Annotated in this window: 59 protein-coding genes (1 of these 59 running past the window's edge); 28 read left to right on the top strand and 31 right to left on the bottom strand. The window is 42.7% G+C overall.

Annotated elements, in window-relative coordinates; translation table 11 throughout:
- Positions 1-1,416 carry the 5' portion of an ATP-dependent Clp protease ATP-binding subunit gene (locus IDJ75_RS19635; RefSeq protein ID WP_191177359.1) on the bottom strand. Its footprint begins 1,122 nt before the window's first position, so only the first 1,416 of its 2,538 coding nucleotides appear in the window; it begins with the start codon at positions 1,414-1,416; its stop codon lies off the left edge, out of view.
- Between the two features lie 473 nt (positions 1,417-1,889).
- Here IDJ75_RS19635 and IDJ75_RS19630 point away from each other — a divergent pair, with 473 nt between their 5' ends.
- Positions 1,890-2,411: a hypothetical protein gene (locus tag IDJ75_RS19630; protein WP_191177358.1), complete on the top strand. Its 522-nt coding sequence runs from the start codon at positions 1,890-1,892 to the stop codon at positions 2,409-2,411.
- A 117-nt stretch (positions 2,412-2,528) separates the two neighbouring features.
- Positions 2,529-4,211, top strand: a complete 1,683-nt coding sequence (gene ettA / locus IDJ75_RS19625; RefSeq protein WP_191177357.1) for an energy-dependent translational throttle protein EttA — start codon at positions 2,529-2,531, stop codon at positions 4,209-4,211.
- A gap of 183 nt (positions 4,212-4,394) precedes the next feature.
- On the opposite strand, the gene IDJ75_RS19620 is transcribed toward ettA, so the two are convergent.
- Complete coding sequence (locus tag IDJ75_RS19620; protein WP_191177356.1) at positions 4,395-5,264, bottom strand: DUF4349 domain-containing protein; 870 nt, start codon at positions 5,262-5,264, stop codon at positions 4,395-4,397.
- A gap of 184 nt (positions 5,265-5,448) precedes the next feature.
- Positions 5,449-6,513, bottom strand: a complete 1,065-nt coding sequence (locus IDJ75_RS19615; RefSeq protein ID WP_191177355.1) for a DUF4932 domain-containing protein — start codon at positions 6,511-6,513, stop codon at positions 5,449-5,451.
- 202 nt (positions 6,514-6,715) lie between these two features.
- Here IDJ75_RS19615 and IDJ75_RS19610 point away from each other — a divergent pair, with 202 nt between their 5' ends.
- On the top strand, positions 6,716-7,777 hold the full coding sequence (locus IDJ75_RS19610; RefSeq protein ID WP_191177354.1) for a sensor histidine kinase: 1,062 nt from the start codon (positions 6,716-6,718) through the stop codon (positions 7,775-7,777).
- The gene (locus tag IDJ75_RS19605; RefSeq protein ID WP_191177353.1) at positions 7,774-8,505 is read left to right on the top strand and encodes a LytR/AlgR family response regulator transcription factor; all 732 of its coding nucleotides are present in this window, start codon (positions 7,774-7,776) and stop codon (positions 8,503-8,505) included. The genes IDJ75_RS19610 and IDJ75_RS19605 overlap by 4 nt, the downstream gene beginning before the upstream one ends.
- Here the strand turns inward: IDJ75_RS19605 and IDJ75_RS19600 are convergent, their stop codons facing one another.
- From IDJ75_RS19600 to IDJ75_RS19585, 4 genes are all read right to left on the bottom strand, one after another.
- A complete protein-coding gene (locus IDJ75_RS19600; protein ID WP_191177352.1) occupies positions 8,506-8,961 on the bottom strand; it encodes a nuclear transport factor 2 family protein in 456 nt (151 codons plus the stop codon).
- Positions 8,962-9,300: 339 nt separating this feature from the next.
- A complete protein-coding gene (gene dnaA, locus IDJ75_RS19595) occupies positions 9,301-10,725 on the bottom strand; it encodes a chromosomal replication initiator protein DnaA (protein ID WP_067055989.1) in 1,425 nt (474 codons plus the stop codon).
- A gap of 308 nt (positions 10,726-11,033) precedes the next feature.
- On the bottom strand, positions 11,034-12,581 hold the full coding sequence (locus IDJ75_RS19590; protein WP_191177351.1) for an acyl-CoA mutase large subunit family protein: 1,548 nt from the start codon (positions 12,579-12,581) through the stop codon (positions 11,034-11,036).
- Between the two features lie 5 nt (positions 12,582-12,586).
- Positions 12,587-13,117, bottom strand: coding sequence for a DUF7935 family protein (locus IDJ75_RS19585; protein ID WP_191177350.1), 531 nt, complete (start codon positions 13,115-13,117; stop codon positions 12,587-12,589).
- A 92-nt stretch (positions 13,118-13,209) separates the two neighbouring features.
- On the opposite strand from IDJ75_RS19585, the gene IDJ75_RS19580 reads away from it, so the two are divergent.
- Positions 13,210-13,563 carry a HesB/IscA family protein gene (locus tag IDJ75_RS19580; protein WP_191177349.1) on the top strand — a complete coding sequence of 118 codons (354 nt, stop codon included), beginning with the start codon at positions 13,210-13,212 and terminating at the stop codon, positions 13,561-13,563.
- Positions 13,564-13,617: 54 nt separating this feature from the next.
- Here the strand turns inward: IDJ75_RS19580 and IDJ75_RS19575 are convergent, their stop codons facing one another.
- Positions 13,618-14,346 (bottom strand): TlpA family protein disulfide reductase, encoded by a 729-nt coding sequence (locus IDJ75_RS19575; RefSeq protein WP_191177348.1) that lies wholly within the window; start codon positions 14,344-14,346, stop codon positions 13,618-13,620.
- A 15-nt stretch (positions 14,347-14,361) separates the two neighbouring features.
- On the bottom strand, positions 14,362-15,150 hold the full coding sequence (locus tag IDJ75_RS19570; protein ID WP_191177347.1) for a peroxiredoxin family protein: 789 nt from the start codon (positions 15,148-15,150) through the stop codon (positions 14,362-14,364).
- 131 nt (positions 15,151-15,281) lie between these two features.
- Between IDJ75_RS19570 and IDJ75_RS19565 the strand changes: the two genes are divergently transcribed.
- The gene (locus IDJ75_RS19565; RefSeq protein ID WP_191177346.1) at positions 15,282-16,520 is read left to right on the top strand and encodes an ABC transporter permease; all 1,239 of its coding nucleotides are present in this window, start codon (positions 15,282-15,284) and stop codon (positions 16,518-16,520) included.
- Positions 16,521-16,636: 116 nt separating this feature from the next.
- Here IDJ75_RS19565 and IDJ75_RS19560 read toward each other — a convergent pair whose 3' ends face one another.
- The 5 genes from IDJ75_RS19560 to IDJ75_RS19540 form a co-directional block, all read right to left on the bottom strand.
- A complete protein-coding gene (locus IDJ75_RS19560) occupies positions 16,637-17,374 on the bottom strand; it encodes a tyrosine-protein phosphatase (RefSeq protein ID WP_191177345.1) in 738 nt (245 codons plus the stop codon).
- 2 nt (positions 17,375-17,376) lie between these two features.
- Positions 17,377-18,432 carry a dTDP-glucose 4,6-dehydratase gene (gene rfbB / locus IDJ75_RS19555; protein ID WP_191177344.1) on the bottom strand — a complete coding sequence of 352 codons (1,056 nt, stop codon included), beginning with the start codon at positions 18,430-18,432 and terminating at the stop codon, positions 17,377-17,379.
- 13 nt (positions 18,433-18,445) lie between these two features.
- Entirely contained in the window at positions 18,446-19,465 is a 1,020-nt protein-coding gene (gene galE / locus IDJ75_RS19550; protein ID WP_191177343.1) for a UDP-glucose 4-epimerase GalE, read from the bottom strand.
- 81 nt (positions 19,466-19,546) lie between these two features.
- A complete protein-coding gene (locus tag IDJ75_RS19545) occupies positions 19,547-20,533 on the bottom strand; it encodes a UDP-glucuronic acid decarboxylase family protein (RefSeq protein WP_191177342.1) in 987 nt (328 codons plus the stop codon).
- The gene (locus IDJ75_RS19540) at positions 20,533-21,843 is read right to left on the bottom strand and encodes a UDP-glucose dehydrogenase family protein (RefSeq protein WP_191177341.1); all 1,311 of its coding nucleotides are present in this window, start codon (positions 21,841-21,843) and stop codon (positions 20,533-20,535) included. Before IDJ75_RS19540 ends, IDJ75_RS19545 begins: the two co-directional genes overlap by 1 nt.
- Before the next feature lie 66 nt (positions 21,844-21,909).
- On the opposite strand from IDJ75_RS19540, the gene IDJ75_RS19535 reads away from it, so the two are divergent.
- From IDJ75_RS19535 to hemH, 10 genes are all read left to right on the top strand, one after another.
- On the top strand, positions 21,910-23,124 hold the full coding sequence (locus IDJ75_RS19535) for a 3-deoxy-D-manno-octulosonic acid transferase (protein ID WP_191177340.1): 1,215 nt from the start codon (positions 21,910-21,912) through the stop codon (positions 23,122-23,124).
- A gap of 149 nt (positions 23,125-23,273) precedes the next feature.
- The gene (locus IDJ75_RS19530; RefSeq protein ID WP_191177339.1) at positions 23,274-24,092 is read left to right on the top strand and encodes an alpha/beta fold hydrolase; all 819 of its coding nucleotides are present in this window, start codon (positions 23,274-23,276) and stop codon (positions 24,090-24,092) included.
- Positions 24,089-24,712, top strand: a complete 624-nt coding sequence (locus IDJ75_RS19525; RefSeq protein ID WP_191177338.1) for a lysophospholipid acyltransferase family protein — start codon at positions 24,089-24,091, stop codon at positions 24,710-24,712. Before IDJ75_RS19530 ends, IDJ75_RS19525 begins: the two co-directional genes overlap by 4 nt.
- Positions 24,713-24,714: 2 nt before the next feature.
- Entirely contained in the window at positions 24,715-25,332 is a 618-nt protein-coding gene (locus IDJ75_RS19520) for a lysophospholipid acyltransferase family protein (RefSeq protein ID WP_191177337.1), read from the top strand.
- Between the two features lie 2 nt (positions 25,333-25,334).
- A complete protein-coding gene (locus IDJ75_RS19515; RefSeq protein WP_191177336.1) occupies positions 25,335-26,423 on the top strand; it encodes a glycosyltransferase in 1,089 nt (362 codons plus the stop codon).
- Positions 26,402-27,058 (top strand): carotenoid biosynthesis protein, encoded by a 657-nt coding sequence (locus tag IDJ75_RS19510; RefSeq protein WP_191177335.1) that lies wholly within the window; start codon positions 26,402-26,404, stop codon positions 27,056-27,058. The genes IDJ75_RS19515 and IDJ75_RS19510 overlap by 22 nt, the downstream gene beginning before the upstream one ends.
- A 273-nt stretch (positions 27,059-27,331) precedes the next feature.
- Positions 27,332-28,183, top strand: coding sequence for a 4-hydroxy-3-methylbut-2-enyl diphosphate reductase (locus IDJ75_RS19505; RefSeq protein ID WP_191177334.1), 852 nt, complete (start codon positions 27,332-27,334; stop codon positions 28,181-28,183).
- A gap of 1 nt (position 28,184) precedes the next feature.
- Positions 28,185-28,688 (top strand): WG repeat-containing protein, encoded by a 504-nt coding sequence (locus tag IDJ75_RS19500; protein WP_191177333.1) that lies wholly within the window; start codon positions 28,185-28,187, stop codon positions 28,686-28,688.
- A 68-nt stretch (positions 28,689-28,756) separates the two neighbouring features.
- Positions 28,757-29,452, top strand: a complete 696-nt coding sequence (locus IDJ75_RS19495; RefSeq protein ID WP_224746689.1) for a fatty acid desaturase — start codon at positions 28,757-28,759, stop codon at positions 29,450-29,452.
- Between the two features lie 89 nt (positions 29,453-29,541).
- The gene (gene hemH, locus IDJ75_RS19490) at positions 29,542-30,561 is read left to right on the top strand and encodes a ferrochelatase (RefSeq protein ID WP_191177332.1); all 1,020 of its coding nucleotides are present in this window, start codon (positions 29,542-29,544) and stop codon (positions 30,559-30,561) included.
- A gap of 261 nt (positions 30,562-30,822) precedes the next feature.
- On the opposite strand, the gene crtD is transcribed toward hemH, so the two are convergent.
- The 4 genes from crtD to IDJ75_RS19470 form a co-directional block, all read right to left on the bottom strand.
- On the bottom strand, positions 30,823-32,295 hold the full coding sequence (gene crtD / locus IDJ75_RS19485) for a 1-hydroxycarotenoid 3,4-desaturase CrtD (protein ID WP_191177331.1): 1,473 nt from the start codon (positions 32,293-32,295) through the stop codon (positions 30,823-30,825).
- 203 nt (positions 32,296-32,498) lie between these two features.
- Positions 32,499-33,047 carry a type 1 glutamine amidotransferase domain-containing protein gene (locus tag IDJ75_RS19480; protein WP_191177330.1) on the bottom strand — a complete coding sequence of 183 codons (549 nt, stop codon included), beginning with the start codon at positions 33,045-33,047 and terminating at the stop codon, positions 32,499-32,501.
- 86 nt (positions 33,048-33,133) lie between these two features.
- Positions 33,134-33,919, bottom strand: coding sequence for a hypothetical protein (locus IDJ75_RS19475; protein WP_191177329.1), 786 nt, complete (start codon positions 33,917-33,919; stop codon positions 33,134-33,136).
- Between the two features lie 67 nt (positions 33,920-33,986).
- Positions 33,987-34,994, bottom strand: coding sequence for an aspartate-semialdehyde dehydrogenase (locus IDJ75_RS19470; protein ID WP_191177328.1), 1,008 nt, complete (start codon positions 34,992-34,994; stop codon positions 33,987-33,989).
- Between the two features lie 161 nt (positions 34,995-35,155).
- Between IDJ75_RS19470 and IDJ75_RS19465 the strand changes: the two genes are divergently transcribed.
- The 8 genes from IDJ75_RS19465 (at position 35,156) to IDJ75_RS21420 (ending at position 41,481) form a co-directional block, all read left to right on the top strand.
- Complete coding sequence (locus IDJ75_RS19465) at positions 35,156-36,106, top strand: NAD-dependent epimerase/dehydratase family protein (RefSeq protein WP_191177327.1); 951 nt, start codon at positions 35,156-35,158, stop codon at positions 36,104-36,106.
- Positions 36,107-36,201: 95 nt separating this feature from the next.
- Entirely contained in the window at positions 36,202-36,927 is a 726-nt protein-coding gene (locus tag IDJ75_RS19460) for a YebC/PmpR family DNA-binding transcriptional regulator (protein ID WP_191177326.1), read from the top strand.
- Between the two features lie 108 nt (positions 36,928-37,035).
- Positions 37,036-37,251, top strand: a complete 216-nt coding sequence (locus IDJ75_RS19455) for a DUF2442 domain-containing protein (protein WP_191177325.1) — start codon at positions 37,036-37,038, stop codon at positions 37,249-37,251.
- A 74-nt stretch (positions 37,252-37,325) separates the two neighbouring features.
- Positions 37,326-38,345: a hypothetical protein gene (locus IDJ75_RS19450; protein WP_191177324.1), complete on the top strand. Its 1,020-nt coding sequence runs from the start codon at positions 37,326-37,328 to the stop codon at positions 38,343-38,345.
- Positions 38,346-38,363: 18 nt separating this feature from the next.
- Positions 38,364-38,765, top strand: coding sequence for a hypothetical protein (locus IDJ75_RS19445; protein ID WP_191177323.1), 402 nt, complete (start codon positions 38,364-38,366; stop codon positions 38,763-38,765).
- Between the two features lie 95 nt (positions 38,766-38,860).
- On the top strand, positions 38,861-40,636 hold the full coding sequence (locus IDJ75_RS19440; protein WP_191177322.1) for a S41 family peptidase: 1,776 nt from the start codon (positions 38,861-38,863) through the stop codon (positions 40,634-40,636).
- 52 nt (positions 40,637-40,688) lie between these two features.
- On the top strand, positions 40,689-41,198 hold the full coding sequence (locus IDJ75_RS19435) for a phosphoribosyltransferase family protein (RefSeq protein ID WP_191177321.1): 510 nt from the start codon (positions 40,689-40,691) through the stop codon (positions 41,196-41,198).
- Positions 41,199-41,286: 88 nt separating this feature from the next.
- Complete coding sequence (locus IDJ75_RS21420) at positions 41,287-41,481, top strand: GIY-YIG nuclease family protein (protein WP_317173798.1); 195 nt, start codon at positions 41,287-41,289, stop codon at positions 41,479-41,481.
- A gap of 235 nt (positions 41,482-41,716) precedes the next feature.
- Here IDJ75_RS21420 and IDJ75_RS19425 read toward each other — a convergent pair whose 3' ends face one another.
- Genes IDJ75_RS19425 through IDJ75_RS19405 form a run of 5 tightly spaced genes read right to left on the bottom strand, consistent with a single transcriptional unit; the run spans position 41,717 to position 45,255 of the window.
- Complete coding sequence (locus IDJ75_RS19425) at positions 41,717-42,535, bottom strand: tetratricopeptide repeat protein (protein ID WP_191177320.1); 819 nt, start codon at positions 42,533-42,535, stop codon at positions 41,717-41,719.
- Positions 42,532-43,044 carry a hypothetical protein gene (locus tag IDJ75_RS19420; protein WP_191177319.1) on the bottom strand — a complete coding sequence of 171 codons (513 nt, stop codon included), beginning with the start codon at positions 43,042-43,044 and terminating at the stop codon, positions 42,532-42,534. The genes IDJ75_RS19425 and IDJ75_RS19420 overlap by 4 nt, the downstream gene beginning before the upstream one ends.
- A gap of 5 nt (positions 43,045-43,049) precedes the next feature.
- On the bottom strand, positions 43,050-43,562 hold the full coding sequence (locus IDJ75_RS19415) for a shikimate kinase (RefSeq protein ID WP_191177318.1): 513 nt from the start codon (positions 43,560-43,562) through the stop codon (positions 43,050-43,052).
- Entirely contained in the window at positions 43,562-44,713 is a 1,152-nt protein-coding gene (locus IDJ75_RS19410) for a BT_3928 family protein (protein ID WP_191177317.1), read from the bottom strand. Before IDJ75_RS19410 ends, IDJ75_RS19415 begins: the two co-directional genes overlap by 1 nt.
- Positions 44,713-45,255, bottom strand: a complete 543-nt coding sequence (locus tag IDJ75_RS19405) for a DUF1599 domain-containing protein (RefSeq protein ID WP_191177418.1) — start codon at positions 45,253-45,255, stop codon at positions 44,713-44,715. Before IDJ75_RS19405 ends, IDJ75_RS19410 begins: the two co-directional genes overlap by 1 nt.
- A gap of 167 nt (positions 45,256-45,422) precedes the next feature.
- Here IDJ75_RS19405 and folP point away from each other — a divergent pair, with 167 nt between their 5' ends.
- Positions 45,423-46,289, top strand: coding sequence for a dihydropteroate synthase (gene folP / locus IDJ75_RS19400; RefSeq protein WP_317173796.1), 867 nt, complete (start codon positions 45,423-45,425; stop codon positions 46,287-46,289).
- Positions 46,290-46,340: 51 nt separating this feature from the next.
- On the opposite strand, the gene IDJ75_RS19395 is transcribed toward folP, so the two are convergent.
- From IDJ75_RS19395 to recJ, 4 genes are all read right to left on the bottom strand, one after another.
- The gene (locus tag IDJ75_RS19395) at positions 46,341-46,742 is read right to left on the bottom strand and encodes a hypothetical protein (protein WP_191177316.1); all 402 of its coding nucleotides are present in this window, start codon (positions 46,740-46,742) and stop codon (positions 46,341-46,343) included.
- Positions 46,743-46,828: 86 nt separating this feature from the next.
- Positions 46,829-48,352: a GH3 auxin-responsive promoter family protein gene (locus IDJ75_RS19390; RefSeq protein ID WP_191177315.1), complete on the bottom strand. Its 1,524-nt coding sequence runs from the start codon at positions 48,350-48,352 to the stop codon at positions 46,829-46,831.
- 98 nt (positions 48,353-48,450) lie between these two features.
- Positions 48,451-49,191: an LPS export ABC transporter ATP-binding protein gene (lptB, locus tag IDJ75_RS19385; RefSeq protein WP_191177314.1), complete on the bottom strand. Its 741-nt coding sequence runs from the start codon at positions 49,189-49,191 to the stop codon at positions 48,451-48,453.
- 71 nt (positions 49,192-49,262) lie between these two features.
- Positions 49,263-50,972, bottom strand: coding sequence for a single-stranded-DNA-specific exonuclease RecJ (recJ, locus tag IDJ75_RS19380; RefSeq protein WP_191177313.1), 1,710 nt, complete (start codon positions 50,970-50,972; stop codon positions 49,263-49,265).
- Between the two features lie 159 nt (positions 50,973-51,131).
- On the opposite strand from recJ, the gene IDJ75_RS19375 reads away from it, so the two are divergent.
- The 3 genes from IDJ75_RS19375 (at position 51,132) to IDJ75_RS19365 (ending at position 52,572) form a co-directional block, all read left to right on the top strand.
- On the top strand, positions 51,132-51,719 hold the full coding sequence (locus IDJ75_RS19375) for a TetR/AcrR family transcriptional regulator (RefSeq protein ID WP_191177312.1): 588 nt from the start codon (positions 51,132-51,134) through the stop codon (positions 51,717-51,719).
- Positions 51,720-51,785: 66 nt separating this feature from the next.
- A complete protein-coding gene (locus IDJ75_RS19370) occupies positions 51,786-52,253 on the top strand; it encodes a hypothetical protein (RefSeq protein WP_224746687.1) in 468 nt (155 codons plus the stop codon).
- A gap of 10 nt (positions 52,254-52,263) precedes the next feature.
- Positions 52,264-52,572 carry a DUF3817 domain-containing protein gene (locus tag IDJ75_RS19365; RefSeq protein WP_191177311.1) on the top strand — a complete coding sequence of 103 codons (309 nt, stop codon included), beginning with the start codon at positions 52,264-52,266 and terminating at the stop codon, positions 52,570-52,572.
- Positions 52,573-52,589: 17 nt separating this feature from the next.
- Here the strand turns inward: IDJ75_RS19365 and porD are convergent, their stop codons facing one another.
- The 4 genes from porD to IDJ75_RS19345 form a co-directional block, all read right to left on the bottom strand.
- A complete protein-coding gene (porD, locus tag IDJ75_RS19360) occupies positions 52,590-53,486 on the bottom strand; it encodes a type IX secretion system protein PorD (protein ID WP_191177310.1) in 897 nt (298 codons plus the stop codon).
- Entirely contained in the window at positions 53,483-54,685 is a 1,203-nt protein-coding gene (gene coaBC, locus IDJ75_RS19355; protein ID WP_191177309.1) for a bifunctional phosphopantothenoylcysteine decarboxylase/phosphopantothenate--cysteine ligase CoaBC, read from the bottom strand. Before coaBC ends, porD begins: the two co-directional genes overlap by 4 nt.
- 94 nt (positions 54,686-54,779) lie before the next feature.
- Complete coding sequence (locus IDJ75_RS19350) at positions 54,780-55,124, bottom strand: DNA-directed RNA polymerase subunit omega (protein WP_067056089.1); 345 nt, start codon at positions 55,122-55,124, stop codon at positions 54,780-54,782.
- Between the two features lie 18 nt (positions 55,125-55,142).
- On the bottom strand, positions 55,143-56,072 hold the full coding sequence (locus tag IDJ75_RS19345; protein ID WP_191177308.1) for an outer membrane protein assembly factor BamD: 930 nt from the start codon (positions 56,070-56,072) through the stop codon (positions 55,143-55,145).
- Between the last annotated feature and the right edge of the window lie 1,266 nt (positions 56,073-57,338).

The raw sequence follows: 57,338 nt of genomic DNA, 5'->3' as shown, positions 1-57,338 counted from the left end.
TTCAAGCAAATGTTTCTCGGTATCGCGCAATTTGGCCGCTTCCTCATATTTTTGGCTGCGAACCACCTTGTTCTTCTCGATCTTGATCTGCTCAATTTTTTGCTCGATATCCAAAATTTCCTGCGGAACGTGGATATTGGTGAGGTGGACACGTGAGCCAGATTCGTCCAGGGCATCAATAGCCTTGTCTGGTAAAAACCTGTCGGTGATGTAACGTGTAGTTAAAGCAACGCAGGCGTTAATAGCCTCGTCGGTATAAGTTACACCGTGGTGCTCTTCGTATTTCTCTTTAATGCGGTTAAGTATTTCAACAGTTTCATCAGGTGTGGCCGGTTCAACCATTACCTTTTGGAAACGGCGGTCTAAAGCGCCGTCTTTCTCGATGTACTGGCGGTACTCATCTAATGTTGTTGCGCCAATGCACTGGATCTCGCCACGTGCCAAAGCTGGTTTAAACATATTTGATGCATCAAGCGAGCCCGATGCGCCTCCTGCGCCAACTATAGTATGTATCTCGTCAATAAATAAAATTACATCCGGTGATTTTTCAAGCTCGTTCATCACGGCCTTCATACGCTCTTCAAACTGGCCACGGTATTTGGTACCTGCAACAAGCGATGCAAGATCAAGCGTAACCACGCGTTTGTTAAACAACACACGCGATACTTTACGCTGTACAATACGCAATGCCAGGCCTTCGGCAATGGCACTTTTACCAACCCCCGGCTCACCTATCAGGATAGGGTTGTTCTTTTTACGGCGCGATAATATTTGCGATACACGTTCAATTTCTTTTTCACGGCCTACTATAGGGTCAAGCTTGCCTTCTTCGGCAGCTTTTGTAAGGTCGCGGCCAAAATTGTCAAGTACCGGTGTTTTTGATTTGATGTCAGAAACTTTTTTAGGCTGAGTGAATGAATCGTCTTCTTTAAAGTCGTCATCACCACCTGTTGATGAACCCGGCATTTCGTCGGTAACATCGTTTTTATTGGCTTCCACTTCGCTTTTAAATACTTCGTAGTTAACATTAAACTGCATCAGTATCTGCGAAGCAATGTTATCCTCATCGCGCAGGATAGAAAGCAGCAAATGCTCGGTTCCTATCACATCGCTTTTAAAGATCTTGGCTTCAAGGTAAGTTATTTTCAAAACCTTTTCGGCCTGTTTGGTTAACGGGATACTGCCAATATGTACATTAGTGCCAATTGTTCCTTTTACAGCATCCTCAACAGCACGGCGTAGTTTAGCGGTATCAACGGTTAGCCCTTTTAATAGTTTAATTGCCACACCATCGCCATCGCGAATAAGGCCAAGCAAAAGGTGTTCAGTACCAATATAATCATGGCCAAGGCGCAACGCCTCCTCCCTGCTGTACTGTATCACATCCTTAACCCGTGGCGAAAATTTAGCTTCCATATATACCTTTCTGATTATGATCGTCCTAATCTATAAATTTGTTTTTATCTGTCAAGGCGATTGTTATAACATTTATCAACAATATTGCCAACTTTTTAGCTTTACCGTAAACAGACAATTTAATGATATAAGGCCTGTTAAAATTAAACTAAAACAACCGGGATTTTATTCCTGAAACCCACAAAACGCCTTGAGTACTAATATTAAATGGTTAAACTGTTATTATTTGATACGATGATCATCAAATAGTTTAACCCGGTTACGAGTTATATTAATCTATTATAATAAGCAGGGCAAATAGTCACTCTATATATGACAATACGGCATGCCTGGTGGAAAGGTTGCTGCAAATACCTGCGCCTTTAACAAACCAAGCGATTTACATTGAAAGATACAAATTAAGTGATGAATTAATGATGAAAAAGTTATGGAATTGACACCATAATTGCATCTATGTTAAAAACGCTCAAAATATGAAATGGTTGTTAATTAGTTTGTTGGCTACAATTGCTGTAAAGGCAAATGCACAAAATAATATATTGCTACCCAATCCCCGCGAAAGAACGCCTGCACCGTTAATTGTGTTCATAGATTCGGTAAAGATGGATAGTAATTCAGGTATGAATTATTTAAGTTGGCTCGATCCGAATGACATTTTAAACATTTTTGTAAAAAAGGATAAAGTATATCAACAAGGAGCCATTTATATTACTCTGAAAAAGCACAATACGCTTGTAGATCTTCTAAAAGATAAACGTATGTCGCTAAATGATATTTTGATTGCAAACCTTTCCGAAAATAAAGGGAATAAATCAATACTATATTTTATAGATGAAAAGTTAATAACAGATACATTGGGAGTTCGCATTCCCTCTAAATACGTAAAAAAAGTAACAATAATTAAAGCGGAAGAAATGCCGTACTTTAAGTCGGCCTTTCCAGATACTATATTGATGATGATTTCAACAAAGCCGCCTGTAGTATATATAAGGTGAACGTAAATGTCACTTACTATTTGAATACTGAATTGCCTTACTAATTTCAGGTTTATATTCTTAAGGCATTTCTGAAATCATATATTTGCTCTCCCTAAGCAGAAATACGTAAAATTTATGGCAGACGAAAAGATCATATTTTCAATGGCAGGGGTAAGCAAAGTTTACCCACCTCAAAAAACAGTATTAAAAAATATTTACCTGTCGTTTTTTTACGGCGCTAAAATTGGTGTTATCGGCTTAAACGGTTCGGGTAAATCATCATTGTTGAAAATTATTGCAGGTATTGATAAGACAAATATAGGCGAAGTGGTTTTTTCGCCGGGTTATACTGTTGGCTACCTGAGCCAGGAGCCAGAACTTGACCCCGACAAAACCGTTAAGGAAATTGTTGAAGAGGGGGTGGCCGCTACCACTGCACTGCTTAAAGAATACGAAGACATCAACGAGAAATTCGGACTGGAAGAATATTATAGCGATGCCGATAAAATGGATAAGCTGATGGCCCGCCAGGGCGAGCTGCAGGATCAGATCGATGCTGTTAACGCCTGGGAGCTTGATACCAAATTAGAACGCGCTATGGATGCCCTGCGATGCCCTGAGCCGGATACGAAGATTTCGGTACTATCGGGTGGTGAGCGCCGCCGCGTGGCTTTATGCCGCCTGCTTTTACAGGAACCGGATGTTTTATTGCTTGATGAGCCTACCAACCACTTAGATGCCGAATCTATCGACTGGTTGGAGCAGCACCTTAAACAATATAAAGGGACAGTTATAGCGGTAACACACGATAGGTATTTCCTGGATAATGTTGCCGGCTGGATACTGGAACTTGACCGTGGCGAAGGCTTACCATGGAAGGGGAATTACTCGTCATGGCTTGAACAAAAATCAAAACGTTTAGCACAGGAAGAGAAAACCGAGAGCAAACGCCAGAAAACCCTGGAGCGTGAGCTGGAATGGGTGCGTATGGGCGCTAAAGGCCGCCATGCAAAGGGAAAGGCACGTCTGTCAAACTACGAGAAACTGGCATCGGAAGAAACAAAGGAAAGGGAAGAAAAACTGGAGCTGTTTATCCCGCCGGGCCCGCGTTTGGGTAATATCGTTATCGAGGCCAATGGCGTTACCAAGGCTTATGGCGATAAGGTGTTATTTGAAAACCTTAACTTCTCGTTACCACCTGCGGGTATAGTAGGTATCATTGGCCCTAATGGTGCGGGTAAAACTACACTGTTCCGCCTGATAACCGGGCAGGATAAGCCGGATGCAGGTACTTTCCGTGTAGGCGATACGGTTGCCCTGGGTTATGTTGACCAGATGCATGACGACCTTGACCCCAATAAATCTGTTTGGGAAAACGTGACTGACGGATTGGATAATATTATGGTAGGTAACCGCCCGCTAAATTCGCGCGCTTATGTATCCAAGTTCAATTTTAACGGTGCCGATCAGCAGAAAAAAGTTGGTGTGTTATCGGGTGGTGAACGTAACCGCGTACATTTAGCCATCACGCTTAAAAAAGGATCGAATGTGTTACTGCTGGATGAGCCGACCAATGATATCGACGTAAATACATTACGATCATTAGAGGAAGCTTTAGAAAACTTTGGCGGCTGCGCGGTAATTATCAGCCACGACCGTTGGTTCCTGGATAGGGTTTGTACCCACATCCTGGCCTTTGAGGGTAATTCGCAGGTTTACTTTTTTGAGGGTAACTACAGCGACTATGAGGAAAACTATAAGAAACGTGTTGGCGATGTAACACCCAAAAGGCTTAAGTATAAAAAGCTTACGGTGTAAGTTAGAGTTAAGACACAAGAATCAAGATACAAGAAAGCCCGGTTGCGTAAGCAACCGGGCTTTCTTGTATGCATAACTCCCCGCGCTTCATTGCGAAGAGCGTAGCGATGTGGCAATCCTCGACATGCTTGTAGCCTACTGTTCTATCGAAGATTGCCACGCTATCGCTCGCAATGACGGGTATTATACTTTCAACGCAGGGTACTTCCTTTTATAAACCCTAAACGCCATCCAAATACCTACACCCGCTAATATCAATACCCACAAATTAGCAATGCCAAGTATTAGTTCGGTAAATAAATACCAGCCATTGCTTATTGCCATTAGCAGCCTGTTAAAGAAAGGCATTTTGTATGCCGATGGGTCGTCATTAGCAATGCGTTCTTTATAAATGGTGTTGCTTTGGTAAAAGTTAAGGCTTACTACGCTAAAGTTTACCGCCTCGTCAATTTTTTGATTGCTGATCTGCCCGTCAATCATATCATCCTTTAACCACAATACAGCTTCGGGGTCCTTAATTTTTATTTTACCGGTTTTTTGCTGGGCAACCATTTCTCGGCGGTTCTTTAGTTTTAACTTCGCCGACAGGTAATCCAGCGATTTATCCTCAATATCCATTTTGCGCGCTGTTACATAAATGCCCATGTGGCTTACATGGTTCATAAAGTCTTCCAGCTTTTCTGATGGGATCTTCACCGTCATATCGGCGGTGGTGTTAAACGCCGATACCCGCATAACCGAATCGTTGCTCAGCCTGATATCCTCACTGCGCTCAATTGATGAACCCATCTGGTGATGTATCACTAACCCATTTAATTTAGCTGTTATGTGTGCAATAGAATCGCCGGTTTGCTGCACGCTTTTCACCTTAAAACTCATGTCGGCTGTTTTTACCAGTTTTGGTTTGGCGTCGGCCAAGGTGTCACTCGCGCTGCTAACGCTTGCTGTATCGGCACTGCTGCTGTTGTTTGCAATTTCATAACTGCCATTCCTGCCTTTACAGGCTGCGAGCAGGGCTATACCTGCTATCGCGATAAAGATCTTTACTTTCATAATTGTTGATTTATTGGGTTAGTATTGATACCAATCACCAATCAATAGTAACCCGGTTAATTTTTGATAATCAAAATGTTACAAAGGGAGAGAGGCCGGATATTAAATAACAAAAGACGGAAAAAGCCCGGTTGCGTAAGCAGCCGGGCTATCTTGTTATCCCCGCCCATCAGGCAGTTACAACTTATCTGACAGGCTTTGCCGGATGCTTTTCTTTCAGGAATTTTAGCACCTGCGGAAAAAAATCGGCGAAATCCTTGTACTTATTGCTGTTGAGATAATTAGTATAAATAAACGGGGTGAGTTCATCTACATAAATAAAATCGCTTAAAATTTCTTTAGCTATCTGGCGTTTGTACAAACGTTCGGTACGGTATTTTTTGTAAAGCGCTGCTGTAATTGACCGCACCATGTTCTCATCAAAGCAATATCGCCATGTGCCAATATTATTGCGCTTCATTCCGTCATCATCCTTATTAAACAGGTATTCCATTTCATCAATTTGTTTTTGGTACTTGCTTATTAACGCGTTAATGTAAACATGGCTGCCCTCATGCCAAACCAGGTTCTCAAAATCCCTGAATTCAAAAACAGGGTCTGCATCTGCCTTGCCATTCCTGTTAAAATAACCGGTATTGTACACCAGCAGATCAGAAAACTGGGGGTTTAAAGTTTTCGTCATAATAGCATGTGATCCCCAGCTATTCAACGGATCGATACAGATATACCATTTTGCATCGGCTTTATATTTATAAAAATCCTCCAAATTTTTTATGTACTGGCCCGAGTCTACCTTAAGTTTTAACTCGTTACCCCATTTGGTATAACGGGGTATATGTTGCTGGTAAAAGTCCCAAAATTTGGTATCATTAAAAAAGTCGCGGCAAAGTTTTATATATTCCAGCGTATTTTCTTTCCCGTTAAATTTATACCAGTTTATATCGCTATCCGGCTCATGGATCTTTATGTTGGGGAAATCGCTCATGCACCAGCCAAGTTCTACCATATCGGTATACACCTGTTTAAAAGAAGCAGCTTTTTTAACAGCGGGGTGGTCTTTGTATTTTTCAAAATATGCCATTACTTCTGTAGTATAGGCAGATGGGTTTGGTTTGGGATACTGATCGGCAAGTATTTGTACAATGGTAAACAGTTCAACCCCTGGATGAACGGTTACGGTTAGCTTTTCCTGGCATACTGCAAACAAAGGCAGTAAAAAAAGCAGACTGGCAATTATTGATCTTTTCATTTTTTTGTGATATGATTTGATCACAAATGTGAATGCTTACCAACTATGCTGCAATTGAAGTTGATGAACAAACCAAATTTATTGACGAACGCTAAACGCCCGTAATAAGGGTTCGTCAGTTATATCATACGGTTTATCACTAACTATGAACAATTCATATATTGAAATTTAAAAAACAGGGGTATCCTTCTATATTTACCCAATGAAGAAAAAGTATATTGTACTTTTACATATAGTATTTTGGGTGCTGCTCATTATAAACACATCTTATAATAAGTTTACTCTTAACCTGTTTTCTTCCTACCTGTCGGTACCTCATGATGCCAGTTTATACATCAAGTATTTACTTATTGAAACAGGTTATACCTTAATACTTGCCTGCTGCTTTTATTGCAGTTACTTGTTTATAGCCCCGCAATTTTTTGTTTTTAAAAATTATATAAAGGCAGTCTTATATATCGTATGTACAATAGTATTTATTATTGTGCTGCGCTACGTACTCGAGTATGGCTTCTTTTTGCCGGTATTAGGGTTTGATAATTACAGGGGGCATGAATGGCCTTTAACTGATTTTGCACGCAATGTGATCTTATATTACTTCCCGGGTTATTTTATTTACGGGCTCATCTTTTTCTTTGTAGAGAACTGGTATAAGAACAGCCGCCGCCACCAGGAGCTTCAAAAAGAAAAACTGACCACCGAACTTGCTTTCCTGCGGTCGCAGGTTAACCCGCATTTTTTGTTTAACGCCATTAATGATATTTATGCGCTTACTTATCAGAGATCTGAACAGGCGCCCGAGGCATTGCTAAAACTATCGGTAATGCTGCGTTACATGCTGCGCGATGGGAACGAAGATTTTATGCCCCTGAACCGCGAGGCAGAATACCTGGAAAATGTAATAGCCCTGCAACGGATAAGCGCCAAAGGTGTAGCTTATGTTAATTTTATACAGGAGGGGTACATCGGCGACCAGCAGATAGCGTCGCTTATATTTATTGCCTTTGTTGAAAATGCTTTTAAGCACGGCGTTCTTAATGATCCGGACAACCCTGTTGAGATATATTTACACGCAGACAACACGGGCATAATTTTCTACGTGAGCAACAAAAAGAACAATAGCCTTAAGGATACCACCGGCGGTATTGGTTTAAACAATGTACGCAGGCGGCTGCAATTAACATATGCTGATAAGCACGAACTGGTAGTAAAAGACCAGGGCGGGTTTTACATGGTTAAATTAGTTTTAAAATTGAGCCAATGAATATAAAATGCCTTATAGTTGATGATAAGCCGCTTGCTATAGATATACTGGCCGATTATATTAAGAAAATTCCATTTTTAGAATTGGCAGCAACAACCACAAACCCTATTGACGGGTTGAGTATCCTTAGAACACAAACTATTCACCTGGTTTTTTTGGATATACAAATGCCCGAGTTAAATGGGTTGCAGTTCATCAAAATTGCCGGGAGGCATAGTAAGGTTGTTTTAACAACGGCCTATTCTAAATACGCGCTTGATGGTTATGAGCATGATGTTGTTGATTACCTGCTAAAGCCTATAGCATTTGATAGGTTTTACCGCGCGGCAGAAAAAGCAATGCATATTTTACAACCTAAAAATGCAGATGCACCGTTTCCGGCTGCAAGTGTTGAAAATGCCGAGCGGCAAAATACAGCTACTTACCTGTTTGTTAAAACAGAGAACCGCATACAAAAGGTTAACCTTGATGATGTTTTATACATTGAGGGGTTGCAAAATTATATATCCATACAAACCGGTGCAGATAGGATACTAAGCCTGCAAACGTTAAAAAAAGTTGAAGAGCAGTTACCCCCTGCAGGTTTTATAAGGGTACACAAGTCTTTTATTGTGGCTTTTAAACACATCACGTATATAGAACGCAGTCGAATTTTTATCGGCGAAACCATTATCCCAATAGGAGATAGCTATAGGGACGGGTTTTATAAACGGATAGGGAATCAGTAATTACTCAGGGCAGTTATCCTTGCGCCTGGTATCAACAATATAAATGATCTTCCAGCCGGCGGCGGTTTTCATCAACTGGAAAAAATTAACACCACAATGGCTAAAAGCAGTGCCCAGGTAAAATTTGTAGGGTGTCCAAACACTGGCCAGCGCGCCATCAATTTTAATGTCGCCCCAGGTAATGCGCTCGTCGTATATTTCTTTATGGGGGGTGCCAACCTGTTTTACAAAATCGCCGGGTTTTTCGGTTATCAACACTGCCGAACCATCCTTTTTGTTAGCAGCGCTTTGTAGCACCATATCTTTATGAAATACGGAGAGCAGCATGGTGCTGTCGCCTTTACGCATGCCATCAAAAAGGGTATTAATGGCCTTTTTTACATCGTCTTTATCAGTTTGGCAAAAGGCCGGGGCGGTAAACGCAAGTAACAACGTTGCAAGTAGTAATTTTTTCATAATTGAAAGGATTGGTTGCTGCAATTTAAATAAAATTCAATCAAAACCTGTCATTCCGAACGTAGGAGTGAGCGTAATACCCAGATGATAAACGATGGATGGCGCTATTTTGCAAGTACGGTATAAACTCAAGGTGTTGATTATGAGTTTAATAAGGGTGTTCACGCGCGTTCACGGCAGTGAACGTGAACACTTTGAGCGAACAGGGGCGTTTTGGGTCGTTTTAAGGGCGATTTTGGGACGTTCTGAGCGGCGCTGAATACAGCATTTTGGGATGACAAGCTGCTAAACAAAAAAGCCCTGCATTGCTGCAAGGCTTTAGTATATCTATAATATCAATTACGACATTTTGAGCTTTTTTTGGATATCGGCTACGTAGCCTTTGAATTTTTTATCGGTATCAATCAAATCTTCAACTGTTTGGCATGCATAGATAACGGTAGAGTGATCGCGGCCACCGAAAAAGTTACCGATTGATTTTAATGAGCTTTTGGTATGTGCCTTGGCCAGGTACATCGAGATCTGGCGGGCCTGTACAATTTCGCGTTTGCGGGTTTGCGATTTCACCATTTCTATAGGCACTTCAAAGTACTCGCAAACAAGGCTCTGGATGTATTCCATTGAAATTTCTTTAGAAGAGTTTTTTACAAAATTCTTCAGCATTTGCTTGGCCAGGTTCAGGTCGATCTCCTTACGGTTAAGGGTAGATTGCGCTAAAAGCGAAACCATGGCGCCTTCCAGCTCACGTACGTTATTATCAATGTTATGGGCAACGTACTCTACCACATCGTTTGATAGTTCGATACCGTCCTGGTATATCTTGTTCTTGAGGATAGCCATACGGGTTTCCAGGTCAGGGATCTGCAAATCGGCAGAAAGGCCCCATTTGAAACGCGATAGCAAACGTTCTTCTAACCCGGCCAGGTCTTTAGGTGCTTTATCTGATGTGATGATCAGTTGTTTGCCACTTTGATGCAGGTGGTTGAAGATGTGGAAGAAGAAATCCTGTGTTTTTTCTTTACCGGCAAAGTTGTGTACATCATCCATGATCAGTACATCTATTGCCTGGTAAAAGTTAACAAAATCGTTTATGTTATTGTGCTTAAGTGCATCAACAAATTGCTGGGTAAATTTTTCGCAGCTTACATATAGTACAAGCTTATCTGGCAGGGTGCGTTTAATTTCGTTACCAATAGCCTGGGCTAAGTGGGTTTTGCCAAGGCCAACACCACCATATATCATTAAGGGGTTAAATGAGGTGCCGCCCGGTTTGGCAGCAACAGCATAACCGGCAGAACGCGCCAAACGGTTGCAATCGCCTTCAACAAAGTTTTCGAAGGTGTAATTGCGGTTTAGCTGCGGATCTACATTCAGCTTTTTAAGGCCCGGTATTACAAACGGGTTCTTAATATCCTTATTTATAGAAATAGGTATTGGCATAGACTGATTTTTTGATTCAGCACCATTTCCATTCGAGGGCATGTTGGTAGTATATGGTTTGCTTGATGACTGCTCAACAACAATGTTATACTCTAAACGACCTTCATCGCCTAATTGTTTTTTTATTGTTTTGCGCAGCAAGCCTACATAGTGTTCTTCCAACCACTCATAAAAGAATAAACTTGGTACCTGTATCGTTAAAACGCTACCCTCCATACGCAAAGCTTTTATTGGTTCGAACCAGGTTTTAAAGCTTTGTGCCGGTATGTTGTCTTTTATGATCTGAAGGCAGCTATTCCAAACGTTAGTACAAGTTTTTTCCATAGAAGTATTAGTAATATCTTGATTTACAGTCTCCGAAGAGGACAATTTTTCGCCCGTTTCGGAACATCGAATATTCTAAAAAAAAGCGGATAAAAAAATAAATTTTAAGAAATATATTTATAAAAATTAAGCAATTTTATTGCAAATATTAAAGTTATTAACATTATATTTCGCATGAAGAACGCGGTTTTATGCGTCAGTTTTGCTGTATTGCGGTTTTAAAAGTTTAAACACAGATGGTTTTAAAAATGTGGATTATTTTTTGGTAAAAAAATTTGAAAAATCCTTAATTAGGAGAACAATTTTCATCAATATTCGCCGAACACATTTCTCATTACATCGGCTATTTCTCCGAGGGTAGCATAGCATTCAACCGCCGTTAAAATATAGGGCATTAAATTGTCTTTTCCCTGCGCGGCAACTGTTAAATTCTGAAGCGCTTTTTGCACTTCCTCATTATTTCGCTCTTCTTTTAAACGGGTAAGCTTATCTATTTGTTGCCTGCGGATGGCATCATCAACCCTGAATACGTTTTGGGCAACATCTTCCTGCTGGGTGAATTTGTTAACGCCAACCAGTACCTGGTCGCCGCTTTCAATATCGTTTTGGTATTGGTACGCTGCTGCCGCTATTTCCTGCTGTATATAGTCCTGCTCAATAGCTTTTACCGAACCACCCATCGCATCTATCTTATCTATATATAACTGTGCGGCTGCTTCAAGCTCATCTGTTAAAGCCTCAATAAAGAACGAACCGGCCAGCGGGTCAACCGTATCGGTAACGCCGCTTTCAAAAGCTATGATCTGCTGGGTGCGGAGGGCAATTTTAGCGGCCGCCTCGGTTGGCAGGGATAAGGCCTCGTCGTAACCATTGGTATGCAGCGATTGCGTACCGCCCAACACCGCGGCCAATGCCTGCATACTTACCCGTACCACATTATTCATGGGTTGCTGGGCGGTAAGGGTTGATCCTCCGGTTTGGGTATGGAAACGCAGCTTTTGCGCGCCCGGGTCGGTAGCGCCAAGTCCTTTGGTTATATGCGCCCACATACGGCGGGCAGCCCTGAATTTGGCTATCTCTTCAAAAAAGTTATTATGGCAGTTAAAGAAAAAAGAAAGGCGCTTGGCAAATATGTTTATATCAAGCCCTTTTTCTAAAGCGGCCTTTAAATATGTTTTACCGTTGGCCAGGGTAAAGGCCAACTCCTGCACGGCAGTTGAGCCTGCTTCGCGAATGTGGTAGCCTGATATAGATATGGTGTTCCATTTGGGCACCTCTTTACTGCAATACTCAAAAATATCGGTAATGAGGCGCATGGATGGGGTAGGCGGATATATATATGTACCCCTTGCAGCGTATTCCTTTAATATATCGTTTTGGATAGTGCCCGAGATGTGCTTCAGATCGGCCCCTTGTTTTTTCGCTAACGCGATGTACATGGCCAGCAGGATAGACGCAGTAGCGTTGATGGTCATGCTGGTGGTGATATCTTTTAACTGTATACCATCAAACAGTATCTCAATATCCTTTAATGAATCTATCGCCACGCCAACCTTGCCTACTTCGCCCTCTGATAATTCGTGGTCGCTGTCGTACCCAATCTGGGTGGGCAGGTCAAATGCTACCGATAGGCCCATAGTGCCCTGGCCTAATAAATAATGGTAACGTTTGTTACTTTCTTCGGCGGTAGAGAAACCCGCGTACTGGCGCATGGTCCAGGGTTTGCCCCGGTACATATCTTTCTGGATGCCGCGTGTGTATGGGAACTGCCCGGGCAGCTCGGTCATGCCCGATGGTTCTGTATAAACCTCCTTAAGCTCGATGCCTGAAATGGTTTTGAATTTTTTATCGGTCATGGTGCTTAAAATATATTTTCAAGATCTTGCCTTACCAGGTTGGTAGCAATATCGTATGGGTCTTCTTCCAGTTTGCTTAAATGGGTTAAGATCACTTTACCCAGATCAAGCCCGGTTGCATTATCAGGCATTGTTTTTACTGCACTGCTTATAAGCGTCAGGGTATCGCTTTTTACACGCTTTACAACTGCCCAAGCCTGTGTGCTTACATAAATTTGCTGGGTAACGTTGTGCTGGTACTCGGTACGTATCTCGTTTAATATAATGCTGTTTAGTTCGGCAGCACTATAGCCATTGCCATTTAAACGGATCAGCATATTTGAGGGGTTTATCCTGTCGATAAATAATACCAAACGTTCATAAGCCTGTAACCGCAGTGGAAGGGTTTGGTTTGCTATGGCTTTTTTAAACTCCAGTGTTTGCAGGGCGGTAGTTTTATCCAGATAGGGTTTCAGCATGTAAAAGGCTACATATATAATGCCTATGCCGGCAACGGTATATTTTAAAATATCAAGCAGATAGGTGTACAGTATCATGTTTTATTAATGTTATGCGGAGGTCATAAATAAATCGGCCGGTGCAAAAATCCGCATTTTACCTTATATTTGTGTAGTTAATTAAAAATAAGATGAGCGCTATTGTTGAAACCCTGACAGCACCCGTTACTTTTACCGAAGGTGCCGTAAAAGAACTTTTTAAATTAAAAGACCAGCAAGAACTGAGCGATGACTTTGGCCTGCGCGTAGGCGTTGAAGGCGGTGGCTGCTCGGGCATGAACTATGTTTTAGGCTTCGACCAGAAGAAGGACGGCGATCAGGAATTTATGATTGACGGTATTAAAACCTATATGCACAAAGCGCATGGACTTTACCTTGCCGGCATGCAGATAGATTTTCAGGATGGCCTAAACGCACGTGGATTTACTTTTAATAACCCTAATGCTGCCAGCACTTGCGGCTGCGGTACTTCGTTCTCGGTTTAATATATTTATATAAATATTGAAAAGGCCTCTGCATCAGGGGCCTTTTTTGTGGGTTTAGTTTTGAGTTTGAATTTCGGCAATGGTCTTCTTTATCCAATAGGGTGTTGCCCCGTCGCCATAACCCTGGCTGTGAAATTTAATAATACCTGTTCTGTCTATAACTAAGCTTGCCGGGCATTCATCTACTCCATAGAGGTAAAACAACGGCATCGATTGGCCAACAACATGGAATTTAAATGGTATTACCGTCAGGAATTTTTTTACATCGGCCAGCTTATCAAGAGATATGGCTATGAAGATAACATCCTTGTTTTTTTTATAGTTTTCAACCAGGGTATTTAGTTCAGGCATTTCATACCGACAGGGCGGGCAGGCAATAAACCAAAAGTTTAATACTACAATTTTCCCTTTTAATGATTCGGCGGTAATTTGTTCGCCGCTCATATCTATCATGTCTTTGAAACGGAACACGGCCCCGGTCTTGAAAAATTTTGTTTCAACAGGTTTTGGGAGCTTCGCGAATTTTGCATCCTCTGCTTTTTCGTTTCGCCGTACTAAAATAAAGGAAGTGCTGTCACTATCATGTATAAGCGGGTTTAATTTGTAATTGCCGGTTGCCATTAGTTTTGCCCAATCGGCATACGCGTATTTTACACCCTTTTCGTTTGTAACAATGGTGTTTTTATTGGCGGCAAATTCCTCTATGGGTTTGGTAATCTCAATTTGTGCACTTGATAGGTAGGTTATAAATAATAATGCGGCTATAAGTAAGGTTTGTTTCATTAAGGTTTTGGCGGGTTAATTCTCGTTTTTAATATCTCTGATTGTTTTTTTCATCCAGGCCATGTAGTTTTGGCCGTAGCCCACCGCGCTGTAACGGATAATACCCTGCTTATCTATAATAACATTGGTAGGGTATAATTTTATGCCGTAGCCTTCGCAATACCTTCTCGCTTCGGCAACTTGCCGGTAATTAAACGGGTGGGTTTTTAAAAAGTCGCTGATCTCCCATCTACGGTCGAGCCCTACTGCGATAAAAATAATATCGGGGTCAGCCGCGTTCTCAGCAACAAGTTTGTTTAATTCGGGGATCTCTGCTTTACATGGAGGGCAGCCAATAAACCAAAAGTTAAGCACTACAATTTTGCCTTTGGTTGCCTTATTATCTACCCACTTGCCATCCATATCTTTGGCGGATAACATATTTAGTTTGGCACCAACAGGGAACGATTCGCTTGGAGCCGGTTGGTTTACCGGTTCATCATCGGGGTTTAACTGCGGTGCCTGTGGCCCGGGATCTGCCGTTGGAACAGTAGGAATTGTTGGACGCATAGCGGCGAACCGAGCTTTTTCTTCGGGGGTAATGTGGCGCAATATATGGGTAGTATCGTTAGCGCGATAAATACTGCGGATAACATAATCGCCTGTAGCAATAAGCGGCCGCCATTCTTTGTATTGAAGTACTTTGCCTGCCGAATCCTTTACAAGAAGTTTCTCATCTGCTAATATATCTTTTGGTGACGGACGGGTTTGCGCCTGAGCAGCAAAACAAGCAAGCAGCAGCAGTATGGTGAACAATCGCGACATGGTAAAGCTAAATTTTAGGAAATTTAGCTTTTGTTTTTCTAGTAATCAATACCTGCAAATAATTAGCGGGCCACCTGTAACAAACCCCCGCCCTTTATAGTCATACCGTCGAGTTTTTTTATATTTATGGCATGCCGGTAAAAACAACCTTTAAAGAGAACATATCTATTGCACTCCAATCTATCAGCGGTAACAGGTTGCGTACCTCGCTTACAGCTTTAATTATTGCCATTGGTATTATGGCGCTGGTAGGTATTTTAACAGCAATTGAAGGTATAAAACAGTTTACAAACGATGCTTTTGCAGGTTTGGGCGCAAACTCATTTACCATTCAAAACAGGGGCAGTGGCATTAGTTTTGGTAATGGCGGCCACCGCAAAATATACCCGGCCATTAGCTATGATGAAGCAGCAAGGTTTGCCAAACTTTATAAACTACCGGCCCGTATCAGTATCGACCTGAATGTTACCGGTACCGCAATTGCCAAATACAACAGTATCAAAACAAACCCTAATATTTCTGTAACGGGGAGTAATGATAATTACCTGGCTATAAAAGGCCATAAACTGTCTCTGGGCCGTAACTTTTCGGCATCCGAGCTGGAGCATGGTGCCAACGTAGTAATTATTGGCGATGAGATAAAAGTTAAGTTATTTAAAAAAGAAGACCCCATCAATAAGTCGATATTACTTGGCAGCAGTAAATTCAGGATAATTGGTGTAGTTGCCCCTAAAGGCAGTAATAGCTTTGGCGGCGATAAATTTTGCATTATACCCGTACAAAAGGCCAGGCAAATTGCAGCTACATCAAAACCAACGTTTGGCGTTACGGTAAACGTAAACAGCCCCGATGTACTTGATGCCAGCATTGGTGAGGCTACCTCCCTGATGCGCAATATCCGTGGTATCCGTTTAGGCCAGGCCGAGAATTTTGAGATCTCAAGGAGCGATTCTATTCAGCAGGAGTTATCGGGCCAGTTAACAGGTATAACCGTGGCGGGCTTTGCCATTGGCGCTATTACGCTTATAGGTGCTGCCATTGGCTTGATGAATATTATGCTGGTATCGGTAACAGAGCGCACCCGCGAAATTGGTTTGCGTAAAGCTATTGGTGCTACCCCATCAGTAATACGTAAACAATTTTTGATAGAAGCCATTGTAATTTGCCTAATAGGCGGCTTTGGCGGTATTGTATTGGGCATGGCCATTGGTAACCTTATAGCTGTGCAAATTAGCGGTACTTTTATAGTACCATGGGTTTGGTTATTCTGCGCTGTAGGCTTGTGTACGTTTATAGGCCTGGCATCCGGGTTTTACCCTGCTAAAAAAGCGTCCAAGCTTGATCCGGTTGAGGCGTTGAGATACGAGTAAGAGAGAGTAAAGAATTTTAGAGTCAAAGAAAAGCAACTCAAGAGACGAGAAATAAGAAAGGGCTTAGATATTTATCTAAGCCCTTTCTGTTGTTATCTTCAAGTCTTGTCTCTCCTCTACAGCATCACGTTTTTCAACGGATAATCAAAAAGTAATTTTTCCAGGTAGGGCATAGCCAGGGTACTTTCAAAAGCAGCCGCATGGCGGGGGTGGTGCATATCGCTCGAAATGAAATCAACCATTTGGTTATCTATCATCTCTTCGGCTATTCTTTTTGCATGTTTACCATAATATCCCGATAAGGCTATGGTATTCAATTGCAGATCGCAGCCCCAGCTGCGGATGGTTTTCATCTGCTCAATATCCATATAAGCATATCGCTCGGGGTGTGCCAATATAGGTTTATAACCGGCATCCTTCATTTTTTGAATAACAGCGATCAGGTTTGGTGGCTGGGTAATAAACGAAAGTTCAAAAAGCGCGTAATTATCGCCCATGGTAAATACCTTACGGTCGGCTATTCGCTTTTCAAAAGTTTCATCAAAGTAGTGCTCGGCCGCTGCCGAAATATCAATATCAATATTTTGCTCTTTTAAAGCTGCTTTAAGGGTTGTTAAGGCATTGCCTATACTATCGGCATCGTTACGGTAATAATCTATCATAACGTGCGGGGTAGCAATAATTTTTTTGATACCCAAGGCCATCATTTTTTTGATGAGGAAGATAGATTCTTCTACGTTTTGGGCCCCATCGTCAATACCCGGCAATACATGCGAGTGCATATCTGTAACAACAGTGCTGTAATCAAAACTCACTGTTCTTTTAACTTCCTTCTTCTTAAATAATCCGAACATTTTTAACGATTAGTATATTGCCCTTTGTAATAATCCTGGTAATGGCCCGATGTTACATCATTAAGCCATTGCTCGTTTGCGAGGTACCAGTCAACCGTTTTTTCAAGCCCTTCTTCAAACGTGATAGATGGTTCCCAACCTAATTCGTTTTTAAGCTTGGTAGCGTCTATAGCGTATCTTAGGTCGTGCCCGGCCCTGTCTGTTACATAGGTTATCAGTTTTGCCGATTCGCCGGCAGTACGCCCCAGTTTGGTATCCAATATACTGCACAACAGTTTTATCAGGTCGATGTTTTTCCACTCGTTATGGCCGCCAATATTATAGGTAGAGCCGGGTTTAGCTTTATGAAATATCACATCAATAGCCCGGGCATGGTCTTCCACCCAAAGCCAGTCGCGTACGTTCTCGCCTTTACCGTAAACCGGTACAGGTTTACCCTGCTTAATGTTATTAATAGCCAGCGGGATCAGTTTCTCCGGAAAATGGAACGACCCATAATTATTTGAGCAGTTTGATATAACAGTGTTTAAACCATAGGTATCATGATAAGCCCTCACGAAATGATCTGAACTTGCTTTTGATGCCGAGTAGGGCGAATGAGGATCATAAGCCGTATTTTCAGTAAATAATCCCTGAGCACCTAATGAACCGTATACCTCATCGGTAGATACATGATGAAAGCGAGGCTTATCGCTACGCCCTTGCCAATGCAAACGGGCTACATTTAATAAGTTAGCAGTTCCTAACACGTTGGTTAACACAAAGCTTCCGGGGTCGGTAATTGACCTGTCTACATGCGACTCGGCAGCTAAGTGTATAATACCTTCAATTTCTTGGTGGCGAATAAAAAGATCGGAAAGAAAATCGGTGTCACAAATATCCCCCTTTTCAAAAACGTAGTTCGGCTCGTTCTCAATATCTGTTAGATTAGCCAGGTTGCCTGCATAGGTAAGCTTATCAAGGTTAATGATGGTATAATCTGGATAGTTGGTAACAAAACGGCGCACCACATGCGACCCAATAAAGCCGGCACCTCCGGTAATAATTATCTTTTTCATAACACAATAATGATTATAACGGATTTTGGGCGATATATTGTTCCCACGCCCATGCCGACGACATCATGGTACCAAGATCCAGCCCGGCTTTCCAGTTTAATTTTTTTGTTGATTTGGTAACATCGCCCCAAACCTGTTCCACATCACCTTCGCGCGGTGGGCCTATTTCATATTTCAGTTTTTGGCCGGTAGCGTTTTCAAAAGCTTTTATTACCTCTAAAACCGAGCTGCCATTACCTGTACCTATATTAAATACATCGTAACCGCTAAAGCTCTCGGGTTCCATTAATTTAATGGCCGCAACGTGCGCCTTGGCCAGGTCAACCACGTGTATATAATCGCGTACGCAACTGCCATCGGGGGTGTTGTAGGTATTGCCAAATACGGTTATTTTTTCGCGTTTGCCAATAGCGGCCTGGGTTATAAATGGTATAAGGTTTTGCGGTACACCAATAGGCAATTCGCCTATCAAAGCACTATCGTGCGCGCCAACAGGGTTAAAGTATCTTAGCGAAATTATCTTATAGGCTGTACCAGCTGCTATAATATCCTGCAATATCTCTTCGGCTATTTGTTTGGTATTGCCATAGGGCGATTGCGCAGGTTTTACAGGGGCGTCCTCTGTTACAGGTAACACATCGGGCTGCCCATATACCGTACAGCTTGATGAGAAAACAAAGCTTATTGCCTTGCCATCATAAGCTTTTAATATATTGATCAGCGAGAAAAAATTGTTGTAGTAATATTTAAGCGGGTTTTTTACCGATTCGCCAACGGCTTTTGATGCAGCAAAATGGATGATGCCCGCAATATCGGCCTCTTTGGCGGCAAGGTCTTTTACAGCCTTTTCATCACACAGGTCCAGCTTGTAAAATGCCGGTTTGTAACCAATTATTTTTGCAAGCTGGTCTAATATTTTAATGTTGGAGTTAGAGAGATCGTCAATAATTACCGGGTCGTAGCCTGCGTTAACAAGTTCTACCACGGTATGCGAACCTATAAAACCTAAGCCGCCTGTTACTAATATTTTCATGGAACGATGTTTTATTGAAGCGGGGATATTACCGCTTTGCATAAGTGCGGATATATGACGCCGCACCTCTGCGTTTTGTTACTATTGCTTATTATAGTAAGTAAAGTCCTTATGCTGTATCTCCTGCTCGGGCAGTGATTTAAAGTATTCATAAGTAATTTTCAACCCCTCGCTGCGCGATACTTTTGGCTCCCAGCCCAAAATGGCCCTTGCCTTGGTAATATCAGGGCGGCGTTGTTTAGGGTCGTCTGTTGGCAGGGGCAGGCTTATCATTTGCTGATCGGTACCGGTTAGTTTGATGATCTCCTCCCCAAACTCGCGGATGGTTATTTCATCAGGGTTACCAATGTTCATAGGTTGTGCGTAATCGCTATGCAGCAGGCGGTAAATGCCTTCTATCAAATCATCCACATAACAAAAAGAGCGGGTTTGCGACCCATCACCAAACATGGTTAAAGGTTCGCCACGCAGGGCCTGGCCAATAAAAGCAGGTAATACACGGCCATCATTGAGGCGCATACGCGGGCCGTACGTGTTAAAGATCCTTACAATACGTGTTTCTAAACCATGAAACGTGTGGTAGGCCATGGTGATAGATTCCTGGAAGCGTTTTGCTTCGTCATACACACCACGCGGGCCAACTGTATTTACATTACCCCAGTATTCTTCGGGTTGCGGGTTAACAGTAGGGTCGCCATAAATCTCTGATGTTGAAGCGATAAGCATCCTGGCTTTTTTAGCCCGTGCCAGTCCCAATAAATTATGTGTGCCTAACGATCCTACCTTTAGTGTTTGGATCGGGATTTTCAAGTAATCAATAGGGCTTGCCGGCGATGCAAAGTGCAGGATATAATTTAATTCGCCGGGTACATACACAAACTTGGAAACATCATGGTTGTAAAACTCAAAATTTTCCAGTTTAAACAGGTGTTCAATATTGCGCAGGTCGCCGGTTATCAGGTTATCCATGCCAATAACATGGTAATCTTCTTTAATGAACCTGTCGCACAGGTGCGACCCCAAAAAGCCTGCGGCCCCTGTTATTAAAATACGTTTGCGTTGTGCCATTAGCTAATTATTTTTCTGCCGATACTGTTGTAATAGAACCCAAGATCTATCATTTTTTGAAGGTCGTAAAGGTTACGGCCATCAAATATAACCTTACTTTTCAATAGCTCGCTTATCTTGTCAAAATCAGGCGTGCGGAAGGCCGACCATTCGGTAACGATCAGCAATGCATCGGCATCATTTAATATCCCGTAAGCATCGGCGCCGTAGGTAATCTTATCGCCAAGCAGGGCTTTTACGTTTTTCATCCCTTCCGGGTCGAACACACTGATGGTTGCACCCTCTTTTAACAGCTCATCAATGATATATAAAGCCGGGGCTTCGCGGATATCATCAGTTTCGGGTTTAAAAGCGAGGCCCCACATGGCAAAATGTTTGCCTTTAAGGCCATCTTTATAGTATTTTTTTAGTTTTTGCACCAATACTTTTTTCTGGATCTCGTTAACTTCCATTACCGAGTTAAGGATCTTGAAATCGTATTTGTTCTCTTCGGCCGATTTGGCAAGCGCCTGCACATCCTTAGGGAAACAGCTGCCGCCGTAGCCAATACCCGAAAACAGGAAACGATTGCCAATACGGTTATCAGCACCAATACCGCGGCGCACCATATCCACATCGGCGCCCACCAGTTCGCAAAGGTTGGCTACCTCGTTCATAAACGATATTTTGGTTGCCAGGAAAGAGTTGGCGGCGTATTTTGTTAATTCAGATGAGCGCTCATCCATAAATATTACCGGGTTACCCTGGCGTACATATGGCGCATAAAGTTCGCCCATTAATTTGCGTGCGCGTTCGTCAGTAGTACCAACAACTACACGGTCTGGTTTCATGAAATCCTCAACAGCTACACCTTCACGTAAAAATTCCGGGTTTGATACTACTGCAAATTCAACACTGGTGTTTTCATTCATTACAGCAGTAACCTTATCGGCAGTACCAACCGGCACTGTAGATTTTGTTACGATAACTTTGTAGTCGGTTACCAGTTTGGCAATATCTTTTGCTGCGCCTAAAACGTAGCTCAGGTCGGCAGAGCCATCACCACCCGGAGGCGTTGGCAAAGCCAGGAAAATGATCTGTGCATCGGCAATGGCATCGGCCAGGTTATTGGTAAACAGCAACCTTTTTTGGCTGATATTACGGTGAAAAAGCAACTCGAGGCCAGGTTCATATATAGGAAGCTGACCCTCCTGCATCATTTTAACCTTTTGCTCGTTAATATCAACGCAGGTAACCTGGTTACCGGTTTCTGCCAAACATGTACCTGTTACCAGGCCAACATAACCTGTTCCAACAACAGCTATTTTCATAAATACTTTTTGTTATTAATGTTATTACTTTTATGCCCAACGAAGATAATAATACAAATCTAAAAAATGCTTGTACTATATAACATCGGTATACTCTTATACTACACGCTTGTGTATATAGTTTCACTTTATAAAAATAAAGCCAAACTATGGATAAAAGGCCGTAGCGGGCAGCATGTGCAACCGTTAAAATCAAGTATTTGGTTCCATTTTGCTTCGTTAGGCGAATTTGAACAGGGCCGGCCGGTTTTGGAGGCTGCTAAAAATGATTACCCGCAACACAGCATAGTTGTAACTTTTTTTTCGCCTTCGGGATATGAGGCCCGCAAAAACACCCCCCTTGCCGATGTTGTGTATTATTTACCCCTTGATAGGGCTGCTAATGCACGTAAATTCATTAGCACAATAAACCCGGTGATGGCCATTTTTACCAAGTACGAATATTGGTACCACTTTTTTAACGAATTGCACAAAAAACATGTGCCGCTTTATATTATATCGGGCATCTTCCGGCCCGGGCAGGTATTTTTTAAATGGTATGGCGGCCTGCACCGTAAAATGCTGAAAATGGTTACCTGGTTTTTTGTGCAGGATATCCCATCTAAACATTTACTGCACGATGTTGGCATTACCAACGTAACCATAAACGGCGATACCCGGTTTGACAGGGTATGGGCCAATGCGCAGCAGCCGAAATCGCTAAAGTATGTAGCTGAATTTAAGAGTAACCAAAAATTGTTTATTGCCGGCAGTACCTGGCCTGCTGATGAAAAGTTGATAGCAGAGTTAATTACTCAGCACCCCGACTGGAAATTCATCATTGCCCCGCATGAGATTGGGGAGGATAAAATAAGCGGATTGGTTAGCTTGCTGCCAAAAGAAACTACTATCAAATTCTCCGGCATCTCACATCTCACATCTAATATATCTTATCTAATTATCGATAACATCGGTATGTTATCATCCCTTTACCAATATGCCGATATAGCCTATATAGGTGGCGGCTTTGGCGCGGGTATCCACAATACGCTGGAAGCCGCGGCTTTTGGCATGCCGGTAATATTTGGCCCCAAATACGATAAGTTTAAGGAAGCGCGTGACCTGGTGGAATTAAAGGCCGGGTTTAGTATTAGCAGCCAGGATGAATTAAATACTGTTGCAGGAGTATTAATGACCGATGAAGCTGCCCGGTATACAGCTGCTATTGCTGCAAAAAATTATGTGCAGCAAAATGTGGGTGCTACTGCGGCGATTATGAAGTATATTAAGGAGCGGCATTAATATATTAACCACAAATAACACAGAGAAAAACCACAGAGGTCACAAAGAAAAAAATCTCCTTGTCCTTTGTGAAACCTTCGTGCACTTTGTGGTTAAATAACCAACAACCAAAACCCAAACTAACCTAACATTTTCTTAATATTGCCGCAATGGGCTTTTTGGATATCCCCGGCTTAGGTGTGGCACACTATCATGAATACGGCATCGGCAGTAAACCCATGCTGGCCTTCCACGGGTATGGCATGACGGGGAGGCAATTTCACGTGCTCGAAAAATCCATACTACAAGCATATCACGTTTATGGTTTTGACCACTTTTTTCATGGCGAAAGCAAATTAAATGGCTGGACAGAGCAGCAAATACTCGCCGGTATGCCCCGGGCAATGGTGAGCGAATATGTGGAGGAATGGTTTAAACTGCATGGCAGACAGCGTTTCTCTGTAATGGGTTATTCCATTGGTGCCAACATTGCGCTGATTTTGATTGAGGAATATGCCGATCTGATCGACGAAGTGATACTTATGGCACCCGACGGCCTTTCGGTTTATAAAGGTTTTGAGATATTATTGCACAAGCCCTGGGGGCGCTATATGTTTAAAAACGTTACCAAAAGCAAATGGCTGGCCCCAACCATGCTTAAAAACCTGAAAAGAGTAAAGTTTATTGATGAAAGCCTGTACCAGATAGCTTATAATGAAATTGATACCGAACAAAAACGGCAGGATGTTTATTATACCCTAAACCTCATCCGTTTGTTAAAACCCGACACCGTTAAAATAGCCGCATTGATCAATCAGCACCACATAAAATGCCGGTTGATATTTGGCAGGCACGATAATTTGTTCCCGATGAAGGCTGCTTTGCCATTTATTGGCAGTATTGAAAACGCCGAAGTGCACGAAGTAGCTATGGGGCATTGGCTGGTTACCAAACAATTGGATGAGTATTTAGTAAATTTACAGCAATGATACCCGCCCGCAGAATAAAACTTTTTAGTAACTGGTTTGCCATATACATGCGCTACCGCATGCGCCGTGCCTTTAACCGGCTGGTGGTAACGCCATTCGCCCCAAAACCGGGGCATTCCGTTTTGCTGCTTTGTAACCATTTTAGCTGGTGGGATGGCCTTTGGGGCAATTACCTGGCCTACTGGCACCTTAACAGGCACCTGTATATTATGATGCAGGAAGACCATCTGCAAAAGCGGATGCTGCTAAACCTTTTTGGCGGCTTCTCTATCAACCGGTCATCGCGCGAGATGATCAAATCGTTGCAATACGCGGCAGGCCTGCTCAACGACCCTGAGAACCTGGTGGTGGTTTTTCCGCAGGGCGAACTGATATCAAACCATACTACCGAAATTAAGGTAGAGAAAGGCATTGAGCGCCTTATTAAAAATATAAAAGGCCCATGCCAGATAGTTTATAATTGTGCACTGATAGATTATTTTGAAAGCCTTAAACCATCCGTGTTTTTTCATTTATACGATTGCGGCGTAGCCGGCGAGGTAACCTTCGATGAACTGATTACCCGGATAAATACCTTTCACCAGCACGCGTTTAAGGCGCAAATAGATGTGGAGCATTAAGTATGATATATCCACAGAAAAATAAACTTATTAACTGGTTCTTCCATAATTACATCCTGCGGATTGTTAAGGGCAATTTTAAGGAGGTAAGGTTTGATGAAGTAGAAGTGGATAAAAATAGGTCGGTGCTTTTACTGGCCAATCACTTTAGCTGGTGGGATGGCTTCCTGATGTATTATATTAACCACCAGGTTTTAAAAAAGCGCTTTCATGTAATGGTAATTGAGGAAACCGTACAAAAAGTTTCTTTTTTTAAATATGTGGGTGCGTTCTCGGTAAGTAAAAACTCGCGCGATATGCTGGCTTCGTTAAAATACGCCGCCGAATTATTGAATGGTCCCGAAAATATGGTGCTGATATTCCCTCAGGGGAAACTATATTCTAATTTTACTGATGAGGTAAATTTTGAAAAAGGGTTATCAAAAATAATGTCGGCGGCAGCAGGGAAATTCCAAACTGTAATGGCAGCAACATTTATTGAGAACCTGCAATATAAAAAACCAACAGCGAGCGTTTATTTAAAGGCAATTGACGAAGTGAATAACATGGAAGAAGCACAAAAATTATATCAGCAACATTATGATAGTGCCAAAAAACAGCAAAACAAAATAACTGTATAAAAGTGATCACAGCCCTTTTAGTAACCTTTATTTTTTTAATACTGCGCTTTACGGTTACACTGTTCAATTTTTTATCCAACCCTAAATTGCCGCGTATAGGCAAACATTATGAGGATAAGGTATCAATCCTTATTCCCGCCCGTAACGAGGCTGATAATATACTTACCTTGCTGCAATCCATAGCTCAACAAAATTATCAGAACTACGAAGTAATAGTATTGGATGATAACTCAGCAGACAATACCTTCGCGCTTTGCGAGGAATTTGCCCGGTCGCACAAAAACTTTAAAGCCATAAAAGGGGAGGTTTTACCTGCAGGTTGGCTCGGTAAAAACTTTGCCTGCTATCAACTGGCCCAACAAGCCACGGGTAGTTATTTTTTGTTTTTAGATGCTGATGAAAAAATAGGGGACGGGTTAATAAATAGCGCTATCCACCGCATGAACCTGCGGGGGTTAAGCCTGCTGAGCCTGTTTACCAACCAAACCATGGTAACCACCGGCGAAAATATGGTAGTGCCCTTGATGCATTATATATTATTGAACTTACTACCCTTGCGGCTGGTTTACCTGGTTAAAAGCGCCGCTGTTGCCGCAGCCAGCGGGCAGTTTATGCTGTTTAATGCCGAAGATTATAATAATTACCAGTGGCACCAACAGGCCAAAAATAAGGTGGTAGAGGATGTAGAGATCATGAAGCTGGTAAAAACATCCAAACTAAACGGTGAGGCCCTGTTAGCCAATGGCATGATAAGCTGCCGCATGTATAAAAGTTATAACCAGGCCGTTAACGGGTTTGGCAAAAATTTTTTAGCCGCATTTAATTATAACGTATTTGGCTTTTTAATTTACCTGTTACTTATCATCGGCGGCCCGGTGGTGGTGGTTATGACCATGAATCCGAATTTCATCGCTATGATGGCAGGGCTTATTATGCTCAGTCGTATTATGATTTCGTTAACAGCGGGGCAAAATGCATGGCTTAACTTACTTTTGCATCCAATACAAATGCTGAGCCTGTTGCTCATCGGTATTACATCAATACAAAAATATCTTACCAAAACCACCGTATGGAAAGGCCGAAAGATCTGAGCATTTCACCACGTATAGCCATCATTATTATTATACTGTTCCATGTAGTTGGCCTGGTTGGCTTATCAGTGCCGGTTACAAGAGCGTTGTTCTTACAAATAGTGCCGTTCCATTTACTATTAATGCTGGGGGTAGTTACATTGGGGCATCACAAACTCAGCAGCCGGTTTGGCATCTTTATCCTCATTGTATTCTGGCTTGGTTTTATTGCCGAATGGGTGGGAGTGCATAAAGGCTGGTTATTTGGTAGTTATACTTACGATGAAACGCTTGGCGTTAAACTATCCGGCATCCCGCTAATGATTGGGGTAAACTGGTTTTTGCTGATCTACGCTACCGGGGTAACCCTGCAGCGCAGTCGGCTAAAAAGTGCTTTCTTCAGGATAATAGCGGGCGCAGGATTACTGGTTTTGCTTGATGTTTTAATAGAACCCGTTGCCATTAAGTTTAACTACTGGCACTGGAACAGTGGTAATATCCCCTTGAAAAATTACGTTTGCTGGTTTTTGGTAAGCGCCGTTATGCTTTATATTTTCGAGCTCTTTAACTTTAAAAAACAAAGCATTGCAGCACCAGTGTTATTAGTAACAGAGTTTGTGTTTTTTGGGTTGTTGAATTTGGTGATATATTTATAATTACTCGTTATTGCGAGGTACGAAGCAATCTCTTTAGAATAGCTATTAACCATGTTAATAGGCCTAATGCTGAACTGAAGCGGATACCGGCCTTGTGCCTAAGGCCTGTAGCAGTATGAGCGAAAAGCCCGGGCCGCAGGCAGCGCCCTTAGTATATCAAACCTTCATAACAGATAAAACATTTCAACAACTTAAACGATCATATAAACTTTACACACGCCTTATATCTAATTTTAGAATTTAGCGTTTAGAATTTAGTATTTTTGTACCACAATGGGTAATTATCAGCTACAAGTTACTATAGATCAGGATTCGGGCTTTTGCTTTGGGGTGGTTTATGCCATTGATATGGCCGAAGAGATACTGGCCGAAGATGGTTACCTGTATTGCCTTGGCGATATTGTACACAACGATGAAGAGGTTGAACGGCTTAAAGCGCAGGGCCTGCGTATTATTGAACATGCCGAACTGGCGAACCTGCGTAACGAGAAAGTACTGATCCGTGCGCATGGTGAAGCGCCCGAAACGTATAAAATAGCTTTAGAGAATAATATTACACTGATAGATGCATCGTGCCCGGTGGTTTTAAAACTACAAAACCGTATCAAAACTTCGTACGATAATAAAGAACAGATATTGATATTTGGTAAGCATGGCCATGCTGAGGTTGTAGGCCTGCAAGGGCAAACCAATGGCGATGCCCTTGTTTTTCAGGATATTGCCGAACTGGATGATGCCGACCTGCCATCGCGTTTTACACTGTACAGCCAAACCACTAAAAGCATGGATAAGTTTTACCATGTAAAGGATGAGTTGATCTCTCGCGGTTATGAGGTTAAGGCCAATGATACTATTTGCCGCCAGGTAAGCAACCGCGATAAAGACTTGCCTGCCTTTGTTGTGAATTTTAACAAAATAATTTTTGTATCGGGCAAAAAATCATCAAACGGAAAAGTTCTTTACGAAGTATGCCGTAAGCACAACCCCAACACTTATTTTGTATCATCTATATCCGAACTGGATAAAAGTATGTTCAACCCCGGCGATAAAATAGGCATAGCCGGCGCCACATCAACCCCCATGTGGCTGATGCAACAAATAAAGGCCGAACTGGAAAGCTATTGATATGAAAAGGTTAATGATAGCTTTGCTTGTACTGTTTTGTGCATGCAAAAGGCAATCAAACAACTACCTGTACCGGGTAGAGGATACGTTAAGTGGGGCGTCAGGCTATATAGATGTCCGTCACGATACTGTTATTCCCCTGGGCAAGTATAAAATATGCTATACCGATACTTTTAAAAAAGTTGCATTTGTTGTAAACCGGCAGAACCGATTAATAGCAATAGATAAACACCAAAACGTATTATTTGAACCTTATTTATTTGATAACGGGCCCGACTACGAAGTTGAGGGCTACTACCGCATAATAAAAAATAACAAGCTTGGTTATGCTGATACTAACGGGCGGGTGGTTATAAAGCCGCAATTTGGCTGCGCGTATCCGTTTAAAAAAGGGCGGGCCAAAGTAAGCTTTAATTGTAAAACGGTACCCGCAGGCGATGAGCATTTTGCCTGGGAGAGCAGCGATTGGTTTTATATAGATAAAACAGGCAAACGCATTAATTAGTTATAAAGCCAGCATGCTATTTGCTAATAATATATACTCCCTATACAGACGGGATTAAAAAGGATACTTTGCAAAGATCACCATCATATACCGGGTTATTTATTGCCTTGCTGGTTATTGGCAGTTGGGTTACATCAACTATATTGCTAATGCAGTGGCGGGTTAATTTTACAAATCCATTGTTATACCTGTTTGTTTTATTGCAGATGCATTTATACACCGGCCTGTTCATTACGGCGCATGATGCTATGCACGGTACCGTTGCACCCAATAAGTATATAAACAACGCAGTGGGTTTTATTTGTACAGCCTTGTACGCATCGTTCTGGTACCCTAAGTTATATACTAAACACCACCAGCACCACAACCATGTACATACCGATGGCGACCCGGATTACCACAACGGAGGCTTTTTTAGCTGGTATACAAGGTTCATCCGTAATTACTTGTCCATTTGGCAAATTGTGGTGATGGCCGCATTGTTCAACATCTTTAAGATATGGGTGCCACAGCCTAATTTGATCTTATTTTGGGTGGTGCCATCGTTAATGAGCACTTTGCAGCTATTCTATTTCGGCACATATTTGCCTCATAAAGGAGAACACGATAACAAGCACCAGTCGCGAAGCTTAAAGCGTAATCATTTCCTGGCATTTTTTAGCTGCTACTTTTTTGGGTACCATTACGAACACCATGATGCACCGTGGGTACCCTGGTGGAAATTGTGGGCAACCCCACAGCCCCCTGAAGGGCGGGCTGAATAAGCGTAGCTACGGTATCATCATTTTGCAATAATGACTGCCGTCACAATTGGTTAGGGTGTTTTTTATTACATTTGCACCTCTTATAAATTATGGCAAAAAAGGGAGTTTTACTGGTAAACTTAGGTACACCGGATAGTCCGTCGACAGCGGATGTACGTAAGTATTTAAACGAGTTTTTGATGGATGGGCGCGTTATTGACATTAACGCCGCTTTGCGTACTGTTTTGGTAAAAGGGGTTATAGTGCCTTTTAGGGCACCAAAATCTGCAAAGCTTTACCAAGCCATCTGGGATAAAGAAACCGGTTCGCCGTTATTGCATTACAGCTTACTACAGCAGGCAGCTTTACAGCAGCGCCTTGGCGATGGCTATATGGTTGAGCTGGCCATGCGTTACCAAAGCCCATCTATCGAATCGGCCTTACAGCGTTTAAAAGATGCTTTGGTAAGCGATATCCAGGTGATCCCGTTGTTCCCGCAATATGCATCGGCAAGTACCGGTTCGGTGCAGGAAAAGGTGATGGACCTGATAAAAGATTGGCAAACTATCCCCACTATCTCATTCCTTAACTCGTTTCATGATAACGAACTTATGATAGAGACCTTTGCCGATAACGCGCAGAAGTATAACCCCGATAGCTACGATCATATCCTGTTTAGCTTTCATGGGTTACCGCAGCGACAGCTAAAAAAATGCGATCATACCAACAGCTATTGCCTGAAGGTTGATGGTTGCTGCAGCACATTAAATGATACCAACAAATTGTGCTACTCGGCACAATCGCATGATACCGCGCGACTGATAGCCAATAAGATGAACCTTCCGAAAGAGAAGTTCACCGTTTGTTTTCAATCGCGCCTGGGCAGCGACCCATGGGTGCAGCCTTATACAAGCGAGATAATTGCCCAACTGGCCAAAGAAGGGAAAAAACGCCTGTTGGTATTTTGCCCGGCCTTTGTTGCCGATTGCCTGGAAACTGTTTATGAAGTAACTACCGAATATGGCGACGAGTTTAAAGCCCTGGGCGGCGAACATGTGCAGTTGGTGGAAAGCCTGAACGATTCTCCAAAATGGATTGAAGCGCTGGAGAAAATGGTTTTGGAGGGATAGCTTTCCCCGCACGTTATTGCGAGGTACGAAGCAATCTCAGAACTATGCATGGTAGCTTTCCATATCCGGAGATTGCTTCGCACCCCGATTTTATTTCGCCGTTGTTGGTATTGTCACCAACAACTTTAGTTAGGTAGTAAACAAGCATGGCGGCTTGTTGGTGACAATACCAACAACGGCGGGTAAACTTGCATAATGAACAAGATTTCTCGTCGCTGCGCTCCCCTCGAAATGAACTGTTTTTATAAAAGAGGGTGATGGTTAATTTATTACACCGCTCACTATCTTAGCCGATAGCAAACAAAGCGGTATCCCACCACCGGGATGCACGCTTCCCCCGCAAAAATATAAGCCTTCAACTTTTGACGATTGGTTAGCATGCCTCAAGAACGCCGCGAACTGGTTGTTGGAGCTGGTGCCATATATTGACCCCTTGTATGATGATGTCCTGCTCTCTATACTGCGCGGGTCGAGGATGCTTTCGTTAACAATTAGGGGGGGCAGATCTTCTCCTAACAAACGGGATAGCTTGGCGATGATATTAGTCCTTGCATCGGTTATCAGCCTCTCCCAATCCTGCCCGTTATTGGCGGGTACATTGATCATTACAAACCAATTCTCACAACCATCCGGTGCATCATCCGGTTTTAATTTCGAGCTTATATTGAGATAGACAGTAGGGTCGTGGTAAATATCCTGTTGTTGCCAGATGTGCTTAAACTCGGCCTTGTAATCAGCACTAAAAAATATGTTATGGAGATCAAGCAAAGGGAATTGCTTTTTTATCCCCCAGTAAAATATCAATGCCGAACTGCTGCGCTCCTGGTTTAGGGTTTTCTTCGGGTGCAGTTGCGGGTGTTTACTCAACAAGCGGTTGTAAGTAAACCATATATCCATGTTTGATACTACCACATCAGCCAATACATTTTCGCCTTTTGCACGGATGCCTTTAGCTTTACCGTTAATCACAACAATTTCATCCACCTTATAATTGTAATAAAACTTTACGCCCAACTCCTCTGCCAGTTTTACCAGGCTTTTGGTGATGCTGTACATACCCCCATCAGGGAAATACGCGCCGAAATGATGCTCTAGGTGTGGTATCACATTTAGAGTGGCAGGCGCCTGGTATGGGTTGGAACCATTATAGGTAGCATAGCGGTCAAAAAACTGTACTACACGCTTATCTTTAAATCCTGATGCATTAGCCTTGTGCATTGTGCGGAACGGATCAATCTGCGGGAAACGGAATATCGATCTGATAGTATCCCACCGCAAATAAGTTTTCAGCCTGTGCAGCGATCGCTCTAAAAAAACATGATTGGTAATGCTGTAAATATCCCGGCTATTGGCCAGATGTTTTATAACGGCTGTGGCAGGTTCGCCGGTTTGTGTTTCTATCTCTTCAGCGAACTGTTTGGTGTCGGCATAAGCGCTTAGGCGTGTGCCATCCTCGTAAAAGTATTTGCAAACAACATCCAGCTTTTGGTAGGTAAAGTAGTTGGCAGGGTTTTTACCGGCCAACGCAAAAAGTTCATCAACATATTGCGGCATAGTGAACAGGCTTGGCCCGGCATCAAAGCGGTATCCACTTTGTTCAAATTCCGAGAGTTTGCCACCCGGGTAACCATTTGCCTCATAAACATTAACCGCATAACCCTTAACCGCCAAACGGATAGCCGTAGCTATGCCCGCTATACCGGCACCAATAATTACAGCTTTTTGTTGAGGCATGGGGGTAAAGATAAGAAGAACCCTCGCAGTGATGGTAAAAAAAATGTCATTGCGAGCGATAGCGTGGACAACCAACCGTGGGGAGCTCATTAATGCCTTGAAGTAAAATTAAATTTATTAATAATCTCAGCATTTCCGCTTGTACTGTGAGGTTGCCACGTCGCTACGCTTCTCGCAATGACATAGTTTTTAAATGTTAAGGCTTACACATGCACCCCCTCAGCGATTTCCTCAATAGTCTTTTTATTGAAGGCCTCCAGGTCGGCAGGGCGGCGACTGGTCACTAAACCATTATCTGTTACTACTTCTTCGTCAACCCAATCAGCGCCGGCGTTCTTCAGGTCGGTTTGCAGGGATGGGTAAGAGGTAAGCCTGCGGCCTTTCAGCATGTTGGTTTCTATCAGCAACTGCGGGCCGTGGCAAATTGCTGCTAATGGTTTGCCTTCGTCTAAAAATGCTGAAGCAAAAGCAACGGCATCTTTATTTTGGCGCAGCTTATCGGGGTTTAGTACGCCGCCGGGCAATACCAGCGCGTCATAATCATCCGGACTAACATCACTCAGGTTTTTGTCTACATCAACCTCAATGCCCCATTTGTCTTTATCCCAGGCTTTTATTTTGCCACTTTTTGGTGATACAATGTGCACGGTTGCACCCGCGGCTTCCAGTGCTTCCTTAGGGCTGGTTAATTCAACCTGCTCAAATCCTTCTTCGGTAAGTATTGCTACTTTTTTATTACTTAAATCAGCCATAACTGTAGTTTTTTATAGATTATACATTTAGATGTATATTAACTACAGATGATATTTTTTATAGTTTTAAGAAATTTAAGATTTGGCTAACTTTTCATCTTCTCAAAATACTGCCCGTTAAATTTATAGGTAATGAATTTCGTGGTTACCTTACCTTCGCTACCTATAAGCGGTATTTTTATTGTTTTGGTTGCAGCGTCAAAAGTAATGGTAGGCCTTAGTTCAAATGCTATATCAACCACCGAGAAAAAATCATAGCTATAGTAGATCTTACTTTTTAAGCCCGACTGGGTTTTAATAATCTTTGTATCGCTGTTTAAGTTCCCATTCTCGATAGAAAATATCCTGATGCCCGTTCCCACATCTTTGGTAGAGTAAATGGTATTATATATACCCAGGTAATAAGTTTTGCCACCCGTTTTAAACGTGTATAAATTAGAGTAGAATGGAATATAGTTGTCCTGATTGCTGGTTAACAAAGTAGCTTTGGTTACCTGCCCGTTTTTATATTGCATCAGGTTAGAAAAATCGCGCATGGTGCCACCCATCCAGGTTTCCCATGAGTAGATCCTGAACAAACCATCATCAGAGGTGAAAATATCCAGGTGGGCTTTCTTTAACGAAGTGAATGGCTCGGCAATAGTTGATGGATATTTTATAGCATAGCCCTTTATTTTAGAATCGAACACATCGTTTGCTGTTTCCAGCGAATCGCTTGCCCCATCAACCCCTTTGCGCTGCTTATCATCCCAATACTCCAATTTTTTGAACGATCTTAACAGATCGGCCTCAATAGCTTTTGCGCTTTGCGCAAATGAAGTTGCCGAAATAAAGCAACAGGCAACGAACAATGATATTTTAAGAGTTTTCATTGAAATAAAAATAGGGATAATCATCAGATCATCCCTATTAAATATGTGGTGAAAAACAAATCTCTAACTACGCCTCTACAGCCTGCCCAATCAGGTTTTTAGCAGCTAAATACTCCGCAATTTGTACCGCGTTGGTAGCGGCGCCTTTACGCAGGTTGTCAGATACTATCCAGCAGTTAAGGGTGTTGTCCTGTGTTTCGTCCCGGCGAAGGCGGCCTACAAAAACTTCATCCTTGTCGTGCGCGTCAAGCGGCATTGGGTATTTAAGGTTTGCGGTATCATCCACAACCACAATACCCGGCGAGTTGGCTAATAGCTGGCGTACTTCGCTCAGGTCAAAATCGTGCAAAAATTCGATGTTTACAGATTCTGAGTGCCCACCCATAACCGGGATGCGCACGGTAGTTGCAGTAACTTTGATGCTATCGTCGCCCATTATCTTTTTGGTCTCCAATATCATTTTCATTTCCTCTTTGGTATAACCGTTCTCGGTAAATACATCAATTTGGGGTATCACGTTCAGGTCGATAGTGTAAGGATAAACCATAGGCCCATCGATACCTTTACGCTCATTGAAAAGTTGTTCAACCGCTTTAACGCCGGTACCGGTTACCGACTGGTAGGTTGATACCACAACGCGTTTAATTTTATATTTATCGTGCAGCGGCTTTAAGGCCACTACCATTTGTATAGTTGAGCAGTTTGGGTTAGCGATGATCTTGTCATCAGCTGTTAAAACATCAGCGTTTACTTCGGGCACAACCAGTTTTTTGGTGGGGTCCATACGCCAGGCCGATGAGTTATCAATAACGGTAATGCCGGCTGCTGCAAAAAGCGGTGCCTGCTCTAATGAAGTGCTGCCGCCCGCGCTAAAAATAGCTACATCGGGCTTCATCTTTATCGCATCCTCAACAGAAACCACCTTAAACTGCTTACCCTTAAAAGTAATTTCTTTACCAATACTTTTAGCGGAAGCTACGGGAATTAATTCTGTAACGGGGAAGTTGCGTTCTGCAAGAACCTGCAACATTTTAGTGCCTACCAGCCCGGTGGCACCTACTACTGCGACTTTCATTTTTGTTGTGTGATTATTTAAATAAACTAAACTCCAAATATGCGAAAAATTTTCGTTTTATTCACCAGTTTGTCTATCAATTTAGTATATAAACCTTTGTTTTGGTAAAAATTAAAGGTTTTCATGCAAATTTTTACCTTTGTAGCCAAACGCGTGAATGCATGAGCGAAAAGATTTTAGTAATAGGCGCCAATGGGCAAATAGGTACCGAATTGGTAACTGCATTAAGAGGCATTCATGGTGCCGAAAACGTTATCGCATCAGATATAAACAGCCCTAATTATGCCATCCGTAACAGTGGCCCGTTCGAGTTTGCGAACGTGCTGGATAAAGATAACCTGCATCATTTATTTGATAAGCACCGCCCCACACAAGTATATTTATTAGCAGCCATATTATCTGCCGTAGGCGAACAAAAACCCAGGATGGCCTGGGACCTGAACATGACCGGCCTGCTGCATGTGCTTGATTTTGCCGTGGAGTTTAAAACCGCAAAAGTTTTCTGGCCAAGCTCTATCGCGGTATTTGGCCCGCATTCGCCGCAATATAATACGCCGCAATATTGCGTAATGGACCCTAACACGGTTTACGGTTTCAGCAAACTGGCCGGCGAGCGCTGGTGCGAGTATTATTTTGAAAAATATGGTGTGGATGTACGCAGCATCCGTTACCCCGGCCTTATTGGCTGGCGTGCCAATCCGGGTGGTGGCACTACCGATTATGCCGTGCATATCTTCCACGAAGCATTAAAGCAGGGGAAATACCAGGGTTTCCTGTCATCGCAAACGGCTTTGCCCATGATGTATATGGATGATGCCATACGTGCTACTATTAGCCTGATGGATGCCCCGGCAGAAAGCATCAAGATCCGGTCGAGCTACAACCTTGCCGGTATCAGCTTTACACCTGAGCAGCTGGCCGAAGAGATAAAGAAACACCTGCCAAATTTTGAAATGAGCTACACAGATAGCGACCCGAGGCAGGCAATTGCCGATAGCTGGCCAAAATCAATAGATGATACACAGGCGCAGCAAGACTGGGGCTGGGCTTTAGAGTACGATCTTCCGAAGATAACGGAGGATATGCTGACAAACCTGAAAAAGATTATTTAAACCCCCTAACCCCCTAAAGGGGGAATAGTTATATTTGAAAATTAAAAATTAAAATCCTTCTTCCCCTTTAGGGGGCTTGGGGGGCTACAAACAATATGGGAAGAGCATTTGAATTCCGTAAAGAAAGAAAATTTAAGCGCTGGGCTAAAATGGCGGTGCAGTTTACCCGTTTGGGTAAAGAAATAGTAATGGCGGTTAAAGCCGGCGGCAGCGATCCTAATTCAAACTCGCGCCTGCGTACAGCTGTGCAAAATGCCAAAGCGGTTAACATGCCTAAAGATAGGGTAGAAGCTGCCATAAAACGCGCTACCAGCCGCGATGAAAAAGATTACGAAGAAATTGTATACGAAGGATACGCGCAGCACGGTGTGGCTATATTGGTAGAAACTGCTACCGATAACCTTAACCGTACTGTTGCCAACGTGCGCAGCTATTTTACCAAATATGGCGGCACACTGGGTAAAACCGGTTCGCTTGATTTTATATTTAGCCGCAAATCGGTATTTACGTTTGACCCGGGCGACCGCGACCTGGAAGAACTGGAATTTGAACTGATTGATGCCGGCCTTGAAGACCTTTTTGTGGAGGCCGACGAAGAAGGGAACGACGTAGCTGTATTACACACCGCTTTTGAAGACTTTGGTAAAATGCAAAAAGCGTTGGAAGAGATAGGTATCGAAACCAAATCGGCTAAGCTGGAGCGTGTTGCACAATCAAACATATCGGTAACCGAAGAGCAGTCTGTTGATGTTTTCAAGATCATTGACCGTTTAGAGGAAGACGATGATGTGCAGGCGGTTTACCATAATATGGCGGAGTAACAAAGAAAATTGTCATTGCGGGGAACGTAGTGACGTGGCAATCTCTGACTGTGCAACTGAAGCGACCGGTTTTTGACTTTTGAATTTAAACTTTTGACTTAATACATCATGCCTCTATTCTCATCAAGCAAACAGGAAAAAAAAGTTAAGGTAACCTTTGCCAATGGTTTGCTTTTTGTTGAGAAACCTGATGGTAAGCAACAGGCGTTCCCGCTGGAGTGGTTCCCCAAATTGATGAACGCTACAGACGAGGAGCGCGAAGACTGGAAACAAACCCCAACCGGCATCCACTTTAATGCGCTGGATGTGGACGTGGCATTGTAGAATGTAGAATCAAGAGCCATTAATCAAGAACCAGGACTTAGTCTTGTATCTTGGCTCTTACATCTAAATAAAGCATGACTTTCGAAGAGTTTTTTAATAAGAAGCGGATAGACCTGGTTGCCTTAAGGGCAGCAGAGCCGGGCCTGTTTGCCGAATTTGAAAAACACTTTACCCAGATGGGCGAAAAAAGCTTCGACCATACCAAAAAATACTGGTTTAATAAGCTAAGGTTGCAGTACCACCTGGCACCCGCCCTTAAGCCCGAGAAAATACATCAGGAAAACCAGCTTGCCGAGCAAACTATTGTTGAAACTTTAACCGATAGCACCGCGGCACCATCTACAGGTTTTAAACCAAAGTTTAAACCGGGGATAGTAAGTAAGCCTGCAGAACCTGTTGCCGGGCAAAATGATGCCCCGGCTATTGAACAACCCGCCACGCCGCAAACCGGGGCGTCGGCAGAGGTTACTGCACCAAAACCCGGCTTTAAGCCACGTTTTAATGCGAAGATGGTAACGCCAAAACCTGCGGAAGCGGCTGAATCAAAATCAGAGCAGGAACCTGCTGCCGAAACAACTCCATCAGAAGGTTCAGCACCGAAACCCGGCTTTAAGCCACGTTTCAACATGAAAATGGCTGCGCCAAAACCTGCGGAAACAGAAGATGCGAAACCTGAAACCGAGCCTGCTGCAGAACCGGCACAATCAGAAACTGTAGCGCCAAAACCAGGGTTTAAGCCGCGTTTCAACATGAAAACGATGGCAGCAAAACCAACTGAGGCTGCGGAAGAAAAAGTGGAACTAACTGCTACAGGAGATAAGCCGGCAGCTATGGCAGAAACACCGGCACCTGCAGAAAAAACCACAGCGCCAAAACCCGGCTTTAAGCCACGTTTCAACATGAAGGCTATGGTGCCAAAACCGGCTGAAGCCCCTGAAGGGGAAAAGGTAGTACCTGAGCAAGCCGCTGCTGAAGATAAACCGGCTGATGTGATAGAACCAACGCCACCTGCAGAAACACCGGCTGCGCCGAAAGTTGGCTTTAAGCCAAGGTTTAATGCCAAAACAACCAAACCACAACAACCCGAAGAATAATATTTAAGATAAATTGATATGGACGCCGAAGAATTATTGAACGAAAGAACCGGGGGGAAAGAACAACCAAAAAAGGATAGTCCGCTGGTTAGTTTAGAGCGCGACCTGAAATTCTTTAACGAGTCTATCCGCGAGGTTGCAGTAGAGATCATGGTAGAAGGCTTGTCGTTACACCCGATATTCATCGCTCACCAGCACGAAATTAAACTGGGCGAACTGATCCTGGACAGGATAGAGCTGAATACCGAATGGAGCATCCATGCATCAACTATTGAAGAGTTTGTAGAGCGCGGCATCATCAAAACCGAACTGAAAGAACGCTTCTTATCTACCTATAAAAACCCTAACGATTTTATGTGCCTGTTTGTGGTTGTACCCGAGGGCGCAAATTTTGTGTATTACCCGTACGCAAAGGGGTAGTAATTTGCTGGCCAATCTTCAAAATAAAAGCATCGGTTCTGTAACGGTTCTCATCCGGTTGCGTCATGCTTTTATACAATCCCTATAGCTTAATTATGAAACTTAAAGTCTGCCTTATTATTGCTCTGTGTTTTACGGTGTTGTGCATCCGTCCGGTATCGGCACAAACAAATGATGCCACTCAAAACAAGTATTATTTTTTTAAGGTATGGGGCTTTTTAAAATATAACCATCCTGCTATTGCTTCCGGCAAAATGGATGCCGACAGCATTTTTCTGAGCAATTTACCGGCGGTAGATGCAGCAAAAAGTAATGCTGAATTTAACGTGGCAATTTCAAACATGCTTCAGCAATTGGGAACAGTCAAAAAGCTACCGGCACCCATAAAGCAACCAACCGAGAAAGTCCTTACAAAAAATATAGATCAAAGCTGGTTTACAAAGGATAAGTATTTGTCAAAGGCCATCGGTCAAAAACTGCAGTTTATCTATCAGAACCGCTTTGCCGGTACATTGCCATATTATTACACCGAGAAGAGTTACGGTACCGATATCCCTCACGAAAAACCTTATGTTTTTGCGGATAGTGTGAACATCCCTTACGCTTATCGTATGCTTACGCTTGCCAAAATGGCTGCAACTATTGATTATCTGTATCCGCATAAATACTTAATGGATAGTAATTGGGGTAAAGATGTGAAAGAGTTTATCCCCTTATTTGTTAATGCCAGCACACGTATTGAACACGAAAGATTGCTGCTTAACCTGAGTGCCCTTATTAGCGATACCCATTCATTCCGCTTTTATAAGCAGATGAAGAACGCTAAAAAGATACTGCAAACCAACTTTTTTCCGCCGTTCGACTTTAAGTTGCTGAGCGATAAACAAATACTGGTTACCAAAGTATTGTTACCGGAGTTGTGCCAAAAAGCAGATATACAAGCTGGCGATATTATCACAGGTTTTGGCAAATATACCATAGAGCAGCGGGTAAATGAATTGGCAGGACTGATATCGGCATCAAACCGCAGTACTTTATTGCATAACTTAAGTATTTATAAAAATAACCTGCTTTTTGTTACCGATAGCCTGAAAAGCCGAATTACCTATCAGCGTAATGGCGTATCAAAATCTGCAATATTGCAGTGGGCGGGGCAGAACGAACTACCAATTATTATAGACTATCTTAAAAAGAAAATGAAGCCCGATTACGAGGGTTCTGAAACAGATTACGTAAGCCCGGATATTGTAAGGTTTAAAATCGGAGAGATAATAAGGTATAACAACAGTTTACCGGAAGCAAGATTTACCGAGGCCATGGATTCTGTTTTTAATATTGCTGCCAAAAGCAAAGGGATCATTTTTGATATGCGCGGTTATCCGCAGTGGGGCGGCTTTTTAAATTTTGTTTATCAGAAATTCGGCCAGGATAGTAAGTTCTTTGCACATTATTACAAACAAGATTTTGATGATTTCGGAAGATATGTTTTATCAACAGATTCATCAACCTATCGCAGGCCGGGCATGTACCCCGGGCATCATCTATACAAAGGTAAAGTGGTAATAATTGTTGATGGCGAAACATTAAGCCTATCCGAGTTTCAAACCATGTACCTGCAAAGTATATTCCCTGATGCCATAACCATTGGCGAAACATCGGCTGGTGCAGATGGCGACGAGAAGATGATGACGCTGCCAGGCGGATACGAGTTCAACTTTACAGGCAATGCCATTTTTTATCCTGATGGCACACATGCGCAGCGCAAAGGTGTTAAGATTGATAAGGTGGTACATCCACTGGCGGCCGATCTTTTAAATGATAAGGATACCATGCTGCAGGCGGCTATTGATATGATAAATAGCAAAAATTAAAACCGGTAATTATCATTAATGCTATATTTGGTGTATAAATATCCCTGATGCCATGCCTGATAAAAAGATCCTGATATTAAACCAGCAGCAAATACAGCAAAAGATTGATCGTATTGCTTACCAGATATTGGAGGATAATTTTGACGAGAAGGAGATCCTGATAGCTGGCATCCTGCCACGTGGCAACCATGTAGCCGAAAGGTTAAAGACCATCTTAGATAAAATTGCACCGTTCACCAGCCGCTTATTAACCATTGAGCTTGATAAGCAAAGCAGCCAGCTGCACGCCAAAATAGATTTTGATGTGCAGGATTGCAGCAACAAAGTAATTGTTTTGGTAGACGATGTGCTGAACAGCGGCAAAACCCTTGCCTACGGTTTCGGTGTGTTTTTGGATGTGCCTTTGAAAAAACTGCGCACCGTTGTACTGATAGACCGCAACCACAAGAACTTCCCGGTAACTACAGATTATGCCGGTATAGCCCTGTCAACCGTTATTAAAGAACACGTTGACGTTGTGCTGGATGTAGCCGGGCAGGAAGACGCGGTTTATTTGAGATAGAATTGATTATTAAATTAACCCCATGTCATTGCGAGCGTAGCGTGGCAATCTCATAGGACAGGTAAACGATTTGCTAATAAATGGATAGATTAAAATCTACCAGTATTACGTTTACATAATTACGAATGATTTTAACAACGTACTTTATACTGGCGTTACCAGTAATTTAGCAGGTCGTGTACTTAAGCACAAAGAAACAACAAATAAAGTTTTCTCAGCAAGGTACCACAATGTGGCAAACTTGTTTATTACGAAGACTTTCAATGGATGCAAGATGCCATAGCACGCGAAAAACAAATCAAAGCGGGATCAAGAAAAAAGAAGATAGAGTTAATTGTTTTTGAAAATCCTGAATGGAATGATTTAAGCCTTGGCTGGTATGATTAGCATCTTGCGCTTGGATATGCTGAGATTATTAATAAATTTAATTTTACTTCAAGGCATTAATGAGCTCCCTACGGTCGGTTGCCCACGCTATCGCTCGCAATGACATATTAATTATGATGTATACCCAATAGCTATTTAAACGTCTTTAACTCATTTTCAATATCACTTAAGTATACCTTGTCCGGCTCCTCGCAATATGGATCGTTACGATGATAGCCTGTTTTGGTGAACAGTGAATATGCTTTGGTGAAGCTGTTAAAAGCGTTTTTACGTTGCCCCAGCTTTTTATAGCATAAGCCTAAATAGTAATAGGTATCTGCCAGTTTTTCATATTTTTTGGTTTCGCGGTCCAGGTCGGTAATTGCTCCTTTGTAATCTTTAACCATCATACGGGTTACACCCAGATGCAGGTAATCAAATAAACCCACACCATTCTTTTTTTCGTTATCGGTAATACACTCTTTAAAATAAGCTAAAGCTGTGCTATAATTCCCCATTTGCCGTTGGTTAAGGGCCATTACAATACGCAGATCGTAATCCCCATCGCCCGAGTAGCCCGGCTGGCCTTTGTTAATATCGTATAGTCGTTTTAGGTCGTTAAAAGAATTTTTGTAATCATGCAGGAACTTAAATAAACACCAGCCGCGGTCGCTCAGCCATATAGGGTCGGCTTTTACGGCGCGATCCATCAGTTGTTTCCAGTTGTAAAAATCGCCACGCTTTAAATACGGCACCGACATTTCATGCAGCGAAGGCCCGAAAGTTGGGCATGCTTGTAAAGACTGCTGAAACAATTCCTGCGATTTGTTTGATCCCTGATTATATTCTATGGCCTTCCAGTAAAGTTGGCAAGCGGTTTTATGCGCCCGGTCTTTATACAGGTCGCAATTGGTTTGCGCCTTTACGATGGAGGGTAAACAGCAGAGAAATATCAGGATCAGGCACCTCATGGCGTTATCTCCTTTATCCTGCCGTTAAGCATCTTAAAATTAATGTAGTAATAGGTGTTAACCGGTTTGCCATTAAAGCTACCCGCCACCCATTTATCTAACGATTTGCAAAGCGTAGTTAAATGTGTTATAAAGCCTGCATCAAAGTTTGTTTTTTGATAATTGTCATCAAGCTGAAATACCCGGAAGCGGTCTGTTTGTGCTTTGCAGCTTACCAGGAAACGTATGGTTACGTAGCCTGTAATATTTTTATAAGCGGGTTTGTACCTGTAGTGTGTTAGCAGGTACGACTTAAGAGCTTTTGCACCTCCCTTATAAGTAGTGCCCGGGCCGTAGTATTCGTAAGTCCAGCCATTATCGCAAAGCTCGAAATTGGCTTTATCTGTTTTTGGGTTGAATACAATTTCGCCAACTTGTTCGGGGTAGCTATTTGCTTTGGTAATATCCTGCGCTTTTAAAAAATTGCCCAGAAGCAGCATGACAAATAATAGGCTCCCGGCAAATTTCATATGGCTTATTGTTGGAGGTTAAGCAGCCGAAGGATGTTCTCTGGCGTAAGGTCCACAAAGCTTTCGGCAGTTACTGATGCCTGGCTGTAAAAGGGCTCACGTTCAGCAAGTTTGTTTTCTATAAATGCAACCAGTTCATCCCCTTTTTTCCCTTGCAAAACCGGGCGGGGCGTTTTGGCATGCTCTAAGCGGGATGCCAATGCTTTAGGCGTAAGTTTCATATAAACGGATTGGCCATGCGCGTTCATCCAATCCATATTATCAAAAAAACATGGCAGCCCGCCGCCTGTAGATACAATCGCGTTTTCGGGATAAGCTGTGTCTTTTAATATACTCGATTCCAGCTTGCGAAATTCATCCTCGCCATGGGCTGCGAAATACTCGGGGATAGGCATACCGGCGTGTGCTTCTAAGGCGTGGTCAAGATCTAAAAATTCGTAACCTAAGGCAGTAGCTAATTTGCGGCCCATGGTGGTTTTGCCGCAGCCCATAAATCCAACTAAAAATATCAGGCCCATTATTGTTTGCTCAGGTAGTTTTTAACAAGGTCATCATACTTTGGCATGTTGTGAAAATGCCATTTGTTTACCACGGTTCCGTTCTTTAACAGTATAATACCCGGGTTTGAACGCACCATGGTTTTAAGCGGTACGCCATCGGCATAAAACAGCTCGCTTACCAGTTTATGGTCTTTAGCGAATTGCTGCGCCTGATCGGGCGCGTTTGATGTTAAAAATATGGTGCGTGTATTATAGTTTTGAGTAAGGTTAATGGCCAGCGCATTAATACGGTTAACGGCATCTTCATTAGTATGTGCAAGATCGTAAGCGACAATAACCAAACTGTAAAACGGGCTGCTTAGCAGTTCTTCGTTATAATTATTGCCTTGTGCATCCTGTATATTCAGGTCGCGTATTTTGGGTTCGAAACCTTTTTTAATAAGTCTGCTTTCGGGGTTGCCTTGCACTTCCCAACTGGTATCTTTCCATATGCCCGATTTTAGGTATTCCTTATCGGTCATGTTTTTGGTTGCCTTTGTTTTTTTGTTTTTAAGGTTGTAGGTAACCTCAAATTCATCCGGTACAGCGCCCGGCGGGGTTTTCATCTCCTGTAGGATGTTTGCGCCAATTTTATACGGAAGAAAATCAACCACGGGTAAAAAGTTGTAAGTATAAAGACCGAAACCTACAGAGGCAACAGTTGCACTTATAAGCAGCTTATCGCCGGTTTTAGTGTTAGATAACGATTTAATGCTTTTGCGGTTTACAAACAGCACCAGTACAAGCAGTAACAGCACCATGTCTTTACTAAACGACTGCCACGGTGTAAGCGGGATGGCATCACCAAAACAGCCGCAGGTTTGTACCACCTTAAAGAAAGCTGAGTAAAAGGTAAGAAACGCAAAAAAGATAATGAGCAGCAATAAGCCCCAAACCACTTTTACAGCACGGGCGCCTATAAGCAGGGCAAAGCCCAGTATCATTTCTAATGCGCAAAGTATAATAGCCATGCTTAAAGCAAAGCCATTTAGCCAGGTCATGTGGAAAACCTCAAAGTATTCTTCCAGTTTATAAGAGAAACCAAGCGGGTCGTTTGCTTTTATCAGTCCCGAAAAAATGAACAATAAGCCAACGGCTATCCTGCAAAACCAAACTAAACCGTTTTTCATTATTTTACTCCCAATTTTATCAGCGCGAACACCGCATAATTCAGCATATCCTGGTAGTTGGCTTTTACCCCTTCGGATGCCAGGGTTTGGCCTTTGTTATCTTCTATTTGCTTAACCCTAAGCAACTTCATCAGTATAAGGTCTGTTAACGAGCTGATACGCATATCGCGCCAGGCCTCGCCATAATCGTGGTTTTTGGCAAACATCAGTTCTTTGGTTTCGTTAACCTTGCCATCAAATAACATTTCTACATCGTCGGGATTTAGCTCGGTAGGGGTTTCGGGGCTGCAATCCAGCTGCATCATGGCAATAACGCAATAGTTTACAATGCCTATATATTCGCCGGTAATATCTTCACCAACCTTTGATACCTGTTTTTCCTCAAGCGTACGGATACGCTGGGCCTTGATAAAGATCTGGTCGGTGATAGATTCTATGCGTAGTATACGCCACGCTGTACCATAATCGCGGGTTTTTTTTATGAAAAGCCCTTTGCAAACATTTATTACCGCTTCGTATTCTTCTGCTGTGTTGCTCAAGATGTATAATATTATAATGTTGTAAAGTTGTAATGTTATAATGCGGTTGCGGGGCGAGTGATTACCCTATTGCTCCTTTGAGAAAGGTGTCGCATAAATGTATCTGAGATTTGCATAAAGTTGACTTAACTTTACAACTTTCAAACCTTTCAACGTTTCAACAAAACAAAGTGGCTAAAGATACATTTTTTCAGAAAAAGGTAACCATAAATGCCGGTGGTAAATTGATAGATCTGACCACCCCAAAAGTGATGGGCATCATCAATATCACGCCGGATTCGTTTTATGTTGTTAGTAGGGTGACAGAAGTCGAACAGGTACGTTTGAAGGCCGAAAAAATGCTAATTGAGGGCGCTATTTTCCTCGATTTGGGCGCCTATTCCTCGCGCCCGGGCGCTGCGGATATCTCTGAACAGGAAGAAACCGACCGGCTGCTACCGGCAGTTGAAGCAATTGTTGCTAACCACCCGGAGGCCATTATTTCTATCGATACCTTCCGCGCCGCAGTTGCTGAAGCGGCTGTAAAAGCAGGTGCGCATATCATAAATGATATCTCGGGCGGCGAGTTGGATGAGAATATGTTTACCACGGTTGCCCGTTTACAAGTGCCCTATATTTTAATGCACATGAAAGGCAACCCACAAACGATGCAGCAACTGGCTCATTATGAGGATGTATTTGCCGAAGTGTTTGATTATTTTGTACAGAAGATCTATCAGCTAAAGCAAATGGGCGTGCATGATATCATACTTGACCCTGGTTTCGGCTTTGCCAAAAAGCCCGGGCATAGCTATGCGCTAATGAATAGGATGGACGAGTTCGACCGGCTGCAATTACCCGTATTGGCCGGCATCTCACGCAAAAAAATGATCTATGGTTTATTAGGTACAACCGCCGACCAAGCCCTTAATGGCACTACCGCGCTAAACACCATTGCTCTGATGAAAGGCGCGAATATTTTGCGTGTGCATGATGTAAAAGAGGCTATAGAAGCGGTTAAGATATACGAAGCTTTAAAACGGGTGGAGGCACTATAATAAATAATCGTCGCCCGGGTGGATCCGGGGACGATTAGGATTGCAATGTTGTTACTTTACCCTAACGTATTGATATGTAGGGCCGTCAGCAGCTGAAGTGCCAACAACAATGGTGTCGAGTTTGAAACTGAACGCATCTGTATAAGCCGGATCGGTCAGAGTAATGGTACCGTATCTTGCACCTTTTTCTTCGCCAATAAAACGGATAGAGAATTTACCCTGCTTTTCAATGGCATTGTCAGCGTACTTAATGTAAGTGCTGTCGGGCTTAAAGGTGAATTTGTTACCATTACCTTTGGTAAAGATTTGGGGCTGGCCCCAACCACCATGCACGGCCCTTAATTCCCAGGTGCCAAAAACCACGCCCCGGTCATCAATAATAACTTTTTTCCTATCTTTTTTACAAGATGCAAGGCAGGCTACTATAGCCACAAACAGTAATGCTTTTTTCATTTCGATTAATTTAATAAAGCTATTACGGCTATGCGTGTATGTATGATACAAAAGGGGGGATTAAGCTTTTGTTAAGTTATTGTGAACTAATTTATTATCAGTTCCGTCATCTTCAAAATAGAATCTACATACTCGCGGTTATTGGCCAGGCGGGGTACCTTATGCTGTCCGCCAATTTTGCCTTTGCCTTTCATCCAGTTAAAGAACGTGTTTTGGGCAACAACCCTAACCTGCGGGCGGCGGAGCGCCAGATCTTTAAAACGTTTGGCGTCGTAATCGGAGTTTACCCGGCGCAAGGTTTCATCCAGCAGGTCAACAAAACGGTCAAATTCTGCCGGGTGTTTTTCAAATTCTATCAGCCATTCATGCGCACCGCACTCTTTATCGCTAAAATAAATTGGAGCGGCGGTATAATCACGGATAATGGCGCCTGTTTGAGAACAAGCCTCGGCCAGTGCACGTTCTGCATTGTCAATGATTAATTCTTCGCCAAAGGCATTAATAAAATGTTTGGTACGGCCCGTTATCTGGATGCGGAAAGGTGACAGCGAACTAAAGCGAATGGTATCGCCTATCATATAACGCCAAAGGCCTGCGTTTGTGGTGATAATTAACGCGTAGTTTTTGTTCAGTTCTACCTCGTCAAGCGTCAGCGTTTCGGGGTTTTCATCGTGCAGGTGCTCTAAGGGTAAAAATTCGTAAAAGATGCCATAGTCGAGCATTAACAGCATATCGCCGGGCTCTTCTGTATCCTGGATCCCAAAAAAACCTTCGGATGCGTTGTAGGTTTCCAGGTAATACATGTCATCGTTCGGGATCAGCTTTTTAAACTGCTCACGATAGGGGGTAAAGTTTACCGCTCCGTGGAAGTAAAGCTCGAGGTTTGGCCATACTTCCAGCAGGTTTTTTTTGCCAGTTATTTCCAGGATGCGTTTAAAGAGCAGGATGTTCCAGGTGGGTACACCGCTAATGCTGGTTACGTTTACATCCTTGGTGGCATAGGCCATCTTCTCAATTTTTTCTTCAAAGTTTTCCAGCAGGGCAATATCCAGATGAGGGGTACGATAAAACTCGGCCCAAAGGGGCAGGTTTTTCATGATCACGGCAGACAGGTCACCAAAAAAGGTATCCGCATTCAACTGCCCAACCTGGTGACTGCCGCCAAGCGTTAAGCTCTTACCCGTAAAAATGCGTGCGTTTGGCCTGTTGTTAAAGTAGAGCGTAAGCATATCCTTACCGCCTTTAAAGTGGCATTCCTCTAAAGATTCTTCGCTAACTGGTATAAACTTACTCCTGTCGCTGGTGGTGCCGGATGATTTGGCAAACCAGCGGATCTCTGAAGGCCACAACACATTTTGCTCGCCTTTCAGCATGCGCTCGATGTAGGGTTTTAACGTATCATAATTTTGGATAGGTACCCGCTCTTTAAACTGGGCAAGGTTCTCGATGCTTTTGTAACCGTATAATTTGCCCCATTCGGTATTTTCAGCGCCGGCAACCAATTGCTCAAACCATTCCTCCTGTACCTCGTTGGGGTATTTCATAAAAAGCTCTATCTGGTGGATACGCTTTTTCATAAACCAGGTAAATACAGAGTTAAATATGGTCATACGTTAGGCTTATAGTTATTTCTGATGGTTTATAGTGTTCACGTTCACTGCCGTGAACACTGTTAATATTTTGAACGTATTGATTATCAAATATATAATTATTGCGGGAATGTTTTTCTTTTCAATACAAAGTTGGCTCCAAGGTAAACCTTACGTACCATTTCGTTCTCGGCCAGCACCTCGGGTACGCCCGATTCCAGGATCTTACCTTCAAAAAGCAGGTAAGCGCGATCGGTAATAGATAAGGTTTCCTGCACATTGTGGTCAGTAATGAGGATGCCAATGTTACGGTGCCTTAATTTGGCAACCATCGCCTGGATCTCCTCAACCGCAATCGGGTCAACCCCGGCAAAGGGTTCATCCAACAGAATAAAATTAGGTTCGGCAGCAAGGGCGCGTGCAATCTCGGTGCGGCGGCGTTCACCACCGGATAGCAGGTCGCCACGATTACGGCGTACTTTGTGTAAACTAAACTCGTCTATCAGTTCTTCCAGTTTATCCTGTTGCTTATCCTTGGGCATCTTACCCATTTCAAGTACAGCCTTTATATTGTCTTCTACAGAAAGCTTCCGGAAAACCGATGCTTCCTGCGCCAGGTAGCCGATGCCCTTTTGAGCGCGGCGGTACATCGGGTCGCCGGTTATATCCTCGTCCTCTAAAAATATTTTGCCCTCGTTGGGTTTTATCAAGCCCACAATCATGTAGAAGGATGTGGTTTTACCGGCACCATTCGGCCCAAGCAAGCCCACAATTTCGCCCTGCGCCACATTGAACGTTACATCATTTACAACTGTACGCTGCTTATATTTTTTTACTAAATTTTCTGCCCTGAGGATCATAGTTTATAATTGTATGGTCGGAGATTGCTTCGTTCCTCGCAATGACGCTCGGGGGAACGATTTACTATTCACTAATCACCATTCTCCAATCTAATTGCTTTTATATTTAATTGTATGGTACGCTGTTCGCGCCATATGTTCTCTTCAATGGTATAACAAACGTTAAATGGTACGCCCGGTTTTAATTGTGGCAATAGTTCGGCCTGGTTAAAGGCTATGCAACTAAACGCTGCCGAGCCCGGTTGCATTATAAACATTTTAACATGGTTGCCACCCACCAAACCGGCATTACCGCTAACATACACATTTTTGCTGAGGAATACCGGCGACATGTTCTCAGGCCCAAAAGGGGCAAACTGGCTCAATATCCTGAAAAATTTAGAGTCGATATCCTTTAATTCTATCTCGGCATCAATACTCACCTGTTGTATCAGTTGCTCTTCGGTAATAGTGGCGCTAACCACCTCTTCAAATTTTTGGATAAAGGCGGGTACATTTTCCGGTTCCATAGTTAAACCGGCGGCGTATTTATGTCCGCCAAATTGTATCAGCAGATCGCTGCAGCCACATAGCGCCTCGTAAAGATCGTACCCCAAAACAGAACGTGCCGAACCTGCCACATGCCCGTTTGAGCGGGTTAGCACTACGGTTGGGCGATAATATTTTTCGGTAAGGCGCGATGCTACAATGCCGATAACCCCTTTGTGCCAATTTTCATTAAACACCACGGTTGATTTACGGGCTACCAACACCTCGTCGTTATCTATCATGCCCAAAGCCTCATCGGTAATTTGCAGGTCGTGGCCTTTGCGTTCGGTATTGCGAATGTTGATCATGTCGCCTTTTTCTTTGGCAGCATCTTCATGGCAGGCTATTAAAAGTTCAACAGCGTGTTTGGCATCATCAATACGGCCGGCAGCGTTAATACGCGGCCCTAATGAAAATACGACATCGCTTATGGTATAAGTACCTGTCCTTCCGGCAACTTGCATAAGGGTTTTAACACCTATACACGGGTTTTCATTTATCTTTTGAAGCCCAAGATGTGCCAGCACGCGGTTTTCGCCGGTGATATGTACAATATCGCAGGCTATGCTGATGGCTGCCAGATCAAAGTATTCTGCTACGCCTTCAAAGGGCAGGTCGTGTTTTTCTGACCAGGCCTGGATTAGCTTTAAACCAATTCCACAGCCCGAAAGTTCTTTATAGGGATAAGCGCAATCGGTACGTTTGGGATCGAGTACTGCTATAGCTGCAGGTAATTCTTCTCCGGGCAAATGGTGGTCGCAGATGATAAAGTCGACACCCAAAGTATTAGCGTATGCTATCTTATCGACTGATTTTATACCGCAATCCAGCGAAATAATAAGCGAGAAGTTATTTTCCTTCGCGTAATCAATACCTATAGTGGAGATTCCGTATCCCTCTTTGTACCTGTCGGGGATATAATATTCAATATTTTTATAAAGCTTGTTGAAAAAGCTATAAACCAGTGCTACCGCCGTGGTGCCGTCCACATCATAATCACCATAAATCAATATCTTTTCATGGTTGGCAATGGCATTTTCAATACGCGTAATGGCTTTCTCCATATCCTGCATCAGGAAAGGATCGTGCAGGTGCAGGTGACTTGGGCGAAAGAAGTATTTAGCTTCATCAAAGGTATTAATGCCCCGGCGAACCAGTAGGGTTGATAAAACGGAATTGATGTTAAGAGCCGCAGCCAGTTCCTGTACCTTTACTGTATCTGCCGCATCTTTTAGTACCCACCGTTTAGTCATAAATAGTTTTTCGCTTAAAAAGAGTAAAGATAGCTAATGGTTGATAAAACGCAGAGGCAAGGTTTAAATTTTAATAGAATGGCCTATATGAAAAATAAATTAGGAAGCTATTTAAGTAACCAGTATGTTTGTATTACATACTAATTAGTATTTAAAAGCATGTCTAAAGCTGCCAATACACGTACCATGATCCTGACCAAGTCCTTCGAGCTTATTTACAAGCAGGGATACCAGGCTACGAGTATTGATAACATTTTGGCCACAACACAGGTTACCAAGGGCGCGTTTTTTTATCACTTTAAAAATAAAGACGAGATGGGGTTGGCCATGATCAACGAAATCATCTTCCCCGGTATGTATGCCAGTTTGGTAACGCCCCTGTTGAATGCAAAAAGCCCCATTAATGATATACACGAAATGATGCGGGTAGTATTATTGAAGGTGCCATTCCTGAGGGCAAAATATGGTTGCCCCGCGGTAAATTTAATAGAAGAGATGTCGCCTCTGAACGAGGATTTTAAACATGCTCTTTTAAAACTTACCGACCAGTGGCAGGACGCGATAAAAAAAAGCGTTAACCAGGGTAAAATTTCCGGAGAGATCAGGGCCGATGTAAATGCAGAATACGTGGCTTGTTTTGTGGTTGCCGGCTATAGCGGTATTCGTAATATGGGTAAGGCTATGGGCTCAGCTTGCTATAATATTTACCTGCAGGAGCTTAAAAATTACTTAAAGCAATTAGGCTGATATATTTTTTGTATTTTAACATACTAATTGGTATGTTTTAATATATTTGTAGCTTAATATTTTATAATGATGTTAAACACGCTGGTATTTTTTCATTCGATAGTTAGATGGGCGGTGCTGGGTACATTGCTTTATTCCATTTATCGATCTTATACAGGGTATGCCCAAAAACTAACTTTTACAAAAAGCGATAATTCCTTACGGCACTGGACAGCAACAACCGCGCATATCCAGTTAATGCTGGGCATTGTACTGTACACGCAAAGCCCCAATGCAAGGTTCTCCCTTCAGGCAACCGGCGATAATGGCCAGTTAACCCAACCCTTCTTTTTTGGTGTGCTGCATTTGCTGCTGATGGTATCGGCTATTGTTATCATTACCATCGGTTCTGCAATGGCCAAACGCAAAGCAATTGATAGCGATAAATTCAAAACCATGCTGGTCTGGTTCGTCGTTGCGCTGCTGGTGATACTTATTGCTATCCCGTGGCCGTTTTCGCCGTTGGCGCAACGCCCTTATTTACGATCTTTTTAATTTTTACTTTATGAAACAACTACTTTCCACAAACATTGGCCGCCTGCGCATTATTGGTTTTTTAGAAGGGATCTCGTTATTGGTATTGATCTTTATAGCTGTGCCTTTTAAGTATATCGGGCATGATCCAACCATGGTAAAAGCCATGGGGCCGGTACATGGCGCATTGTTCCTGTTGTTTATTGTGAATACAGTAAGCGTAGGGGTAGAGCAAAAGTGGCAGTTCAAAACTACATCGAAAGTACTACTGGCCTGCATCATCCCTTTCGGCACTTTTTATATCGACCGGAAAATACTGAGAAACACGGCGGCAGTTTGATTGAGCTGACGTTGAACTTATTTTCCTTTCAACGCCTGGTATTTACCACCATTTGCAGGGTCGGCCAGCGAGAGGATGTTCATAGCTGCTATTTTATCCTGCGGAGAGGCATTGCTGAAGATGGAAACCAACTCATTATTCTTTGCCGTAAAAAACGCCAGCGGGAAGTACGATCCTAATCGTTTACGGTCCACCTGGTTCAGTACCGGCAGTATGCTGCTGATGTATTTGCGGCCTTTGGCAGGATTGTCGGCCATAATATCGAGCCCGTTGCGGTGATAGTTGTATATAAACTCGCGCAGGTTATTGTAGATCTTATTGTTCAGGTTCTCTACAAGCCAATAACGGTTAAGGTTGTTATCAAAGGCTTTCCAGCCTTTAAAAGAGGTGGTTTGCGCGTTTATAGAGATGGTTTGTGCGTTCAGGAAATATTGCGTGCCGCCATACTTAGAGAATGAATCATAATCCATCCCTACAATAATATAAGCGTAAAACGCCATTACCGAACTTAGATTACTCTGAAAATTCTGATCGCTGTAGTCGATGGTTTGGCCTTCGCTGTAGGTAAAATCAAAGTCCTTATCGTTAATATTAAGCAGGGTAGTACTGTAAGTAGAGTTATACACCGGGCGTGACGACTGAACCTGCAGTTCGCCGCTAAAGTTACTGCTGCCATCCCATGCGGTAATGTTGAGTACAAAGTTGCAATCTATACGTTCGTTGGGGGCAATATCGTCAGCGCTCCATTTGCGGCCGTTCAAAAAATCCTTCATGGCTGTTTCCAACGTTTGCAGGGCGCGCTTGTTGGTTACCTGTATTTTGGGCGCTACCACTTTTACACGTGCATTTAAATCCTGTGCCTGTGTGGCTATGCAGGTAAAAAATAACACGGCAAAGGTTAGGTATCTCTTCATTTTTTTAGCAGTTCAATAACCCTAAGGCAAATATCACGCGCCACCTCAGTTTTGTTCTTTAATTCAAAGGTGGTTTTATGTAAGTTACGGTCAATCAAAGTTACCTTATTGGTATCGTTTTTAAAACCGGCGCCGGCATCGTTTAACGAATTTAACACAATTAGATCAAGGTTTTTCTTTTTAAGCTTATCAATCGCGTATTGTTCTTCGTTTTCGGTTTCTAAAGCAAAACCAACCAGTAGCTGCCCTGTGCGTTTTTGCTGGCCAAGGGTCTTTAATATATCGGTGGTTTTCTTCAACTCGATACTCAGGCCATCCACATGCTTCTTTATTTTTTGAGATGCTACAGTAACCGGCGTATAATCGGCTACGGCAGCACACATCACGCAGGCATCGGCTTTATCAAAATTGGCCAGGCAGGCGTTCAGCATATCTGCAGCGCTTACCACATCAATTCGTTTTATGCTTTTAAATATACTTCGTTGCGCGGTTGGCCCGGCAATTAAAGTAACATCAGCCCCAAGCGAAGAAAGTTCATCAGCCAAAGCGAAGCCCATTTTGCCCGAGGAATGGTTACCAATAAAACGCACCGGGTCAATAGCCTCATAGGTAGGGCCTGCAGTAACCAGCATGTTCTGGCCAAATAAGGGTAGCTTCTTTTTAATATCATTGGTCAAAAAGGCCACTATTTCTTCCGGCTCAGCCATTCGGCCTTCGCCATGCAAACCACTGGCCAGCTCACCATTCCCCGGAGGGATCAAAATGTTTTCGAAAGATTGCAGGGCGGCGATGTTATGCTGCGTGGTTTCGTGCTTCCACATATCCAGGTCCATAGCCGGTGCAAAATATACCGGGCATTTTGCCGATAGGTACACAGCAGTAAGCAGGTTATCAACCAATCCTCCAGCCATTTTAGCCATGGTGTTGGCGCTTGCCGGCGCAATAATTACGGCATCGGCCCAAAGGCCAAGCTCAACGTGGTTGTTCCATTCGCCGGTTTCGGGTTTAAAATACTCGGAGTATACAGGTCTTTTTGATAGTGTAGAAAGGGTGAGCGGAGTAATAAAATTGGTAGCATCGGGTGTCATCACCACCTGTACATCTGCACCGGCCTTAACTAATAAACGTACCAATGTGGCAGATTTATACGCTGCTATACTTCCGCAAACACCTAAAATTATCTTTTTATTCTCCAGCATCGTGTTAAAGTAAAAAATAAAAAGTCAAAATTCAAAAGCGGATAACACCAGACTTTTGAATTTTGACTTTAATATTTTGAATTAAGCGCAGCGCTTACAGTTCCCTTGCTTCTTTAGCCGGGTTGCGGTAATAGATCTTGTTATCTAAAAATTCCTGTACAGCTACCAAAGTAGGTTTAGGTAATTTTTCGTAGTATTTAGATATCTCAATCTGCTCGCGGTTTTCAAAAACCTCTTCCAGGTTATCATTTGCTGATGCAAATTCAGAAAGTTTTTGGTGCAGCTCTTCTTTTATATTGTTTGATATCTGGTTTGCCCTTTTTGACATAATTACCAACGACTCATATATATTGTCGGTTTTCACATCCAGTTCACGCAGGTCACGGGTAACTGTGCTGCTGGCTACAGCTGGCTTGTTAGTTGGGTTGTTAACGTTCATGTCTTTATCTATTATTAATTATGGTATTTTCTGATTATTCCTGTCTTTAATTGACGGTGGTTGTGCTGTATTGGTTGTGTCCTTTTTAGCAAGTTTTTGGGCAAGTTTCATGTTTGCGCTGGCTTCAGCCAATACTTTATTTGCGCGTTCAATTCCCTGTTGGCTGCTCTTTTTATAATCGTTTGCCTCTTTCAGGAATTTGCTTTGCGGGTACTTCTCTATAAACTCATCGGCAAAACTTATGGCTTGTCCAAAACGTTCAGGTTGCTTACGTTCGTAGCTTATTTTAGCAAACTCGTATTGTGCCTGTATCGTTAAAAGTTCTATTTCTTCAGCGTACTTAGTGTCCGGGTAATCGCGCAGGGTGTTGCCAAATGCAATAACTGCCGATTGGTAATCGCCTATTGTTAAATACAGTTTTGAATCGGCGTATGATTTTTGTTCCAGTTTATCACGCAGGTTCTGTATCAGTTTGCTTGCCTCAGTAACACGGTCGCTCTTAGGGTAAAGGTTAATAAACAACTGTAATGATTCTATCGCCTTAGTGGTGTTCTCCTGATCTAACGAGTAAATAGGCGAATCAAGGTAAAAGCAGTAAGCAGCAATAAAGCGGCATTCCTCAGCTCTTGGGCTCGATGGGTAAGTATCAGCAAAAGTTTTAAAGTGAAACCTTGCCGACGTATAATCCTTAAGCCTGTAGTTGGTATAAGCATAGTAATAAAAAAGATCCTGCGCTTCATCGCGGCCACGGTAACGCGGCACCAGGTCTTCAAACAAACCCAAAGCTTTGGTATAGTCCTTTTTATTATAGTACTTAACAGCCTCCTGGTATTTTTTAGCGTTATCGTTACTCGCTTTTAGCTTATCGTATTTGCTTTTACAACTGCCAAGCGTAATAATTAGCATAAACATTACGCCCGAAAATATGAGTAGTTGTTTTTTAAACATTTTGCAAAGATAGTTGAATATTATAAATCAGTCAATTATTTATTTAGTGGACGAATATATGATGCCGATTCCGCATTATATATATAGTGTGTACGTATTTAACATCTTTTAACGTTGTTGGCTGCCGGGTAGTGTGGTGCTTGTATAATATAGTTATGCTTGCTGTTTATATATTATATGTATACGCATAACCGTCCATTTATTTATGCCGTTGCTTTTATACACAACAGTCATTATTATATAGTATAAGTAGATAGTGTTATCTGGATAGTTTGGAGGAGCGGGGTGCATATATTCATATATAGTATATAAGGTGGAGTTTTATAAGGTTAGCTGCTAAAAGTGCGCCTTATGTTATTATAGTATATATAGGCGTTGCCTTCGCCCAGACTTTCCGCTTAATGCCGGTATCCGCTGCAATCCTTAATGCATTATAGATACTGGATAAACTTTAATAGATTTTCTGAGATACCTACCACCATAGCCCAAAACAAGCATAAGCCCGGCACACCAATCCAACACAAAAACCAATCAAAAAAACTTTCATATAATAAACCACTCAAATACGCTCTAAAGCCGTAATTCAAGCAGCTTGATCAAATTAAATGCGATTTTTTCACCCTCATTTACTGTGTGTTACAATTACACTATCAATAAAACAATCAAACCATTTGCGCAAGTAAAATTTGTACGTACCTTTGCAGCCCGCAAACGAAATAGCGGGGCGTTCTCTGAAAGTATAGCACAACATTTATTTGAAAATAAAGTTTGCAAAATCAACAAAGGTTACTACCTTTGCAGCCCGCAAAAGAGGAAACAAAATTGCGGTTGTACATTGAAAAGGCAGCTTTAAAATATAAAAAAATAAAGTTTGCAAAATCAACAAAGGTTACTACCTTTGCAGCCCGCTAAAGAGGAAACGAAATAGCGGTTGTTAATTGAAAAAGCGACTTGAAAAAATAAAAAAATAAAGTTTGCAAATTCAGAAAAGGTTTCTACCTTTGCAATCCCAAAACGAGGGAGAAAAAATCGGAAACGATTTCGAAAATAACGTTAACAAACTAAGAGCGATTCTTAGTTATGAAATTGAAGAGTTAAGCATTGTAAAATGCAATAACATATAGGAAGTCTGAGACAGACGACCGACACAGTTCTTAAAAGAGATAGAGAATAAATTATGCAGCGTAACAGCAGCGATCCTTCGGGAGAGCTGAATGTTAACAGCGAAGCTCAAACAGCATCAGGATAATGTAAGAGAATATTTTT

This window comes from Mucilaginibacter rigui (assembly GCF_014773275.1).
Taxonomy (GTDB): Bacteria; Bacteroidota; Bacteroidia; order Sphingobacteriales; family Sphingobacteriaceae; genus Mucilaginibacter; species Mucilaginibacter rigui_A.
This window is presented reverse-complemented; position numbering and strand designations above follow the sequence as displayed.

Excerpts from the sequence above, each read along its gene's own strand:
- IDJ75_RS19375 (WP_191177312.1), top strand. The coding sequence starts at position 51,132 with ATGTCTAAAGCTGCCAATACACGTACCATGATCCTGACCAAGTCCTTC.
- IDJ75_RS19630 (WP_191177358.1), top strand. The coding sequence starts at position 1,890 with ATGAAATGGTTGTTAATTAGTTTGTTGGCTACAATTGCTGTAAAGGCA.
- IDJ75_RS19605 (WP_191177353.1), top strand. The coding sequence starts at position 7,774 with ATGAATATAAAATGCCTTATAGTTGATGATAAGCCGCTTGCTATAGAT.
- galE (WP_191177343.1), bottom strand. The coding sequence starts at position 19,465 with ATGAAAATATTAGTAACAGGCGGCTTAGGTTTTATAGGTTCGCATACC.
- IDJ75_RS19395 (WP_191177316.1), bottom strand. The coding sequence starts at position 46,742 with ATGAAAAAAGCATTACTGTTTGTGGCTATAGTAGCCTGCCTTGCATCT.
- IDJ75_RS19545 (WP_191177342.1), bottom strand. The coding sequence starts at position 20,533 with ATGGCACAACGCAAACGTATTTTAATAACAGGGGCCGCAGGCTTTTTG.
- IDJ75_RS19425 (WP_191177320.1), bottom strand. The coding sequence starts at position 42,535 with ATGAGGTGCCTGATCCTGATATTTCTCTGCTGTTTACCCTCCATCGTA.
- IDJ75_RS19600 (WP_191177352.1), bottom strand. The coding sequence starts at position 8,961 with ATGAAAAAATTACTACTTGCAACGTTGTTACTTGCGTTTACCGCCCCG.
- hemH (WP_191177332.1), top strand. The coding sequence starts at position 29,542 with ATGGCAAAAAAGGGAGTTTTACTGGTAAACTTAGGTACACCGGATAGT.
- IDJ75_RS19565 (WP_191177346.1), top strand. The coding sequence starts at position 15,282 with ATGCCGGTAAAAACAACCTTTAAAGAGAACATATCTATTGCACTCCAA.
- IDJ75_RS19365 (WP_191177311.1), top strand. The coding sequence starts at position 52,264 with ATGAAACAACTACTTTCCACAAACATTGGCCGCCTGCGCATTATTGGT.
- IDJ75_RS19370 (WP_224746687.1), top strand. The coding sequence starts at position 51,786 with ATGATGTTAAACACGCTGGTATTTTTTCATTCGATAGTTAGATGGGCG.
- IDJ75_RS19435 (WP_191177321.1), top strand. The coding sequence starts at position 40,689 with ATGCCTGATAAAAAGATCCTGATATTAAACCAGCAGCAAATACAGCAA.
- IDJ75_RS19620 (WP_191177356.1), bottom strand. The coding sequence starts at position 5,264 with ATGAAAGTAAAGATCTTTATCGCGATAGCAGGTATAGCCCTGCTCGCA.
- IDJ75_RS19345 (WP_191177308.1), bottom strand. The coding sequence starts at position 56,072 with ATGTTTAAAAAACAACTACTCATATTTTCGGGCGTAATGTTTATGCTA.
- IDJ75_RS19560 (WP_191177345.1), bottom strand. The coding sequence starts at position 17,374 with ATGTTCGGATTATTTAAGAAGAAGGAAGTTAAAAGAACAGTGAGTTTT.
- IDJ75_RS19530 (WP_191177339.1), top strand. The coding sequence starts at position 23,274 with ATGGGCTTTTTGGATATCCCCGGCTTAGGTGTGGCACACTATCATGAA.
- recJ (WP_191177313.1), bottom strand. The coding sequence starts at position 50,972 with ATGACTAAACGGTGGGTACTAAAAGATGCGGCAGATACAGTAAAGGTA.
- IDJ75_RS19440 (WP_191177322.1), top strand. The coding sequence starts at position 38,861 with ATGAAACTTAAAGTCTGCCTTATTATTGCTCTGTGTTTTACGGTGTTG.
- IDJ75_RS19510 (WP_191177335.1), top strand. The coding sequence starts at position 26,402 with ATGGAAAGGCCGAAAGATCTGAGCATTTCACCACGTATAGCCATCATT.
- IDJ75_RS19420 (WP_191177319.1), bottom strand. The coding sequence starts at position 43,044 with ATGAAATTTGCCGGGAGCCTATTATTTGTCATGCTGCTTCTGGGCAAT.
- rfbB (WP_191177344.1), bottom strand. The coding sequence starts at position 18,432 with ATGAAAAAGATAATTATTACCGGAGGTGCCGGCTTTATTGGGTCGCAT.
- IDJ75_RS19460 (WP_191177326.1), top strand. The coding sequence starts at position 36,202 with ATGGGAAGAGCATTTGAATTCCGTAAAGAAAGAAAATTTAAGCGCTGG.
- IDJ75_RS19575 (WP_191177348.1), bottom strand. The coding sequence starts at position 14,346 with ATGAAACAAACCTTACTTATAGCCGCATTATTATTTATAACCTACCTA.
- dnaA (WP_067055989.1), bottom strand. The coding sequence starts at position 10,725 with ATGGAAAAAACTTGTACTAACGTTTGGAATAGCTGCCTTCAGATCATA.
- IDJ75_RS19505 (WP_191177334.1), top strand. The coding sequence starts at position 27,332 with ATGGGTAATTATCAGCTACAAGTTACTATAGATCAGGATTCGGGCTTT.
- IDJ75_RS19525 (WP_191177338.1), top strand. The coding sequence starts at position 24,089 with ATGATACCCGCCCGCAGAATAAAACTTTTTAGTAACTGGTTTGCCATA.
- IDJ75_RS19445 (WP_191177323.1), top strand. The coding sequence starts at position 38,364 with ATGGACGCCGAAGAATTATTGAACGAAAGAACCGGGGGGAAAGAACAA.
- IDJ75_RS19570 (WP_191177347.1), bottom strand. The coding sequence starts at position 15,150 with ATGTCGCGATTGTTCACCATACTGCTGCTGCTTGCTTGTTTTGCTGCT.
- IDJ75_RS19500 (WP_191177333.1), top strand. The coding sequence starts at position 28,185 with ATGAAAAGGTTAATGATAGCTTTGCTTGTACTGTTTTGTGCATGCAAA.
- IDJ75_RS19480 (WP_191177330.1), bottom strand. The coding sequence starts at position 33,047 with ATGGCTGATTTAAGTAATAAAAAAGTAGCAATACTTACCGAAGAAGGA.
- IDJ75_RS19390 (WP_191177315.1), bottom strand. The coding sequence starts at position 48,352 with ATGACCATATTTAACTCTGTATTTACCTGGTTTATGAAAAAGCGTATC.
- IDJ75_RS19455 (WP_191177325.1), top strand. The coding sequence starts at position 37,036 with ATGCCTCTATTCTCATCAAGCAAACAGGAAAAAAAAGTTAAGGTAACC.
- IDJ75_RS19610 (WP_191177354.1), top strand. The coding sequence starts at position 6,716 with ATGAAGAAAAAGTATATTGTACTTTTACATATAGTATTTTGGGTGCTG.
- IDJ75_RS19450 (WP_191177324.1), top strand. The coding sequence starts at position 37,326 with ATGACTTTCGAAGAGTTTTTTAATAAGAAGCGGATAGACCTGGTTGCC.
- IDJ75_RS19615 (WP_191177355.1), bottom strand. The coding sequence starts at position 6,513 with ATGAAAAGATCAATAATTGCCAGTCTGCTTTTTTTACTGCCTTTGTTT.
- IDJ75_RS19580 (WP_191177349.1), top strand. The coding sequence starts at position 13,210 with ATGAGCGCTATTGTTGAAACCCTGACAGCACCCGTTACTTTTACCGAA.
- IDJ75_RS19410 (WP_191177317.1), bottom strand. The coding sequence starts at position 44,713 with ATGAAAAACGGTTTAGTTTGGTTTTGCAGGATAGCCGTTGGCTTATTG.
- IDJ75_RS19520 (WP_191177337.1), top strand. The coding sequence starts at position 24,715 with ATGATATATCCACAGAAAAATAAACTTATTAACTGGTTCTTCCATAAT.
- lptB (WP_191177314.1), bottom strand. The coding sequence starts at position 49,191 with ATGATCCTCAGGGCAGAAAATTTAGTAAAAAAATATAAGCAGCGTACA.
- coaBC (WP_191177309.1), bottom strand. The coding sequence starts at position 54,685 with ATGCTGGAGAATAAAAAGATAATTTTAGGTGTTTGCGGAAGTATAGCA.
- IDJ75_RS19415 (WP_191177318.1), bottom strand. The coding sequence starts at position 43,562 with ATGGGCCTGATATTTTTAGTTGGATTTATGGGCTGCGGCAAAACCACC.
- porD (WP_191177310.1), bottom strand. The coding sequence starts at position 53,486 with ATGAAGAGATACCTAACCTTTGCCGTGTTATTTTTTACCTGCATAGCC.
- IDJ75_RS19590 (WP_191177351.1), bottom strand. The coding sequence starts at position 12,581 with ATGACCGATAAAAAATTCAAAACCATTTCAGGCATCGAGCTTAAGGAG.
- IDJ75_RS19535 (WP_191177340.1), top strand. The coding sequence starts at position 21,910 with ATGCTTGTACTATATAACATCGGTATACTCTTATACTACACGCTTGTG.
- IDJ75_RS19540 (WP_191177341.1), bottom strand. The coding sequence starts at position 21,843 with ATGAAAATAGCTGTTGTTGGAACAGGTTATGTTGGCCTGGTAACAGGT.
- IDJ75_RS19470 (WP_191177328.1), bottom strand. The coding sequence starts at position 34,994 with ATGAAAGTCGCAGTAGTAGGTGCCACCGGGCTGGTAGGCACTAAAATG.
- IDJ75_RS19465 (WP_191177327.1), top strand. The coding sequence starts at position 35,156 with ATGAGCGAAAAGATTTTAGTAATAGGCGCCAATGGGCAAATAGGTACC.
- ettA (WP_191177357.1), top strand. The coding sequence starts at position 2,529 with ATGGCAGACGAAAAGATCATATTTTCAATGGCAGGGGTAAGCAAAGTT.
- crtD (WP_191177331.1), bottom strand. The coding sequence starts at position 32,295 with ATGCCTCAACAAAAAGCTGTAATTATTGGTGCCGGTATAGCGGGCATA.
- IDJ75_RS19350 (WP_067056089.1), bottom strand. The coding sequence starts at position 55,124 with ATGAACGTTAACAACCCAACTAACAAGCCAGCTGTAGCCAGCAGCACA.
- IDJ75_RS19475 (WP_191177329.1), bottom strand. The coding sequence starts at position 33,919 with ATGAAAACTCTTAAAATATCATTGTTCGTTGCCTGTTGCTTTATTTCG.
- IDJ75_RS19585 (WP_191177350.1), bottom strand. The coding sequence starts at position 13,117 with ATGATACTGTACACCTATCTGCTTGATATTTTAAAATATACCGTTGCC.